The sequence below is a fragment of the Flavobacterium luteolum genome (assembly GCF_027111275.1).
Classification (GTDB): domain Bacteria; phylum Bacteroidota; class Bacteroidia; order Flavobacteriales; family Flavobacteriaceae; genus Flavobacterium; species Flavobacterium luteolum.
Window position 1 is genome coordinate 3,330,172 of the sequence record NZ_CP114286.1, and the last position, 57,671, is coordinate 3,387,842.

A 57,671-nucleotide genomic window follows, 5' to 3' on the forward strand; every position below is an offset into this window, starting at 1 on the left:
TACAAAGATTTTTTATTCTTGAGTTTAACAGGTCGTGAAGATTGGTTTTCAACTTTAGATCCTTCAAACAATAGTACTTTCTATCCTTCAGTAAGTTCAAGTTTCATTTACTCTGAAGTTATCGGTCTTCCTGAGTGGATTTCTTATGGTAAGATTAGAGCAGGTTGGGGTAACGTTGGTGGAGCATTGCCAGATGCTTATGCTTTAGCATTGACTTATACTACGCCAGACGGACAGACAGATTCTTTAGGACAGCCAATTTTGGGTGTAAATGGAGAAACAATTCCGAACAGAACTTTAAAACCTTATAATGTAAGTACAATTGAATTTGGTTTTGAAAATACATTTTTCAATAACAGAGTGAGTACAGATTTGACTTTCTACAGCAAAAAAACAACTAATGATATTACAGATGCCGATGTTTCTCAGGCTTCAGGATACAGAACAACAAAAATCAATGTTGGGGAAATCTTAAATAAAGGGGTTGAATTTGCTATTAATGTGAAAGCGGTTAAGACGCCAAGTTTTTCTTGGAACGTAGGTTATAATTTTGCTTATAATGATAGCGAAGTTTTAAATCTTTCGGATAAAATCACAACAAAAACATTAGAAGGAAACAGAGATGGAAGAGCTAATGTAGTTTTAGAAAAAGGACAGCCTTTTGGAGTGATTAAAGCGTATGATTATTTAAGAGACGCAAACGGAAATATTGTTTTGGATACAAATGGTAAATTCTTAAGAGGAAATTTAATTATTGCTGGACAAGGCGTTGCACCAACATCTATGGGACTTTCAAATGATTTTTCATATAAAAACTTTACACTTTCAGTTTTTGTTGATGCAAAATTTGGAGGAGAAATCTATTCGGCTACAAACCAGTTAGGAACACGTTACGGATTGTCTGAAATTACACTTCCAGGTCGTGAAAACGGTATCGCAGTAAGCGGAAATGATGTTAATGGAAATCCAGTTAATACCACAGTTTCGGCTTATGATTACTGGAGAAGTTATAGTGATGTAACCTCAAACTTTGTTTACGATGCCGATTTTGTTAAGCTTAGAGCAATTTCATTTGCTTATAATTTCCCAAAAGCATATTTGCAGAAAACACCATTCCAGTCTGTTAGTTTAGCATTTTCTGCTCATAATTTATGGACTATTTATGACAAAGTTCCAAACATCGATCCTGAGTCAAATTACTCAAATAGTAATGCGCAAGGTATGGAAAGAGCTTCTATGCCATTGACAAGAAACTATGGTTTTGCACTTAATGTCAAATTCTAATTCTAAAAAGATGAAAAATAGATATATCAAAATATTTTGTATCGCAATTGTTGGTGCTTTGACATTAGCTTCATGCGATAAAGGATTCGAAGAAATGAATAAGAATCCAAACGCTTTAACTGATCCAGCTGTAAAATCAATGTTTACACTTGCTGAGATTTATGTAGACGGACAAGATTTTTCTAATACAAGAGGAAACAACTTATACGCAGCGCAAATTGTACAGCAGTTTTCTTCACTGGGAGGACCAGGTTCAAAATACAGTTATTCTTCGGAGTATTCAGCTGCACTTTTTGGCGAAACTTACGGAAAAGGATTAAATCAGATTTTCCAGCTATTATCTGTGGTAGAAAATACACCAGAAAACTCAAATATGATTCAGGCATGTAGAATCATGAAAGTTTTCTTGTTCCAAAAATTGACAGATACTTATGGTGAAGTTCCTTATTTTGAGGCTGGAAAAGGATACAACGGAAACGTATTTTCTCCTAAATATGACACACAAGAAGCTATCTACAATGATCTTTTAAAAGAATTAGACGAAGCAGGAACTGCTCTAGATGCTGGAAAACCTTTCGTTGGAAATGCAGATTTGTATTATCAGAGCGATGTTGCAAGATGGAAAAAACTGGCAAACTCTTTAATGTTAAGAGTAGCAATGCGTTTGTCTAAAGTAAATCCTGCAAAAGCAAAAGAATTTGTTGAAAAAGCCTATTCAAAAGGAGTTTTTACTTCAAATGATGACAGTTTGGTTTTAAAACATGATGCAGGTCCTGCAGGAGTTAAAACCAATCCAATTACATCTTCTTGGGTTAGAAACGATTTGAATGGAGGAGAATCGAACATTAAATTCAGTAAAACATTCATTGATTTATTGAAAAATACAAACGATCCACGTTTAAGAATCTATGCAAAACTGGAAGCAACAGGAAATAATAACCCAGCAAGTCAGCAAGGTTTGGCAAATGATGCAAAAGAATTTCCAGGAGGAGACAAAAAATTGTTCTCAGACCCAAATACTTCTACAGTATTGCGTTTGGATGCACCAACTTTAATTATGTCTTATGCTGAGGTTCAGTTTTTATTGGCTGAAGCCGCAGTAAAAGGATGGAACGTTGGCGGATCTGCTCAAACTTATTATGATAATGGAGTAAGAGCGGCGATGAATATTTTAACCATTTTTGGAGATAAAGTGCCTGCTGTTACACTTGCAGAATACAATACTTACATTACAACATATCCATTTAAAGCTGCAGGAACAGAAGCAGAGAAAATCGAACAGATTATCACTCAAAAATGGATTGTATTATTATTCAACGGTTTTGAGGCATTCTCAGAATACAGAAGAACAGGTTACCCAGTTTTAGTTCCTGTTAATGACCCAACTGGAGAAACAAAAGGAACAATTCCGAGAAGATTAATTTATGATCAGTCAGAACTTATTACAAACGAGGCTAATTATAAAGAAGCAATTCAACGTCAAGGTTTAGATTTAATGACCACAAGAATCTGGTGGGATAAATAATTTTTAAATTGGTTGGTTAGTTAAGATAAGTCGGGTAATGAGCATACCCGGCTTATTTTTAAAATCTGCAATTGATTGATCTGAGAAGTAAATATTTGAAAAGTTATTTTATAGATTCAAATACCCTTTTTTTCGCATAAAACAAATTTGGTTCTGCTGAAAAAGATGGATTTTATATTCTGTATTTTAAATTTCAAAATAATATACTTAAAGTTTATTTCAGTTGTTTGAGTTTAAAAACAATCCATATCAAAATCAAAATAAAGCATAAGGCAGTGGTAAAGAAAATATTTCTAGTTGTATTTTAGAGTTACTAACAAAGAATAAATTCTAAAGAGAAGGAATAATGCGGTCAGTTGTTTCCTTCTCTAAACTGCCAAATTACTTACCTTTTTTAGTAATTTTAAAAGGTATTAATAATTACTCAGTAAAATGAATTATCAAAAACAACTTCATTGGATAATGTCCTTATTTCTGACAGGTTTTACATCAATCGCCTTTTCGCAGAAAATTGATTTAAAAAGCAATTGGACGTATCGTGAAGAAAAAACACAAAAATGGTATTCGGCTAGTGTTCCGGGAGAAATTCATACCGATTTGCTAAACAGTAAATTAATACCAGATCCATTTTACAGAGATAACGAAAAAAAACTGCAATGGATTGAACGCAAAAATTGGGAATACAAAACTACTTTTCAGGTTTCGGCAAATATGCTGAAAAAGAAAAATACAGAATTGGTTTTTGACGGATTAGATACTTACGCATCAGTTTACTTAAACAATCAATTAGTTTTAAAAGCCGATAATATGTTCCGTCAATGGAGAGTTGACGTTAAAAAAGTCTTGAAATCAGGGAATAACGATTTGCGAATCGTATTTCAATCGGCACAAAATGTAGTCGATTCGCTGGCTAAAAAAGATTACCCATTTGTAATTCCAGACAATCCTCGTGCTTATGTACGCAAAGCACAATACCATTTTGGCTGGGATTGGGGACCAAAATTCACAACTTGCGGAATCTGGAAAACGCTAAGATTTGAAGCTTACGACGAAAAAGAACCTGATAAGCCTTACGTTTTAAATCGAAAAATTGAATTAATACAAGACAAAGACAGTCTTGGTCGCTCTTTTTATTTTAAAATTGATGGAAAGCCAGTTTACATGAAAGGAGCCAATTATATTCCATCGGATGCTTTTCTTTCGAGAGTGACGAAAAAAGAATATGAAAAAATAGTTTTATCTGCCAAAGAAGCCAATATGAATATGCTTCGCGTTTGGGGCGGAGGTATTTACGAAGACGATTATTTCTATGATTTATGCGATAAATACGGAATAAATGTCTGGCAGGATTTTATGTTCGCGGGTACAATGGTTCCTGGAGATGACGCTTTTTTTGATAATGTAAAAAAAGAAGTTCAGTATCAGGTAAAAAGATTGCGCCATCATCCAAGTATTGTTTTATGGTGTGGCAATAACGAATCTGATGAAGCCTTTAAAAATTGGGGCTGGATGAAAAGTTTCAAAATTTCAAAGCAAGATTCCATTCGTTTATGGAAAGACTATACGCGTTTGTTTCATGACAGTATTCCGAAATGGGTAAAAGAAGTCGATGATAAACGTCCATATTTAAGTTCTTCGCCATTATACCATTGGTCTAAAGCAAAAAGTATCACCGAAGGAGATAGCCATTATTGGGGAATTTGGTGGGGATTGGAAGATATTGAAGCCGTTCAGAAAAAAACAGGAAGATTTGTAAGCGAATACGGAATGCTGTCTTTACCAAATTATAATTCAATTGAAGGTTTTACTTCTCCAGAAGACCGACATTTATATTCAGATATACTAAAAGTACATTTAAAAGCGGGCAAAGGTTTTGAAAAGTTAGATTCCTATCTCAGTAAGTATTTCATCGATGCTTCAAAAATAAAAAATATGAATCTGGAAGATTATGCCTATTTGAGTCAGTGTCTGCATTATTATTCCATAAAAAATATAGTCGGTACACATCGTACTAAAGCGCCTTATAATATGGGAACTTTAGTTTGGCAATTAAACGACTGTTGGCCTGTAGCAAGTTGGAGCATTACCGATTACAATAACCGACAGCCAAAAGCCGCTTGGTACGCTATAAAAGAAGCATACAGAGATGACATAAAACCAGAAACCGATTTTACACATCCGAAAGATTTACCATTAGAAGACCCAAAAATCAGTTGGAAAATAAAAGGGAATAACATAATTATAAAAGCACAGAAAGTGGCAAAATATGTTTGCGTTTCAATGAAAGGTTATAGTGGAAAATGGAGCGATAATTATTTTGATCTAAAATCAGGAGAAGAAAAAACAATTTCGTTTGAAGGGAAAATTGTGAAACCTGAGATTAAGATTTATTCTTTGTATGAGGTTCTTAAAAGGTACTAAGATGCTAAGGTTCTAAGGGACAAAGGTTTTTTGTAGAGACGCACCGCAGTGCGTCTAACATACAGAATTTAAAAATATTTGCGTCAAACTTAAACAGACGCAATCAAAAATAAAAATATATGAGAATAGTATTTAGCGGTTTTTTGGCTTTGAGTTTACTTTTTGCCAATCCGATAATTTCACAACAGAAAAAGGAAAAACAAACCAATGTAAATTATACACAATATGTAGATCCGCTTATTGGTTCAGCGGGGCATGGGCATGTATTTGTAGGTGCAAATGTTCCTTTAGGCGCGGTACAGTTGGGGCCTGTAAATATTTTTGAAGGTTGGGATTGGTGTAGTGGTTACAACTATGCCAGCAATACCATTTTAGGTTTCACGCACACGCATTTAAGCGGAACCGGAATTGGAGATTTAAATGATATTCTGGTGCTTCCTATCAGCGGAAAAGTAGGTTTGACAAAAGGGACAAAAGAAGATATGGTGAACGGTTACGGCTCTTATTTCTCTCATAAAAATGAAGTGGTAAAACCAGGATATTACAGTGTTTTATTAGATAAATATAAAGTTAAAGCCGAATTAACGGCAAGCGAAAGAGTCGGTTTTCATAAATATACTTTTGAAAATGCTAATGATTCACACATTTTAATTGATCTAGCTGACGGAATTGGTTGGGACAGACCAGTAAAAACGTTCATAAAAAAAATAAGCGAAACTAAGATTGAAGGTTACCGTTATTCGGCAGGTTGGGCGGCAGATCAGCGCATTTATTTTGCAATGGAATTCTCTGAGCCTATCACAAATATGATGGTTTACGACAGTACAGCCGTAGTTAAAGGAACAGAAGGTGAGGGGCTAAAAATAAAAGCGGTTTTAGATTTCAAAACCTTAAAAAACAAACAGATTCTGGTAAAAGTCGGAATTTCTCCAGTAAGCACAGAAAATGCATCTGCTAATATAAAAGCAGAAATTCCGAATTGGGATTTTGAAGCTGTCGTAAAATTAGCAGATTCAAAATGGAACAAAGAATTAAATAAAGTTCAAATAAAAGCAGACGAAAAAACAATGAAAGTTTTCTACACTTCATTGTATCACACCATGTTTGCACCTTCCATTTTTAATGATACCAACGGAGATTATCTGGGAACAGACAAAAAAGTCTACGAAAAAGCCAATTTTACCAATTACACTACTTTTTCGCTTTGGGATACTTACCGTGGACTGCATCCATTATATACTATTACGCAGCCAGAAAAAATCAATGATATTGTAAAATCGTTTTTAGCGATTTATCAGCAGCAAGGCAGATTACCAGTTTGGCACTTAATGGGCAATGAAACCAATACGATGAACGGAAATCATTCTATAGCCGTTATCGTTGATGCTTATTTAAAAGGATATCGCGATTATGATGTCAATTTAGCATACGAAGCCATCAAAAAAACCGCCATGCAGACACGCGATGGAATGGATTATGTTCAAAAGTTGGAATATATTCCTGCGGATAAACTATTAGAATCTGTTGGAAATGCTTTAGAATATGCAATTGATGATTATTGCATCGCCTTAATGGCAAAAGCTTTAAACAAAACAGACGATTATAATTATTTCACCAAAAGAGCCAATTTATACAAAGAGTATTTTGACAAAGAAACCACTTTTATGCGCGGTAAATTGACAAATGGAAATTGGAGAACGCCATTTAATCCGCTTTCTTCAGCGCACCGAAAAGATGATTATGTAGAGGGAAATGCGTGGCAATATACTTGGCTGGTTCCGCAAGATCCTTATGGTTTAATCGATTTATTTGGAAGTGAAGATAAATTTATCGCAAAACTGGATTCGCTTTTCTTAATAACAGATAAAGTAGAAGGGGAAGACGTTTCGCCAGATATCAGCGGTTTAATTGGTCAGTACGCGCACGGAAATGAGCCAAATCATCATATCCCGTATTTATATGCTTACGTAGGACAACCTTGGAAAACAGCAAAATTAATTCGAGAAATCGATGAGAAATTCTACTCAACAAAGCCAGACGGATTGTGCGGTAACGAAGATTTAGGGCAGATGTCGGCTTGGTATATTTTATCTTCTATGGGATTTTATTCGGTTAATCCCGCAAACGGAATTTATGTTTTAGGAAGTCCGTTGGTAAACAATGCTGTAATTCATCATAAAAAAGGAATTTCATTTACGATAAATACGGTTAATAACAGCGCTTCAAATATTTATATCCAAAAAGCAGAATATAATGGTAAACCTTATACAAAATCATATATCACGCACGATATGATTACAAAGAACGGAGAACTGAAATTATATATGGGGAATAAACCATCAGCAACATTTGGAGTTAAGAAAGAAGATAGACCGTTGTAGTGAAAAGGTAAAATGTGAGATGTAAAATGCAAAGTGCAATTGGACATATCGCATTTCACATCTCACACTTCACATTTGACAAATCACATGAATATGAAAATAAAGAGTTTAATTTTTTTTGGATTAATACACTGCTGCATTTCTATAAATGCGCAGGTTAAAGAACCTGTAGAATATGTAAATCCATTAATGGGAACGCAGTCTTTGCATAATCTTTCTAACGGAAATACGTATCCCGCCATCTGCAGACCTTGGGGAATGAATTTCTGGACACCTCAAACAGGAAAAATGGGCGACGGATGGGCGTATACCTATACAGCAGAAAAAATCAGAGGATTTAAACAGACGCATCAGCCTTCGCCGTGGATGAACGATTATGGTCAGTTTTCGATTATGCCGGTTACAGGTAAATTGGCTTTCGCCGAAGACGAACGCGCGAGCTGGTTCAGCCATAAAGCTGAAGTTTCAAAACCGTATTATTACAGCGTTTATTTGGCTGATCATGATGTTACAATCGAAATTACGACAACAGAAAGAGCGGCGCATTTTCAGATTACATTTCCAGAAAATGAAAAATCTTCTATTGTAATCGATGCGTTTGATAAAGGTTCTTACATCAAAATAATTCCTTCAGAAAATAAAATAATCGGTTATACAACTCGCAACAGCGGAGGAGTCCCTCAAAATTTCAAAAACTATTTTGTGCTGATTTTTGATAAAAAGTTCTTAACCAATTCAACTTGGATTGATAAAGTTCTGAATGCTGATAAGTTAGAATCAGAAGGAAATCACGTAGGCGCAGTTGTTGGTTTTCAAACCAAAAAAGGAGAAAAAGTAAATGTTAGAGTGGCATCCTCTTTTATAAGTCAGGAGCAGGCAGAATTGAATCTGAAAAACGAATTAGGCACAGCAACTTTTGAAGAAACAGTTTCACAGTCTAAAGCCGAATGGAATAAAGTTCTAGGGAAAATTACTGTAGAAGACAATAATATAGATCAGTTAAAAACTTTTTATTCTTGTTTGTACCGTACAGTCTGTTTTCCTCAAAAACAATATGAAATTGATAAAGATGAAAAAATTGTACACTACAGCCCATACAACGGAAAAGTCCTTCCGGGTTACATGTACGCAGGAACTGGATTTTGGGATACTTTCCGCGCCTTATATCCATTGCTAAATTTGGTCTATCCTTCTATTAATAAAGAAATGCAGGAAGGATTGATCAACGATTATAAAGAAGGCGGATTTCTGCCAGAATGGTCAAGTCCAGGTTTTAGAAATGTGATGGTTGGAAATAATTCTGCTTCTGTAGTTTCTGATGCTTATATGAAAGGATTACGTGGTTATGATATCAATACTTTATACGAAGCATTATTGCATGGAGCTAATAACGAAGGTCCGCTAGAAGCGGTTGGTAGAAAAGGTGTTCAATATTACAATACTTTAGGATATGTTCCGTATGATGTAAATATCAACGAAAATGCAGCGCGAACTTTAGAATACGCTTATGATGATTTTACAATATGGAAACTGGCAAAGGCATTAAATCGTCCGAAAAAAGAAATCAGTCTGTATGAAAAGCGAATGCTGAATTACAAAAAACTCTATAATCCGGAAATAGGATTAATGAGCAGCCGAAATAAAGATGGCAGTTTTCCAGCCAATTTTAATCCGTTTAAATGGGGAGATGCTTTTACCGAAGGAAATAGCTGGCATTACAGCTGGAGTGTTTTTCACGACATTCAAGGCTTGATTGATTTAATGGGCGGAGAGAAAAATTTCACAGCAAAATTAGACGCCGTATTTACTATGCCTCCGGTTTTTGATGATAGTTATTATGGAGCTGTTATTCACGAAATCCGCGAAATGCAGATTATGAATATGGGACAATACGCGCATGGAAACCAGCCAATTCAGCACATGATTTATTTATATAATTACGCAGGAGAACCTTGGAAAACACAATACTGGTCAAGAGAAGTCATGAACCGTTTGTACAAGCCAACTCCAGACGGTTATTGCGGAGATGAAGATAACGGACAGACATCTGCATGGTATATTTTCTCGGCCATGGGATTCTATCCAGTTTGTCCAGGAACAGAAGAATATGTTTTGGGAGCGCCTTTGTTTAAGAAAATAACTTTACAGTTAGAAAACGGAAAACAGCTTACTATCAATGCACCAAATAATTCAGAAACCAACAAATATGTAAACGAATTAAAATGGAATAATACTCTTCATACCAAAAATTATATCAATCATTTTGATGTATTGAAAGGTGGAGAATTAAATTTTGATATGGCAAGTTCTCCTAATTTTAAAAGAGGCACAACAAAGGAATCATTCCCGTATTCTTATTCAACTTCAAAATAAAAATATATGCAGTCACGTAGAAAATTTATAAGAAACGCAGGCATTTTTTCAGCAGGATTATTGGCACTTCAAACAGAAGCTTTCGGATTTAATTCAGATGCTTTTCCTTTTCCGCTAAAAGATTTTGTTTCCAAAAGGCCTCCTGTTGGAGAAAGAAAATTTACAAGTAAAGCAATTGAAGCCGCTATCGTACGCATTAAAAAGCAAATTGCTAATCCAGAATTAGCATGGATATTCGAAAACTGTTTCCCAAATACATTAGATACAACAGTCGATTTTGAAATTATTGATGGAAAACCCGATACCTATGTGATTACAGGCGATATTGATGCCATGTGGCTTAGAGATAGCACAGCGCAGATCTGGCCTTATATTCCGTTTGTAAAAGAAGATCCGAAACTGGCAGAACTGGTAAAAGGCGTAATTAATCGTCAAGCGAAATGTATTCTGCTGGATCCGTATGCGAATGCTTTTTATAAAGATTTTACAAAGGAAAGCGAATGGAAAAATGACCTTACCAAGATGCAGCCTGGAATTCATGAAAGAAAATGGGAGATTGACAGTTTGTGTTATCCCGTTCGATTAGCACACGGATATTGGAAGGAAACGGGGGATATCAGTTTATTTGATGCTAAATGGAAAGAAGCTATGCTTTTAATCCTACAGACTTTTAAAGAACAGCAGCGAATGGACGGCAAAGGCGGACCTTATAGTTTTCAGCGTCAGACAGCGTGGGCAACAGACGGAGTTCCGTTAGGCGGTTATGGCTATCCGGTAAAACCGTGCGGATTAATTGTTTCGACTTTCCGACCAAGCGACGATTCTACTTTATTCGGTTATCTGATTCCGAGCAATATGTTTGCTATTGAAATATTGGGCTATCTGATTGAAATTTTTTCTCTTCCGGCTTTAAAGGATAATGATTTGGTTGCGAAAGCCACAAAATTAAGAGATGAGGTTCAAAAAGGACTTAATGAACACGGAATTATTAATCACTCGAAATTCGGAAAAATTATAGCTTTTGAAGTAAACGGATACGGCAGTTTCCACATGATGGATGATGCTAATGTGCCGTCATTATTATCATTGCCTTATTTAGGCGCTATCGCTCCAAATGATCCTTTGTATCTGAATACAAGAAAAGTGGTGCTGTCTGAAAATAATCCGTTTTTCTATAAAGGAAAAGCAGGAGAAGGTATTGGCGGTCCGCATACAGGAGTCGATACAATCTGGCCAATGAGTATCGTTTTGAGAGCCATTACAAGTGTAGACGAAAAAGAAATAAAGACTTGTATCAGTAATTTAATCAAAACAAATGCGGATACAGGATTTATGCACGAATCATTTCATAAAGACGATGTAACCAAATTTACCCGTAAATGGTTTGCCTGGGCGAATACACTATTTGGCGAAATGATTGTACACACCAGTATTCATTATCCTCAAATTTTAAAAGACAAAAATATCTAGTACTAAAGTTTAATAAATAAAAATGAATACATCACACGCCATTGGGCTAGATATAGGGGGAACGCATATTACCGCAGCGGTTATCAATAAAACAGAGATGAAAGTTCTTGACTTTTCACTTTGTAAAGAATCTTTTGACTCTAATTTGCCAACAGATCAGGTTATGAGTATCTGGAAAAAAGTAATCAGAACGTCAATTGAAAATTCTAAAGTAAAAGATATTACAGGAATTGCAATTTGCATGCCTGGGCCATTTGATTATAAAAACGGAATTTGTTGGATTAAAGACCAGTCGAAATACGAACATTTTTACGGATTAAACATTCGAGAATTGCTTCTGGAAACTCTAGATTTTCCTGTAGATTTTCCAGTTCTTTTTGAAAATGACGCTGTTTGTTTTGGAAAAGGTGAAGTTTTTAAACAACAGGAAAATCTTTCTAAAAAAGTTATGGCGGTTACTTTAGGAACTGGATTAGGTGCTTGTTTCATTGATAAAGGAGCATCAATCAGTTCAGGTAATTCTGTTCCCGCTGATGGTGAAATATACAATCTGTCTTATAAAGATGGAATTGCAGAAGATTATGTTTCAGTTAGAGGTCTTTTATCACATTACAAATCTTTAAGCGGTAGCGATCTCAATAATGGCTTAGAACTGTATAATCTTGCGAAAGATGGAGACCAACAGGCAATTGAGGTGTTTGAAAGAATGGGAGAGGATTTAGCGGCAGTTGTTATTCCGTGGATAAAAAACTTCACAGCAGATCATATTATTATTGGCGGAAAAATTGCCAATGCAAGCGATTTGTTTTTGTCTTCATTTAACAAAACAATTCAGAAATCTGATTTAAAAGTTGAGTTTTCTATTTCAAATGACAATGAAGTTGCAGCTTTACTAGGAGCAGTCAGTTTTCTTTGCGATTAAAAACAAAAAAGGATGAGGTTTAATCTCATCCTTTTTTGTTTTAAGAAGTAATTTCAAATACTAATTTGATTATTATCAACGGATGAATATGATCCAAATAAAATCAATGCATTCTATTTTCAAATAAATAGACTACTTGAAGTCCATTAAGATATATATAACTATTGTCAGAATTGATATTCAAAGTCATTTAAGGCTTGATTCCATAGAATTTCTTGGATATCCCACGAGCCTCTGTTTGACGGTGCTTCTAGTTTTTGGGCAATTATAATTTTCTCCCCGTCAGTGCGTACATTGATCATTCCGTAAACTGTTACCAAGCGCTCTTTGTCTATTGGTGTAGCTGTAGAAGTTTTGTTTTGGGTCTTTTGCAAAAATTCTGGCGTAGATCTGGCAAGTTCGGTTGAGAATATTAATGATCTTAAACCACGACTATATTTTCCAATGGTTCCAAGCGTATCGGGACGGGGATGGCAGTGTGGCTCTTCATCTCCACTAGAAATAATGGTGGCAATAGGATTTAACGCATCCATAAACTCACTAGTAAAGTCAGATGAGCCATGATGGCAAGATTTAGCTATGTCAGTTTGAAAAACTGTCCTTGCTTGAAGTATTGCAACACGAAGAGCATTTTCAGCAGTCTGTCTTTGAGTTGCAGTACCAGATTTAATTGCAACTCTAAGAGCTGGAAGATCTGCACCAGTATAATGTTTCATCAAATGATCTTCGGCTGGTTCATTTAGGTCTCCTCCAAGAAGCAGTTTGACTTTGCCTATTTTAAGTTTTAGAATAATAGAATGACCATTTTTCGTTTTGCCTTTATTCTCCTTAAAAACCTGTAAAGCAGGCTTGCCTTGAATATTCTCTGCAACAGGTCCTAAAATTTCCATAACTGTATTTTGACTGCCAAGAGCAGGTAGTCCAGCGCGCAGTCCAATTTTATCAGCTGTGGTTTTTAACAGCATTTTAATGTAATTTCCTTGCCCAGTAGGAGAGCTTACTCTATTTTGGAAGTCTGAATTATATTCGCAAAGATCAGTAATGTAATCTTTACCCTGGTGAGAAATCAATGTTCCAAGGGAAGATGGATCTTCTCCGCTTTTTTCGATCATACAGTTATGGTACACTTTTTTTATTGTGAAGGTTTTACGTCCTTCTTTTTCATGTGTAAAAATTTTGGTGAAACCAGCATAATGATCTTCATCTGAATGTGATATAATAACATCCATTGGAGGTGGAAATTTGCCAGGTTTATTAAGGTTGAACCTCCATCTTAAAAAGCGGAACATATTATCTGAAGCACCTGCATCCATAATATAATGCTGATCTTCGGGAGTAACTACGTGACAGCCATCTCCTTGACCAACATCAACAAAATTAACTTCTAATATTCTGTTGGACTGTATTTCTTCAGGTCTGATCCAGCCGTTTTGATTTCTTCCTCTAACTCGGACATATTGTTTGTTATTATGCTGTTCGTAGACAGGAAGACCATCAGGGCCTGTTAGAAGACCGATCCAATCTCCAAATAATAAATGTTTTACCAATTTAAATGTTGTTTTGCCTTTTTTGTCTGTTACATAGTCCATTATTTTTACAGAAGGGAATGTGGCAAATCCATATTTGTTAGTGATAATTTTTTGATCCATTTTTTGTCATATTGGTTAGAGGTAATGCTTTGTTTTGAGAGCTACTATTTTTATATTCTTAAAATTTAAAATATTGATATACACAAAGTTATGTAAAATTGTTTTTGCGCTTTCAAGTATAACTACCTGATTAATAGCTGTGAAATATGAAAAAATTGTAAAGAATACAGAAGCCGCAGTTTTTAAAGCTTTAATAATATTCCAAATTGTGATTCTATAATTTTTAATGGAGTAAAATAACACGTCAAGATTCTATTGCGAAATTTTTTGAGAGGTTGTGTAAATATTAAAAATGGGCGCAAAAGACAAAACCCTGCAAAGAATTTGATTTGCAGGGTTCGTTGTATTTTAACTTTTTTGAGAAAAAAGAAAACCCCTTAACAAAGTTAAGGGGTTTTAAAGTCAGCGGAGAAAGAGGCTCCGCCACCTGTATCGTAAGCACCAGCAAACACTGGGTGTTATATTTTTAAAAAAAAGGAGGGTCACTTATAGGGCACTCTTGAAATTCTTGGGTTTATTAACCTCTGTAAATGTAGGGAAAAAAATCGAGAAATGGATGGAGAATTTCCGAAAAATTAATTTCGGTTACTTTGGGAAATATTTCTATGAGCTTTGTTTTGACTTGAGATTTCATCCCAAATTCCGGAAGCCACTTATAAAATTTTTAATTCAAAAGGAACAACCATTATACTCGTTCAACAGTAGGAAAGTATTGTGTTGCCTACGATTTTACTCGATTTCGAATGAGAATAGATAAATTATATTTAATTCGAATTATTTTGAAAAGACTAATGCTGAATGGACTTATAAAAGGAGTAAAAATTAATTATCTTTGTTGGTAGAAACATTATTATGATACATACAATCAAGTTTAAAAATTATAAGTCCTTTAAAGAAGAGCAGACTTTAGTAATCAAGCCTATAACTATTTTAATTGGAATCAATAGTGCTGGTAAATCAGCAATTACTAAGTTGCCTACTCTTTTATCAAATTCGCTTCAGGGAAATTTTTCTGAACCATTGAAATTAAACAATGGAGGTGTTGAGTTAGGTGCTGAATTTAGAGACCTAGTATATGGACGTACACGGTTAGGAAAACTAGAATTTTCACTAGAAGACAATAATGAAAAATTAGATATTGTAATTGGTGCCGGTCCACGAAGTGGAGACAATCCTGAAATTTTTTCATGGACATTGAAATCAGATGAAAAAGTTGATCAATTGGAATATGCAGATGACAAGATTTTTAGAGGGTTTCATTTAAATTTGGCAAAAGGAGCTAACCCTATAAAAAGCTTATCTATAAATACTGATTATATTGGACCATTCAGAGTTTTACCGGAAAGGCAGTACAGCGATTTAAAAAAAGTAAGTGAAAAGCATATTGGTATTAAAGGTGAAAATACATATTCTATTATTATTCGAGATGCCTTGACTCTAGAACAGAAATTACTCAAACAGGTAAGTGAATGGTATGAAAAAAGTTTCGAAGGCTGGGGATTGCAGGTCAACGCAGATACAGAACCATTTTATCAGCTGGAACTCACTAGGGGTAATGGAGATGTAAATATTAATTTCAGGGATGTCGGCCAAGGAATGAGCCAGCTTTTACCGATTGTGACCAGAGCTTTTATGCCAACTGTTGAAGAAACATTGGTTGTAGTTGAACAGCCTGAACTTCATTTGCATCCTAGTGCGCATGGTGACGTTGCAGAACTACTTGTAGATACACTAAAAAGTGGAGGCAAAAAATATTTGATTGAGACTCATTCTCAGAATTTCATATTACGAATCCGGGCCTTGGTTGCATCAAAAAAAATTAATCATCAAGATATTTCTCTATATTACGTAAAATTTAATTCAGAAACAGATAGCAGTAGTTTAGAAAAAATAACAATTGACCAAAATGGAAATGTAGACCATTGGCCAAAAGGTATTTTCGATGAAGCTTTATTAGAGACTATAGCTATAAGGACGGCCCAACAAGAATCGCGAGTGAAATGAAAATAGCCATTGAAAATGCCATATTTCATGATATAGGCGAGTTTAGAAATCTCTATAGGATTATTTTAAATGGGGACCAGCGACATGTTTTTCTTATAGACTACCCATCGATTTTAAAGTCAGTAAATTTTGAAAAAATGGAACCGATTGATCGGGAGATTTTAAGTCTTAGTTATGTTTCAAATAACAGAACTGAAATATTACCTAAGTTTACGATTTCAAAAGTATCTGGAAATAATCACTTTAGTACAGATGAAGCTATATTGTATCTCGATCAGCCATTAAACATTCTTTTAGAGCACGGTTTAAATGATCGATATTTTTTGGAGGCACTTTTCAAACATTTTGATGAAGATAAAGAGATTTTGAAACATCTTAGTAAAGGGTGGATTATATTTGATCATGCAGGCGGAGCAGGCCCAATTAAGAGTGTAATTAATGGTACATTTAGATCAATGCAAACCTGGCCAAAGAAAGATAAAAAAGTCTATCTAAGATTTTTCGTTATCATGGACAGTGATAAAAAAACAAATGTTTCCGCACTTGGCAATGATAAAGAAAATATTGTTAAGTACCTCACTAAGAATGAAATTACGCACCATGTTCTTGTTAAAAGAGAAATGGAAAATTATGTTCCTGAATTAATATTGGCAACTTTAGAAGATAACTATCTAAATGAGTATTGCAATTTAAGCACAATACAGAAAGATTATTTTGATTTGGAAAAAGGCTTAATACATGAAAGGGGAGCAAAAAAGGGAAATAAAGAAGTTGAAGACTTTTATGCTTCATTGAATGATAGAAGTTGGAAAATTCTTCAAGCTGGTATAAACACAGTTAAATACAATAGTGAAAATTTTAAAAATGAATTTGGAAAACTTTTTAATGATCCAAATGTTACAAAAAATTCCCTAATAGGCAGATGTGGGGGTACTAAATATGAAAATGAATTACAGGAAATTGTAAATAAAGTTAAATCTCTATTATGATAAATGACAAATTAAAAGTTGAATCGAGAGTTAGAAGACTTATACATTATATTGAAGATATAGAAAAAGGGATATTACAAATTCCTGCATTCCAGAGAGATTTTGTATGGGATAAAAAAAACAAAATTGATCTTTTTGACAGTTTGAGTGAAGGTTATCCAATCGGTTCAATACTACTTTGGAAACCAGATGAGAGTTATGGTGAAGGTTTAATGATTGGTCCATATACTATTCCTCAAAAAGAAGACAATTACTTTTACATTCTGGATGGATTCCAGAGATTGTCTACTTTGTTTGGTTGTCTGATTAACCCTGACAAAACAACCCTTCAAATAAATAGATCACTTTGGGAGAAAGAATTTCAAATTTGTTATGATTTAAAAAAGGAAGAGTTTTTTCTGCCACGAAGTAAAAATTTGGAACCTTATCAGATACCCGTATATAAATTAATGGATACCAGGGCTTCGTATACTTTCCAAAGAAACCTTCAGGATATGTACTATAGTGATGATGACATAAATTTATATTTGGACAGGTATGAAAAATTAGGGAGCACTTTGATAGATTTTACTCTTCCATCAATTGATATCACTGGTGGAACTATAGAAAAAGCCGTAGACATTTTTTCAAGGTTAAATTCAAAAGGTTCAATTATTTCTCCGGATTGGATAGTCTCTGCGCGCACGTATAATCGCCAAGATGATTTTAGACTAGGTACTTTGATTGATGAACTTTTGGTAGATTTAAAAAAATATAATTTTGAAGGCATAAAACGTGAATTGGTACTGCAATGTATACAAAGCTCTTTTGGTAAATTGTATTTAGATGTTTCCATAGAAGAAGTGCTCCAGGAAATTAATTTTACACAGCAAACTAGGAAAACGCTATTGAGTATCAGAAAAGCTGTGAAATTCTTGTTTGAAGAGTTAAGTGTTGTTTATAGTAAACTACTTCCTGCCAGTATCCAATTAGTGTTTCTTACTGAATTCTTTAATTTAGTTTCGGAACCGACAAGAAAGCAGTTAGATGATATGAAAAAATGGTTTTGGATAACTACCTACTCAAATTATTTCACCATTTATTCTCCAAGTAAACGAAAAGAGGCATTTACTCATTTTCAGCTATATTGTAATAGAGAATACCTTGATCCAGTATACTATGATAGGCCGGGAGGTAGATTTTCAGCTCCTGATTTACCAGAAAAAATAACTTATGGAGGAGTTAGAGCCAACGCATATGTTTTATTTTTATTGAATTATGCAAATGATTTTCAGCCAATTGATTCTGAAGAGGTTGAAGGAATAAGAATTTTCAATTTATTTGGGTTTAAATCTAGGCCCGAAAACATCGTGCCATTATTGGTCTATGTAGATCCTTTTGATAAAAACAATAAAATTCCTAAATTTAAGACATCTTCTTTGGAATCTTGGTTAGGACGTGGAGAAAGTTATCCTAGATTTTTTATTGGACCAGAAGCTGAAGATTTTGATATTTTGTCGGATAAAGAGGTTGACACACTTTTGGATAATAGGGCCTCAGCAATAAGTCTTGCAGAACAGGCATTTGTTGAAAGCTTAGAGATTAACTATAACGACGAATGGTCGTACAACTTTTAACTTCTTATATTATGAAGTCTCGAGTAACTTGGTTGTAAAACTATAAATTCATGTTAATCAAATTAGATATGGAAAATGTAAAGGTTGATATATCTTCAACAGCAATTGAAAAAGGAATAGATTTAATCGCTGGATTTATTGAAAAACTTGCTGGTTCCTCATTGGAAGAAGCCGGCCTATTGCTTGCTGACCACGTCAAATTACGACGCTTAAAAAATCAAATAAAGATATTCTCCAGTGCAAAGAAAATTGCCGAAGAAAATAATTTTAAGATTAAGCAAATAAACTTAAAAATGCTTGTTCCTTTATTGGAATTTTCATCACTTGAAGAAGATGAAACGCTTCAGCAAAAATGGTGTAATCTCATCGTGAACTTCAGTGATGAATCTCAAAATTATGAATCATCAATTTTTCCATTTATCTTAAATCAATTATCATCAAGAGAAGTAATGGAATTGGATAAATTGAAGCTAATTGAACAAATTGAAGTTAATCGACAGAAAAGAATAGCAAGTACTAAACTTTCAGACATTGAAATTTCCAACCTTATTCGTCTGGGAGTACTTGAACGCATTATTATTGAAGGTTTTCCGTTTTATGAGCCCGACGGTTCCGTATATTATACCGTTTCTGCACTTGGTAAGGAATTTATAAATTGTTGTTCGAATAATAGAAAAAATAATGGTGTCAATTGACACCATTATAATTTTGTTTTAGATCATGATCATTAAAGCTCTTGTAAATACAAATTTAGTTTATCTTTAAAAAACTTTGCAGATATGTCATCTTCGAAAAAATCCGCTACATATAAATTTTTAAATAGTATTTTCATTACGGGAATAGCGTCAACGTCCTGGAACATTACTTCCTTTATATATTTTAATAGAGGAATTAAATATTGGTCTCTATCATCGCTGTATTGACTTTCAAAGTCAAAAACTTGATTAATCAAATCAGATAGCATTTCGTTATGTAAAACATTACCATCCATCTGGTTCAGTGGACTTAAGGTTTTGGAATTGCAATCAAAAGACAATTGTAATCCTGTGGCTCCTGATACATTTTTAGTAGCAGCTTGAGCAAATTTCTCAGCTATTAGAATTAAACTTTTGATTTGAACATTTTGGACTGAAGAATTGGGATGTATATGCATGGTAATATTACTTTTTCCAAACATAAGAATTAAATATCATTTATTGTAGGTATAAGTACCTGTTGTTAATTTTTTCATCAACTATGAGGCATTAATTTTTTAGTTCCTGAAACGGAAAGTCAAAACAAACTGTTTGTGGAAAATCTTATTGGTTTTTGTCTCTATTTATTAATTTATCATTGGGTTTAAAATACATTGTATTGAACAGACCAGCATCAATTAGTACCAAATGATTTGAATTTACAAGCTGAATTATGTAAGTTGTAATCATATTTGGGGCCGATGGACCAGTTGTTAGTTTTGTAGTGTGGCTTTCCAATAACAGCAAATCTATTCCGTACTTCGTTCCTTCGATTTTCCACGTGCCTCTGTCATTTGATATGTGGTTTGTTTTGAAACCCGATTCAAGAGTGTAATTTCCATTAGTTTCGAATGTTATTGTTCTAATCATCTCAGTATTTCTGTCTGTACAGGTACCATTGTTAATTGAGATGCTATCACATTTTTCGCCATCTCGGCCTACATCTTGGTATATTCGCCAAGTTGCAATAATATTTGTATGTGCTTCTAAGTTTCGGGTGGAAAAAGAAGTATTTTCAACTATTGAATCTTTCTTGGCCAACAAGTGAACGGGTTTATCATTGATGTTATTCGTTCCTGTTTGATTACAGCTGATTATAAATGGAATTAATAGTATTGTAAATAAATTTCTCATCTTTTAATTTTTTTCATTTTAGTTCTTTTAAGGTAGTCATTTGATCGCTCACAATTCCAGCTTTCAGAATTTAGATTCGTTTCCTATAGTTCAAGATTTAAATTTTATTTTTTATTGATTATTTGCTTTTTTATGCTTGCAATATCTGATTTGATTGTATCAATATCTTTTTGGATATCAGACTGAAATGAAAGTGATTTGTCAATATCTGCAGTTGATTCCTCTTTCTGCTTAAATTCTAGTTTCATTTCGTGCATAACTTCATTATTTTTAGTTACACCTATACCTGCACCAATCTTCCATATGTTGAATGTTAGGGATCCATCTCCTTCTACAGTAATAGAATAAGTTATATCAATGGTAAAGGATTCCTTTTTGAGGTCTGCGAATTCTTTGAGATCATTTTCGAATTTTTCAGCAGCGCCTATTATTGCATCAGATAAATGTGAAGCACTTTTTCCTATACTAGGCGGAGCATTCTTTGCCTCGGGTTTTTTCATTATAAAAGTATAGCCAAAACTATTTGTAGTTTCCTTCGACCCCGAACCTGCAAAAATTAATACTGCGACATTACCTGCTACTTTAGTTTTATTGGTAACCGTAAAAGTTAACTCGGCACTGCTAATTTCTATATTTTTAATGCCTTCTCGTTCAAGCCTTCTCATCGCTTTGGCGTACTCTAATTTTAATAGTTCAGTTATTTCCTTAAGAGGATATTCTTCTGCTGATTTTTCAGAGTTGTCTTGAATGACGGGGGAAGATGGTATATTTCCTGTTTTGCATCCTAATACCATTAAGGCAATAAATAAAAATGGTAAATTTTTCATAGAAATTAATTTTAAGTTAAATCAATATATAATGGTATTTAGTCAATAGTCAGGTCAATGGGAAAAATCTGGTTTACTAAATGTTTAAATTTAAAAAATGAATACCTGTCTACATTATTTTATTTGCTATTTGGCATTTAGAAAAAATGTTGATTTGGCTAGTAGGAAAAGAAGATTAAAAAAATATGAATTACTGGAGGTCTTTTTTGCAGTAGTAATTAATAGTACAAAAGAAATTGAATGTGCAAGAAAGATGTTAGGTCTAAATTAATAAAAAGATAAGTTTTTCCGTGTAAAAAAACGATTAAATACCGGTTAAATCCGTTGTATTGTAAGTTTTGTTATTAAGATAACATTTGGTTATTTTTGATGACTAAACTAAAGATGAGCAAATAACTAATAAATAAAAACCTATATAATTTTTATAACCATGGCAAGCAAAAGAATCTTTGAATTAATAAGAAAGGAGGAAGTCGTTTTATTTGCAGGAGCGGGAATGTCAAGATATGCGGGATTTCCATCCGGAGGTGAACTGGCCGATATTCTTCACAAGAATCTTTCAGATGATATAAAAGGCGATGTAGAGCATACTTGGAACCTGCCAAAGCTCTGCGAGGATATTTTTTTACTACAAGGAAATAAGAGTTATCTTATTGATACATTAAAACAGGAATTCAAAAAAAAGCCAAAAACAACTGAGACTCATAAACTGCTTGCAGGTATACCACATTTCCGAACTATTATTACAACAAATTATGATACTTTAATAGAGCTGGAAAATGATCGCATTGAAGTAATAAGGACAAGTATAGATTATGCCAGTGCAAAAAAAGATGAGCAGATGCTATTTAAGATCCATTCCGACTTCAGTGATATAGAAAATATTATATTGACCAGTTCTGACTATCTAAATTATTTTACGCAGCAAAGCGAAAGTACGGTATTTTGGAATGCTGTTAAGGATCGGCTTGCATCCAATCATATATTATTTATTGGATATTCTCTGGATGATCTGAATGTTCAGGATATGATTAAGAAAATAATATCGCAGCTGGGCGATTATAAAAAGGAAATGTATTTCGTCGCTCCATCTCTAGATCGTGTTAAGCAGGCATTTCTGCAGAAGCATAACATTAAACATATACAATCAACAGGAGAGGATTTAATAAAGGAAATAGACGAAGATATTAGGCAAAATTTTTTACCAGACCTTGCAAAGGGCATAGGAAAAGCAGATACAGCATTGAGCTTTGCAAATGCAAGGCATCTTGGCATTGAGCTGAAGAAGGGAGAAACGGGCATTGATATTGGAAATGTCAAGTCGCTAGATGAAAATAGTGCATACCATATAGATCTTAAACTAAAGCTTGAAGGAGACAAAAAAGACCAATTTTTTAAATTTATAAATAATAAAACCTTCGATGAAATCAATTTGGAAGGTGAAGTGCTTCAAGAGTTAAGTTTTATGATGAAAGATCTTCGGATCAGAAATGAAGAAAGTATTTCGCGTATGACGCTGCAAAAGAGGCCCGCATTTAATTGCAAAATAAACATTGCTTTTGAAGACGATTTTGAAGTAGATGATTATCCGTTTACCTTATCCGCAATCAGTCCAGAAGTAAATGAGAGTCACTTGAAGATTGTTGCTAATGGATTTACATTACTTATTAAACTGAAATTTGATCCAATAAATGACCAGAACCGTTTTAATATGGAAGTAATTCCGCCTGATAATATAAAAAGTACGAACATAGGACTTGATTTCTATAAGATTTTGTCTAGAATAACTTCTAATTTAAAATTTAAGATTTTCAGAGAAGGGAAACTATTTTTTGCTTCGGAACAATTTCCTCTTCCTTTTACAAAGGACGCATTTGAGGCTGATGCTTTTTTAGATTATTTCAGTAATCTTAAAAAGATTGAGAAATTTTTTAATAAGAAGTTTTTAGATATAAATCTTCAAAATGCAAATAAGGAAGGTGTCAATCTGCTGCTGGCAAAAGCTGATAATAAAGCTTTAATGTATGATTTTAAAGGCGTTAGGGTTACTGCAATAGATGCAAATGAACTTGAGGTCTTAAAGTGTATTGGAAATAGTGAACAAGCTTTGGTTTTTGCTGATAAGAAAGAAACTGCCGTTAAACTGCATGGTGAAGAATTTGATCTTGAATTCATACAGGACATTATTGAGGAACCAGTTATTTTGAATCCAGAAGTTTTTGAAAATTACAATAATGAAGATATTATAATTGGAAGTAAAACCAACAAAATAATACGAAGGTTTTCAAAAGACAGACTTGACCCATCATAGCTTAGGATTTTAAAGATGTTCTACATTATTGACCAGTTAAAGCTTGAATAATCCGATAGGGAACTTCAGGAATGATATGAATGTTTTTGAAACAATTGTAAGATTTAAAAGCCTTTAAACAATAGTGTTTAAAGGCTTTTGTTTTTAAATTTTCTTTTGTTGAAAGCTTCATCTAGTACACGAAGATGATTCGCTACCTGTAACAAAAGCTCCAGCAAATAGTTATGTGAACAGTACTTAATAACAGACATTACGAAGTACAGCTTTTCGAAATTTTAAGTTTTCGAGTTTTAGTAATTTTCGTGGAATAAATACGAAAAACTTTCGAAACTTTCGAAAAAATACAGGATATTACTTTATTAATTTCAGCTATTCAGCATTTCGATTCTGGTCGAGATTAAATTGATCAGCTTTTCCTTTTGCTCTTCAGGCAAGAAACTGTTTTCAATCCACCAGACGGCTTTGTTTATTCTTTTTGAAAATATTTTATACGTGTTCTCGATTTGTTTTTCAGTAAGTCCCAAGCTTTTTCCCAATATTGCAAAATCGCTTTTTCGAAGCTTGTTCCTCTTTCCGTTAACAGCCAGGCTCAATTGTTCGTTTTCATTTGGGATTACCAGATAGGTGCTCACCAGGTCATATGCAGGGCTGATAGTAAAAAGTCCATCTTCCTGCTCCAGCATTGAAAAGTTTTTTAAGTGCATATCTGCATTGCCGGTAACAAAACTAAACACAATTATTTCAAAATATCTGAGAGAATCTAGACCCGCTTGGGAAGAGTACTGCCTGATAGTTTTTCCTGTTTTTTCATGGCTTCCTTTGTATTTCCCCTCGGTCAGGGTTTCGGTAAGCTGGCATAGATCTTCACAGGCTAATTTCTGTTCATCATTACGGTCGAAGCGTTTAGTTAAATATGCGAGATTTCCGCTAGGCAGTCTCACTAAGCCATGGTCAGCTGTTTTTATTCCGAAAAGCTGTGCCAGATGCATGCACAAATCTTCATTTTCTGGCAGTGATTGATGTGTGTCACTTTGTGGCTTGAAAATATAATTGCTCTTATTATCAATTATTGTAAAACGAATATTATTTTTTCTGCCTTCCAACCAGAGGCTCAATTTAGGCTGAACTCCGGTTACAGCGGCTTTTGTATCAATTATTTCTTTGGCGTATGATACAAGTTTTTTGTCGTCTATTTCGATTTCAGGCATTTTTTTAATGCCAAAAGTATTTTGCAGACATTTGGGATGAAAATCAATTTCATCATCAGGTAGTTCCTTGTAGCAAAGCAGGCATTTCATGAGTTGGTGGTTATGCTTATATCGCCGATACAGTCTCGGCAAAGAGTTAGTAATAAGCTCATTCGGTCTCTCGCATTAAGTTTCCAGTTCTCTATGGCAATTTCAAGAAGCCATCCTTCCGGTATTAATCCGTCAAAAAAGGGGATCATATTTTTGTCAGTAAAAAATTCAGTTCTTAATGGCAGCGTTCTGCTTACAGGACCATATTTTGGCGATTCTAAGTATTTTTCATCATATTGAAAAAAAAATCCATTTTCATCTTCCCAGATAGTTCCTGCAAATAAATCTTTTTTGTAAACGTTTCCTCTTTTCATATCTGTTCTTCTATTTCTTGGATATCGTCATGTTGGATTATCTCTGCTGTATAATGTTTTAAGTTATTGTTTATAATGTGGTTGCTGGAGATAAATTCCCATCCTGAAATTGTACCTTCCTTGGGGTCTAAAATTTCACTCAGTAACATTCCATATTTTGAGACTTTGTTCTTTAAAGTGATTTTGACACTTTTGTTTAGATAAGTGCTATATATTTGATATGGATTTAAAGTCTGCCTTGTAGGTGTGAGTTCAAAGCCGAATAATGAAAGGACTTGTTGGACTTTATCAAGCTGTACCGTTTCTTTACCCTGTTCCAATTCGCGGATAAAGCGCAGACCAACACCGGCTTTTGCGGCCAACTCTTCTTGCGTAAAACCGTATCTTTTACGGTAGTACTTAATAAATGGAGATAAATTGCTCATTTTCTATACCTTTTCGGGTATAAAAATACAATATTTTTTTTAAAAAGTCCCGTAAAGGTATAAAATTTTTAAAAAGTTAAAGAAAAGTCCCTTTCGGGTATATATTTTGGAATTTGTGCATTAATGATCCCGATCGGGTATCTTTTGCGGTATATATTAATTTTATTAATCTTCCAATCCCTTATAATATCAGTGTTTTCAGTCTGTTTTTGCTTTTTATAAATTCAAAAATGTAAGGGTTGTATAATTCTTTATAAAAAGCAAAAACAGACTAGGCGAAGTTAGTTATTATTTTTTAAATTTTCAAGTGTCAAAATGCCTAGTTTTAAAAATTGACCGTTAAATTATTGATTGGTATTTAGAGGTTTACGTTTGTTTTGTGTAAACAAATTTGTTTATATTTGTACTGTGGAAAAGAGTTTTGAAAAATATAAAGGAATACATCCTGGAGCAGTAATTAAACGTGAGCTGGAAAAAAGAAAACTGGCACAGCGCCCTTTTGCGCAATCTGTTGATGAATATCCGCAGACTTTAAATGCTATCATTCAGGGAAAAAGGAATCTTAACACTTCCACGGCCCTAAAGATTGAAAATGCGCTTCATCTAGAAGAAGGCACACTTATGATTCTACAGGTGTATTTTGATATTGAAAAAGTAAAAGAAACCAGTGATTCTTTTAACAATCACCCCAATGTTACAATATTTAGAACAAGTTTGTTCTGGGATACCGATATTCATAAAATTAAGTGGGAAAAACAGTATGGGGCAGTTATCCAAAGAGTTTTTGAACGCGGTAATATCAGTGAGAAAAAAGAAACAGTACGTTTTTATGGATCTTCCAGAATAAGACCAGTGCTGAAAAAAATGAAGGAGGGCAAAAAAAGCAGATCAAGTAAAATTAAAAAACGATGATTCATTGGGAGACAGTTAATGAACTGCTAAAAGAAAGCCTTTTGGAACTAATGAACGCAGAAGAATTCAAAGATTTTCGTTTAGTCGGAGGAACTGCTCTCAGTCTGCATATGGGCCACAGGATTTCCATCGATATTGATCTTTTTACAGATAGCGAATACGGTTCAATTGATTTTGAAGCCATTGAAGATTATCTGTTTGCAAATTTTGCCTATGTAGATACTGGCTTTGGAGGGATCGTTGGAATGGGAAAATCTTACCTGATAGGGTCAGATCCTGACAACACTGTAAAACTTGATGTCTATTACAGCAATGATAGCTTTCTGTATGATGCGGTTGTAATTGATGGTGTACGGCTGGCTGTAGTAGAAGATATCATTGCAATGAAATTGGATGTAGTTTTGTATGGGGGACGCAAGAAAGATTTTTGGGATCTTCATGAACTGCTTCCTGATTATCAAATATCTGATATGCTTGAACTACATAAAAAGCGTTGCGAATATACGCATGATAGAGATATTATCTTAAGCAATTTTGTGGATTTTGGTTTTGCTGACGCTGATTTAGACCCAATATGCCTAAGAAAAAAACACTGGGAGTTCATAAAAGAAGATATTCAAGAGGCAGTTAAAGCTCACTGATGAAAATTGGGATAAAGTACTTCTAATTATACTACAGCCTTTTCTTCCATAGTAGAATTCTATTAAAATGCATTTAAAGTTTTAAAAACTATCAAAGCAGTGCCTTCGTGTGTGGAATGCTACATTATTTTGGCAAACTAATTTTCGATCTAGGCTGAACACTAATATATAACTGATTAAAGCTTGTAAAATTATGTACAAAAATCCATATAAATCTTTATCTGTAATTGATGAACTAAATTCTATATATTCTAAAACTAATTCCTTAGATCTGGCATCAAAACTGCGAACAAGTACAATCACAAATATGTGGGCAGAACCAAGAGAATCTATGGCAATCAAGGCCGCTTTTGGAAGTATATCACAGATGATGGCATCTATTGACAGAGCGCCACAGGTTCAAAACAGTGTAATGGCCGCTTTCGGGAGTATCTCGCAGCGTACAGCCGCAATGCTGAGCAGTTATCAAAAGCCAGCATCTATGGTTAATGCTTTAAGTTCATTGAGCAATTCTTTTGCATTAATGAATGGGACATATTCAGCCGCTAATAGCTTAACAGCTGCTTTGTCCATTCAAAAAGGTCTAAATCTGCGACAAAGTGCAGGAATGGATATCTTCAGGGCTTACGATATATCTAAAAGTTTAGTTTCAGTACAGGCAGGGCAATTACTGAAGCAGCATAATCCTTTTAGAAATGAAGTATTTCCGAATTATGAGGCAGATTTTGATACAGCAAACGAAGAGCTCAACATGGTGTCAGCTTCCATTCGCAGGTATGCAGCAGATATTGAGAATGTCCTTTCGGAGTTTGATGAAATTGACGAAGATGAGCTCTATGAAGTAAAACTGAATCTTGACAAGGCAATAAAGCAGGATTTGGCAGTTGGAACTTTGGTACCTCTGACGCTTTATGTTTTGGAAAAGATAATGGAGAATTATAACGCAATATTCCAAAAGCTTGCTGCTGCAGAAAACTTTAGTGAAAACTATCTGCAAGAAATACTTCGTTCTACAAATCCTGATTCCGAACAATTTTCAGGAAAAGCATGGATTTTTATGCTTATTCTTACCACTTGGGCGACAACGTGCAGTTATGAGTTCGTTAAAAGCAAATTTAACGCTAGCAAAAACTTAGAAGGATTTTCAACGGATGTTTATACAGCAGAAAGCAAAAAGGTATTGGAGAAACCACATGGCAACAGTATAGAAATCTGCATAATCCCTAAATCTACTAAAGTGCAGTTGCGTCAAATTAAGGGACAGTACATATACATCGGATTTATCCACGAAAACAAGTTTAAGACTGGTTGGACAAAAAACGAAGATTTTACCAATTAGAAAAATTGCACATATTTAAAGGCAATATCGTGGAGTCGACCATACCCTAACTCGTCATATTTCCTGTTACGCTTTCCAACTACTTGATTAGGTGTAGATCATTTTTTGATGCCTTTAAAAGGTGAACTGATAGATGTTACGCAATACGATAGAAGGGCGAACGCTTTTTGGGCGCTGCAATTTGCTGCATTTCCTGACTTTCTATCTTTTTTCTTTTGAAAGTACTTTTGTTAATGTTTACATGTACCTAATATTTTTTCGGTCTGAGTGCATGCTAACAGGATTTACGTATCCAATTTTTGAAACAACATTAAAATTAATAATCACTACGCAAAATAATTGCGTACTTTGAACATAATTTCGCTTGTAAAAGAAAGAGATCGTAATGGCAGCTTTTCTTTATAAAACTATTTGACAACTTATTAAAACTGAAAACATCATGAAAATTCATTTTGAAAAGCCGGTAGAAATACAAGATACAGAGATTTATAAAAAATTTGAAATTGAGTATTCTCTAAATTCTCAGTTTCTTGCAGACTTTACTAATTTGAGAAACTTTAGCGGAAGAATTATTAGTTTTATAACAGATAAAAAATGTCTTACCTTTCATGCGCATCTGCTGGAAAACTCTGTAAAAACAATGCAGAGCATAAAGCTGTGTTGTTCAATTGGAAGCTTCGCTGATGCAAATAGTCTTATCAGAAGACTGCGAGATGATCTGCTATTGTATGTTTATCTACTTTCCATAATTAACCAGCGGGAACCGTTTACTAAAAAATCTCTTGAAAACCTTAAGATAGATGATGCCGAGAAATTTGCAGAAAGCTTTCTGTCGATGGAGTTCAATACGGTGCTAAGCGCAGATGAACAGGCAGTTGAAGCATGGCTGACAAGTTCGGTTGAGACGCTGCCACCTGATGTAAAAAAGAAGCTTAGTTTTGCCAATTATATGCAGGTGCTAAGAAAGGATGAAAAGATAAAAAAGATCTTAAATGATTATAATCTTAAAGATTACTGGGGAATTTTGAGCGCCAGATTAAATAATTACATGCACAATAATGGAATTAAGTATACGCTACATAATACTGTTAGAGGGCATGACAAAGATTTGGAAATTTATTTGCAAAATATAAATATTAGGATTTCATACATTCTGAGCATTTTTTTAGTTTTAATCAGTATGATCGATTCAGCGCTTATGTGTTCCGGGGAAATAGAGGATTATATGGACATGGGGCTTGAGCCTCATGAAAACTGTCAATACGAAATAGCGCCTTTCATTCAAAATTACATAGATGAAAAGGTGGCGAAACTGCATCCGGAATTAAAGCAGTATCTTAAAGATAACAATAACTACGGAATGATAATAGATTAATGAATTGATAAAATCGAACGAACTTTACTTCGAAAAGTAGTTGTAATATTTAAAGGATGATAGGACTCAAGAAATATATAGAAGAGCAAATTCATTTTAATGAAGAAGAATTAGATGTCTTTACTTCTTTATTTGATGAGGTCTCTCTTAAAAAGAACCAATACTTTGCTACCGAAGGGGAGTTTTCCTCTAAACTCGCATATATTTCAAGCGGTGTAATGAGGGCATTTTATCGCGATAAATCGGGAAAGGAGTATAACAAAACATTTTTTACTTCAGCAAGCTTTGTTGCCGCTTATTCATCTATTACAAGCGGAGAGAAAAACTTGATTAACATCCAATGCTTAGCAGACTGCATTTTATTGGTTGCTGATTTCAAGCAAATAAGTTCTCTCTATCCAAAATATCCTAAGATTGAGAGTCTTGCCAGAATTATTGCTGAATATAAATTCTCCATTAAAGAGAAACGCGAAATTGAGCTTGTGACTCTTGAAGCGTCTGAACGGTATGAAATCTTCAAAAATGAACATCCTGGTTTAGAAAACCTGATCAGCCAATATCATATTGCTTCCTACCTAGGAATTTCTGCCACTCAGCTTAGCAGAATTAGAGCCAAAAGGTAAAATCTTTACATATGTAAATGCTTTTAAGAATCCTTCTAGTGAAATTTGCTGTAAATCTCACTAGAATGAAAATAAGCGGAAATAAAATACTTATAACCGGTGCTACCTCGGGAATTGGCAAGGCACTGGCAGAGAAATTTTGCCAATTGGACAACATTGTTGTTGCTATAGGCCGCAATGAAACGCGCCTCGAGGAGCTTTCAAGGCATGATGGCCGAATGATCCCATTTAAATGCGATGTTTCATCTCCATCGGATATTAATGCACTTTTGAAATTTTTGAAGAAAGAGCACCAGGATTTGAATGTATTGATCAACAATGCTGGCATTCAATATGATTTAAGATTTGATGATGAGAGATATACCGCCCAGAGTATTGACGCGGAAATAAGCACCAACATAAGTGGTCCAATTAAACTAATTTTCGGTTTGCTTCCGATATTGGAGAATAACCTCAATTCTTCTATTGTAAACGTTTCCTCAGGGCTTGCGATTGTACCTAAAGCAAGTTCTGCAGTGTATTGCGGCACAAAAGCGGCGATTCACATCTTTTCAAAATCATTGAGGTACCAACTAAAAAACACTAAAGTTTTTGAAATAATTCCTCCCTTGGTTGATACGGAAATGACAAAGGGCAGGGGTAAAGGAAAGATTGAGCCACATATTCTGGTTGAAGAATTTATAAAGGCGTTTAGGAAAAACAGATATGAAGTAAATATTCATAAAGTGAAACTATTAAGAATCATCAATAGAATCAGCCCAAAATTAGCGGAGGCACTAATAAAGTCTAGAACCAGTTAAAATCAATAAGTATGGCAAAAATCCTTATAATCTTAATCTTAGCGGTTACAAACAGTGTCTTTTCGCAAAGCAAACGAATATTGTTCATTTTGAGTTCAGCCGACATACTGGAATTGAATAATGGCGAAAAATCGAGACAGACCGGCGTATTTTTGAACGAGTTTTATCTGGCATTTAAATCGATAACTGACTCAGGGTATCCGGTGGATTTCGCTACTCCAAGTGGGGATATGTGCTCAATAGATCCTGAGGGGATAAAAGACAAGTACTGGGATAAAAATCTGGCTTTAAAAAGAGAGGCTGAAAATTTTATTGCTACAGACAGTATTTTCAGGCATCCCATATCGCTCGATGAGGCAATTTCGAGAAAAACGGATTATATAGGACTAGTCATACCTGGAGGACAAGGTATAATGGTTGACCTGAAAAATGATATCCGAATCCCAATGATCTTGAAATATTTTGCGATGGAAAAGAAGCCGACTGGGCTAATTTGCCATGCGCCAAGCCTGCTTCTTACAATGCCAAAGGAAGAAAATCCATATATTGGTTTTAATGTGAATTCAGTTTCTCCGGTTGAGGAAATTGTAATTGAAAAATTTATTATGAAAGGCAGGCCAAAAGAGAGAAGGATAGCATGCCAATTGAAAAGAATTGGTTTAAGATACAAAAGCGGGCTCCCAAAGTCAAATTATGCGGTAAAAGACAGAAATTTAGTAAGCAGCCAGAATCCTTTTTCAGGAACAGTCTTCAACAAACTTTTCCTGCAAGCTTTGACAGAATACATGGAGTCCAGCTTGTGCAAATAGGCATTAAGGGTTAGTTGACCGATAGAAGTTAAGAATCGATTTTCAATATTTTCTAAAGCATTGGTCTGCAGACAATAATGGCGTTGCTTAAACCGCGAATTCCATGGTTTTTCTTATTAATAAATTCTGTTATTTGCATTTTTTTTATGGATAAGCCGCATTTTGTTCTAGAAATATTTAAATATTCATACAATTAATTGATTTCTTGATCTAGTTTAATGAATTTGATAATTTAAAAGCTAATCTTTACCAGTCAAAATAAGGCAGTAGATATGAACGACGAAATACTAAGATTAAAAATTGATTTAGGCTTGTTAAATATATTCACGCTTATTCCCAGTTACATGGAATGTAAAGAAGATAAGAAAGTTTCAAACGGAAATGTGGCGGTATGTATTATCGATCAGAAGGGATCTATTTATGGACGTATGTACTGCAGCAATAAAGTGCGAAGGAGAAACTCATTTAAACTAGCTTGGCTAAAAGCAAGCCAGGTCTGGCTCACCGGGGTTCAAACTGGCTTTTATGAAAAACTCTATTTTAATGACGTGGTTGATGATGATAACGGGGTTGAAGCGCCAGATCTTGTGGGATGGAAAGGAGGACAGCCCATAACGCTTTCCGACGGCACATCACTAAGCATTGGATTTAGTGGGTTCAGGGGAGAAAGCGATCTTGAAATTGTTACAGAAGCATTTAAGGATATTTAGAAAATATTAAAACAATGCATATTTGATGGAATCTACATGTGGTAAGTTGTATTTGATACGCTTATTTTAGAACGATAATGTTGAAAAATGTACTGTGATCTTCCTAATAAAACCTTTTAGAGTAAATTAGGTCCAAACAGATTCAATTAAGCCAGGCCTAAAATGAGTAAAGAAGTAATGAATGTAATTTTTGCCTTTTCCTTCGTGTTTTTGTTTTCCATTCCGATGATAAGAGGACAGGAAATTCATGGAAAAATGCTTAGTGGATTGATAATTTCGGATTCGATTCCGCTAGAGGGAGCTGTCATTACTAACCTGAACAGCAAATTGCAGGCAGTTTCCGATCATAGTGGCCGTTTCTATTTACACGCTAATAAAGGTGAAAACCTAAGTTTTTCTGCTTCAGGGCTCAAGACGATAACAGAACTTGTCAACCAGAATATGCTGAACTCTGATCCTTATACATTTTATATGGAAGCAGCGGCCAATGAGCTAAAAGAAGTGATTATAAAGCAATATCCGGAAATTAACGCTGAAAAACTTGGCATAACTAAACCTGGGCAAGTTAAATTTACGCCGGCAGAAAGAAAACTATATTCCGGTTCTTCTGGAATAGTTGGACTTATTAATTTATTTTCAGGTGAATTAAAAACATTGAAAGCGAATGTAAATGTAGAGAAAAAAGAAAATTCGCTGCAGAAACTTGACCATCTACTTGAAGATAAGTATTACACGCAGGATTTAAAAATACCTGCTGAACTTATCAAAGGCTTTAAGTATTACTGTATTGAAGATGATGAATTTGTCAAGACCCTGCGTTCAAAGGACAGATTCGTGTGCATGTTTTTAATTATCGAACTCGCTTCTGAATATAACAGGAAACGAGCCGAAATCAACGAGTAATATTTTGCGGCAGAAATTAATAGGAAGCATTTATTGCTCCAAAATCTGCATTTTGCCCGAAAGCGCTGCTGGATGAAAAGCAGACTCATTTTATTTTTAACACCCCCGATTTTATTGGTCTGAATCTTTATGCCAATTGCTTTCCTACTTAAAATTTGTACTCAAGCAAATTTGATATATGCGTGAACTTTATCAGATTGTGCTGATCTGTTGGTTGTCGGTAATCTTGTATTTACAAACTTTGAAAGAAATGTAATCCTCTTTTAAATTTTAGATTTCTCGTAATCCTCGTTTTATTTTAACCTTATTTAAGGTTCAAGAGAAAATTTTCTAACTCTTTAAGCGCTATAGGAATTCTATAGCTTTAACGTTTTGCATTTTCAGAGCTTATTTTCAATAGGTAAAAATGATCTTTGAGAATTTAAATACTCTAAGAAGAAGGGATTCTTGAATTCGGTTTTATAATTTGTTACATGTCCCATAATTTAATGCTTAGCTTATAATAAATACAGCTTAACGAAAATTTCCACTCTGATTGTGCCCTGTTGCAAATGTCGGAAGAGAATAGGAAGCGTTTCATTGCGGTCCTTGAACATGCGCCTTTTATTTCTTCCTTTTTTCCGGCACTGGGTTAATCGAACCTCTAATTTGCATGTCTCTCGAAAGAAGCCCAAACGATGAAAATATAGATTTTGGGACAAGTGTGCCTGTTTATATTTGTTATATGGGAAGATACAATTTTATGAGCCATCTAATTGGAGTCTCTTCCATTTCTTCTTCTTAAATACATTTTTATTTTATGCTTTTTTTTTTTATACTTAGTAAATAGACTAGTATTGAATAGCAGTTACAGAGCCAGCAAAATCTTATTTGCTGGTTTTTTTATATCTATTCAGAATTAAAATTCATCATGCGAAAAACCCTTTTGTTTGATTGTTTATTCCCAGTTAAAAATATTCAAAATTTGCAAAATTAATTGATTGCCATTTTTCTGTAAAGCAGATTAATCGTAGGAAATTTATATTAAAAAGGGAGGAATTTAACTATTATTTTGTCTAGATTTTATGACAACAGTCTTTAAATGTAGTCCAATTTTCGATTTTTTAGGTTGAAATTTGGCATTCTAATTTTTTATTGCATTTATTTTTACGATTAATAAGAAAATAAGCATAAATATTAAGAAAATGTGAAATTATTATTATCATAGTAGCTCAGTTAAAACTTTATTAAAAATTTTCCAATGAATGATTTGGTACTGGTTAATTCATTAAATAAAACTTATCACATTCCAAAATTTGCTGATAATTCAATAATAGTGACTTATCATATTTTTTGGCATCATTTTTTACAATTTTATTTGGTTATACATTTTGATGTGTTTGTATAAAGTGCTGTATAATAGGTTATTATTTTCTTTTTGATGTGCTTGTGTATAGTTTTTTAAATGTATTTTGATGTGTTTTTTTATAGTTTTGGTTTTGTTGTGTGATGGGTTTTTGACGTGAATTTTTTTTCAGAGGCGGTAATTTTTATCCTATATCATTGCAGAAAATTACTAATCACTTAACCAAAATTATTAGAACAATGAAATTAAGAAAATCACTTATTTTTTGTATTTCGTCTCTACTGTTTTCAGTTATCGGAATGGCGCAGGATATTACGATAAATGGAACTATAAATGACGACAGTGGATTACCCGTCCCAGGCGCAACAATTCAAGTCAAAGGATCAAAAAAGGCGGCTGCCTCCGACTTCGATGGGAAATTTCAAATTGAAGCACCGTCCAACGGCGCACTTACAATTAGTTTCGTAGGATTTACTACAGTTACTGAAGCTATCAGCGGAAGAACCAAATTAAATATAGTATTGAAGGCAGCTACCCAGAGTTTGAACGAAGTGGTTGTGGTAGGATACGGTACGCAGAAAAAAGGGTTAGTAACAGGTGCTGCCTCAAATTTTAAGGGTGAGACCCTAAAAGAATTAAATACCGGAACTGCTGTTGAAGCGCTCCAGGGTATTGCTGCGGGGGTCAATATAACAAGAAATAATGGAGCTCCTGGTGCCGGTACAAAAGTTAACATCCGTGGAATCGGAACCAATGGAAATTCAGATCCCTTATATGTGGTTGATGGAGTGTCTGTTGGAAATATTGATTACCTGAGCCCTTCAGATATCGAAAGTATAGACGTACTGAAAGATGCTGCGTCAGCTGCCATTTACGGTTCGAGAGCTGCAAACGGGGTAATTCTTGTGACGACTGTTAAAGGTCGCAAGGGAAGACCAGCACGCATCAGTTATGATTCTTATTTTGGAATCCAAAATGTATATAAAAATCTTGATCCGCTTAATGCGCAAGAGTACATGTATATTATGGATGAAGGACGTGTTAATGATGGACTGGCACCTAATGACTGGAAGGCCATGCTGACTCAAAATGACTGGTTACAGCGAAATTACCCAGGAGCGGGAACTCAATACGGAAACGAAATATGGGATAAGCTTCAGCAGGGCTGGAAAGGCACAAACTGGATAAATGAAATGACCAAAAAAGATGCACCAGTTGTAAACCACTCGCTGAATTTTACAGGAGGAAGTGAAGACATTACTTACTCTCTTGGTATTTCATACTTCGACCAAGATGGTATTATTGGTGGGAATATTGTGGATGCGGGTTTTAAAAGGCTTACTACAAGGATGAACACCCAGATGGTGCTAAAGAAAAATGAAAGCCATAGCATCATTACAATAGGTGAGAATCTTACTTACACAAATTCTACGAACCGCGGCGTTTCAACTGGGAATATCTACGGTAATGACCTTCACAATGCATTGGTTCAGAATCCTTTGATGCCTGCTTACTGGCAGACATCGAAAGACAGGAACATAGATCAGTTCGGGTATTCTCCGACTTTGGACGGGCTAGCGCCAAACCAGACCAACCCTTTGGCAGTTATGTTCTACAGAAGCAATTACAACTATCCAAAAAACAACAGTATCGTTGGAAATGCTTTTCTTGAGGTCGAGCCGATTCTAAACCTTAAGTTCAGAACCGTGTATGGAGTCAATTCATGGTTCGGTTACAGCAGATCGATGAATCCGATCAGCCATTTGGGGGTATATTTTGACGATGCTCTTGAAGGCGCATCACAAAGCCAGTATATGGGAATAAATACTACATGGACGAATACGGTTACTTATAGCAAGCGCTTTGGAAGCCATAATTTAACAGCAGTAGTGGGTACTGAATTATTGCAGAATGACCTAAACACAAATGTCAATGCATCACGAAATGGTTTGAAATTCCCAGGAGATCCTAAGTATGCCTACTTGGACAATACTTTGCCTGTTACGTCAATAAATGATATAAGCGCCGGTGGTATGGATTATGCTGCAGGGGGCGGAGGTATTATGTCATATTTTGCAAGAGCGCAGTATGATTACAAAGAAAAGTATCTTTTATCTGCTACAATGCGTGCTGACGGATCTTCAAATTTTGCTAAGGACAACAGGTGGGGGTATTTCCCATCAGTATCAGCAGGATGGGTAATTACAAAAGAAAATTTCATGGCAGGAACTTCAAAAGTGCTTAATAACCTTAAGCTAAGAGGAAGCTGGGGTCAAAATGGTAACGAAGCAATTCCGAACTTCCAGTACTCGTCGACAATCTTTTATGCTTTCCCTGGATACTTTTTCGGTGATACAAAACCAGTTTCTGGAACAACGGCGTATCCTGCCAGGGTAACCAATCCAGACATCAAATGGGAAACGTCTGAACAGTTGGATTTTGGATTAGATGCCGCATTATTTGACTCAAGATTGGGTGTCACTTTCGATTGGTATAAAAAAACAACCAAGGACTGGCTGGTACGTGCTAAAATTCCTGGAACAGCAGGTGCGGGAGAACCATTTATAAATGGAGGAGATATTCAAAATAGCGGTATTGAATTTTCTGTAAACTGGAAGGACAAGATTGGAGATTTTAAATATGGAGTTACTGTAAGCGGAGCAGCGAACAAAAATAAGATTACAAAAATTGCTAATTCTGACGGAATTATCAATGGACCATCTAATGTTCTTGCTCAAGGGACATCATTTATCTCCAGAGCTGAGGTTGGTATGCCGATAGGATATTTCTATGGTTTTAAAACTGCAGGTATATTGCAAAACCAAAAAGAAGTTGATGCATATGTCGGTCCTGATGGCAAACCATATTTTAGCGGACAAAGACCAGGAGACGTTCGTTTTGTTGACCAAAATAATGATGGTGTGATCGACGAAAAAGATAAAGTTTATTTAGGAAATCCAAATCCTGATTTTGAATTGGGTATACAGTTAAATTTTGAATACAAAAATGTTTATCTGAATACGACATTGGCTGGAAAATACGGAATGCAGGTTATGCAATCTTACCGTTCTTTCTCAGATATGCCAAAGCAAAATTATACAAGTGATGTATTTGATCGCTGGCACGGGGAGGGAACTTCAAACAAAATGCCTCGTTTAAGTTCAGTGTCAAATAACAATACAAATCTGCTTTCTGATATATATATGCAAAATGCTGATTATTTAAGAATCAACAATTTAACACTTGGGTATAATTTCAAAGAAATATTTTCTGACTTTAAGTTCATTTCTAATTTGAAATTTTATGTCGCTGTAAACAATCTTTACACATTTACAAAGTATAAAGGTATGGATCCTGATGTTCGATTTGGAGGAGATGATGGAAATTTCCCTTGGGCAAGAGGAGTTGATTTAGGATTATACCCACAGGCAAGAACAGTTATGTTCGGATTAAATGCTGATTTTTAATTTAAAGACAACGAAAATGAAAAATATTAAATATTTAGCGGCCGCTGCAATACTTTTTACTGCTTCAAGCTGCGACGATTATCTAGACACGGATAATATTACCGAGAAAAGTTTAGAAACTTATTATAAAACACCTCAGGATATAGATGAGGCAATGGCAGGGGTATATAATGCAATCTATACCAACAATGTACATAGTGAGGAGCAGATTGCTGCGAACCTCATGGATAACATGATGCTTGGAGGGGGTGGCCCTGATGATAAGTCTGCTAAATATGTGGACAGCTTTGTTGATCCTCAAGAGGACACCTACTATGATATGTGGGGACAGTCTTATAAAGGAATTGCAAGAGCGAATGCTATTATCGAAAAAACAGAGGCAGCAGATTTTTCAAAGTATTTTCCAACTCCCGCTGAAGCTCAGGATTTTAAAAAACAAGCGATCGGTGAGGCATTATTCATGCGCGGATTCTTTTATTTCAGACTGGCAAAATTCTTCGGAGGCGTCCCTTTGATCACAACGATTGATGGCGTAAAAAATGGTCCTAGAGCTTCTTACAGCGACACTTTTGCCCAAATTGCTTCAGATTTCAAACAGGCAATTGAAACAATGCCGGCCACACCATTTACAAGCATTCCAACATCGAGATATGGTCATGCAAACAAATGGGTTGCTGAGGCATATCTGGGCCGTGTCTTTCTATTTTATACAGGATACATGACTAATATTGAAAAACAGGCAACGACTGAGTTGCCAGTTGCTGGGGGCGCAGCGCTTAACGCAACACAAGTTGCGGCCTATCTTCAGGATTGTATTTCAAACAGCGGCCATAAGTTAGCCTCAGATTTCAGAAACCTTTGGCCATACTCTTATGTAAACACAAGTGCAAAGGCTAATGTACTTCCATGGGCGACAACAGAGAAGCTGGCATGGGTAGGACAAGATGGCATCACACCTACTTTTGGTACAGGGAATTATGAGTCTATGTTTGTTCAGAGATTTTCATTTGGAAATTGGGGATGGAGCAATGGTAATATATACACCAACAGACTTGCATTATTCAATGGGATCAGAGGAAACTCAATGGTACCTTTTGGAGAAGGATGGGGATGGTGTCCGGTTAATCCTAAACTGTTCAGCGGATGGCCTGACGAGGATCCTCGAAAAAGAGGTTCTGTCCTAGAAATGGGCAAGGCTGAACAGGGAACAGCAAGTTATGTTGGTAACAAAGGTGACCACGAAACAGGACTTTACAATAAAAAATATATTTCGCTGCAGCACGATAATGGAGCAGGAAGTAACGTAGGTATGTTTGTACAGATGTACGCCTGGACTAATCCGGACATACAGCTTGCGCATGCACAGGATTTTATTTTGATGCGTTTTGCTGATGTTCTGCTTATGCATTCTGAAATTACGCAGACTCCAAGCGGTATGAATGCAGTAAGACAAAGAGCAGGCTTAGGACCTAAAGGATATTCTTTGGATGCAATAAAAGAGGAAAGGCTGCACGAATTTGCTTTTGAAGGGCTTCACTGGTTTGACTTGATCCGATGGGGCGATGTAAATACTGCTTTTGACGGAACAGTACCGGTTAAAAATTCTGGTGTAGCGGCAGACTATTCTGTTAAGTACAGACCTGAAACCAAAGGTCTGGTGCCGATTCCTGAAACTGAGATGAGGTTGTTGAATGGAGTGTATACACAGAATCCAGGCTGGTAATTTGATATTAACTTATAATAAATATAAATATGAAAATTCATAGACTAAAATATTTTCTTATTGCTTCGTTTATACTGATTTTTTCAGCATGCGATCCAATTGTTGATGAGGAGCATTTGACCAATTCAACAGATGTGGCGGGAGTTAAATTAACAGCTGTCCAAAGTACTCCGGGTGGGAATAAAATCACTCTTAATATGGAAACGCCTGGGGTCACAGGCTATTGGAATTATAATTTAGGAAAGGCACTAACAAATGAAGTTACGTTTGTTTATCCTATTCCTGGAAAAAACACCTTTACATTCGTGGGCACGCTTGGGGGTGAATTTTTTACCAAGACCATTGATGTGCAGGTAAATCAGCTGGATGTTGCTCTTGATCAAGACTGGTATGATTTGGTCAGCGATAACACAGCAGTTGGCAAGACATGGGTTTTTGACAGACAGGGTCCTGGATCATTATGGTGGTTCATGTCTCCGGGAGGAAATCCAGAAGGAGCAATGACTGCTTGGTGGAATGCAGGAAACGATGCGCCTCCGGTTGATGCAGCAGGTAAGATGCATTTTGACCTGAACGGTGCTGCTAATTTCAGCCATTATACAACTGCAACATCAACGCCGGAGAAGGGAAGTTTTGTACTTGATGTGGCAAATAAAAGATTAATGGTTTCAGGCGCCGCAAAAATGCTGGGATCAGCTGCCGGAAATGCAGACGGGGTTTATTCTATTGTTACGCTTACTGAAGACAAGATGGTACTGTATTTAAATAACAGCGAGGCATATGGAACCGGATGGACATTCGTGTTCAAGGCCGAATAGCAACAAAAATCAGATTTGAAAAAGTAGATTAATATTTTCACTTTTTTCTCATCAACCAATCATTATAATTGTTTCATTTTTTTTATAGGTCCTGCTTTTGTTTTTTTCAAATTCTTTTGTCTTTCTGAAAAAGTGCACTAAGATCTGAGATGGAAAAGCGAACATGGCAGGACTCTTAAAGGCAGATTTTACTGCCTAGGATGAAATTTAAAAAGTCAAATTTTGAGTTTGAATTAAGTTAGTTTAAGTTAGTTTACCCAAATAGCCCGTATTCATTTGATTATGGGCTATTTTTTAAGTCAGATGACACCAGCTTGCGATAGGATAGCTGCCGGCTTTCTAAATTAATCTGCAAAATAAACTCTATTAGTATTTTCTATGCCGGAAGGCAATTGCAGTCTTTGAAAGCTGAAAATTATAATTGTACCATATGGCATAAATTGTATTCTGCCAGTAAAGCAAAATGCAAGATTCAGAGGGATTCTATAATTCTCTCTATAATAGCAATATCATTTTAAATCTTTAAACATGAAAAGAATAGTTCTACTATTACACCTGATGATGTCCTTGTCGTTTTTCGGACAGGGATTTCTTCACAGAGACGGACAGAAAATTGTTGATGGAAAAGGGAATAATGTAATACTCAGAGGTCTGGGCATTGGAGGCTGGATGGTGCAGGAAGGATATATGATCCAGACGCAGCCTTTTGCGAGCCCTCAGTATCAGATTAAACAAAGAATCAAAGACCTAGTCGGGGAGCAGGGAACAAAAGAATTTTATGCATCCTATATTGCAAACGGTCTTACAAAAAGAGATGTCGATTCTCTAAAAGCTTGGGGATTTAATTCAATACGTCTGCCAATGCACTATAATTTATACACTCCGTCAATCCAAGAAGAAAAAAATGGAGAAAACACCTGGATTGAAGAAGGGTTTGCTTTAACTGACAAGCTTCTCAAGTGGTGCGCAGACAATAAAATGTATCTTATCCTTGATTTGCATGCCGCTCCCGGCGGACAAGGAAACGATGCAGCGATTTCAGATTTAGACACCACAAAACCCTCTCTTTGGGAAAGTGCAGAAAATCAGAAAAAAATGGTTGCCTTATGGAAGAAACTTGCTTCAAGGTACAGGGACAGTCCCTGGATCGGCGCTTATGATATCATAAATGAGCCAAACTGGAATTTTACAGGCACCAATAAAAATGGCTGCGATGAGAATTCGAATGGCCCCCTTCGCGATCTAATGGTTGCGGTTACTAAGGCGATTCGTGAAGTCGACAATAACCATATCGTGGTGATTGAAGGAAACTGCTGGGGTGGCAATTACAATGGAATCTTTCCGTTATGGGACGATAATATGGTAGTGAGCTATCACAAGTATTGGAATTTTAACGATAAGGAATCCCTTGAAAAAATGCTTGATACCAGAACACGTTATAATGTCCCTATATGGGTGGGAGAAAGCGGCGAGAACTCAAATGTGTGGTTTAGGGATGCCATTAAGCTTATGGAAAGCCATAATATCGGATGGGCATTCTGGCCGATGAAAAAAATTGATAACACTGCGGGAGTAACTTCAGTTACCAAGATTCCTGAGTATGATGTTATACTGAAGTACTGGAAAGACGGTGGAGAGAAACCTTCTCCAGAATTTTCAAAAAAGGCATTAATGAAAATTGCCGATAATTATAAGATGGAAAATGTTACGGTTAAACCTGATGTTATTGATGCCATGTTCAGACAGGTGCAGTCGGATGATTCCAAACCATATAAAAAGCACATTGTTCCGGGCAGAATTGCAGCAACTGAATATGATTTAGGTACAAATGGAGTTGCTTATTCTGATAATGATTTTGTCAATTACAGTTCATCTGGAAAACCTGGGGAGTGGAACAAGGGAAAATCCATGAGAAATGACGGTGTGGATATATTGCCATGCGGTGATACGGGGTCCAACGGATTTCAGGTTTCATTTATTGAAGATAAAGAATGGCTTCAGTATACAGTGCAAGCGGGAAAGGAAGGAAACTATAGTGTTGCAGTTCGTTATTCAAGCCCGGAGACGGAAGGAAGACTTCGTATTGAACTTGAAAACGGAACCGCATCAGAATATATTTCACTGCCTTCTACTGCAGGCAAGGATAAATGGAAAACTGCCGTTCTTGCCAATATCAAACTTAAAGCTGGAAAAAACAAAATTAAAGTCGTGTTTGAAAAAGGCGGTTTCAATCTGAATTATCTGGATTTCAAGTGAGAACGAAAAAACAGTTCAAAAAAGTAAATTTTTTAAATAGCGTCCTTTTAAAATCTATTTTTTGAAAAGGCGCGTAAAACTTTTGTAAGCATCCCCTGCTTCACGATGTTAATTAATTAGTAGTTTTTGATATTTAAAAGTCGGGGTGCTTTTATTATAAATTTAGCGAAGGCGGCCTAGGATTTATTCTTCCTTTAAGGCTGCCTTTTTTTTAAAGATTAATTATGAGCTAATGAGAAAAATTATTGCTTTTACAATTTTCGCGCTGCCGTTTCTGGCTACGGCGCAGCAGCCGATAGATCAAAAAGTGAATGATCTGTTGAAGAAAATGACCATTGAGGAAAAAATAGGCCAGCTTAACCAATATACAGGAGACAATCAGGCTACTGGGCCAATTACGATAAATCCCAATAAAGAATCTGAAATCAAAGCTGGATTGATTGGTTCGATGCTGAATGTCATTGGAACAAAATATACAAGACAATATCAGGAATTGGCAATGCAGTCGCGCCTTAAAATTCCATTGTTGTTTGGTCAGGATGTTATCCATGGCTACAAAACAACATTCCCGATTCCGCTGGCCGAAGCAGCAAGCTGGGACTTGACGGCTATTGAATTGGCAGCCAGAGTTGCGGCTACGGAAGCATCTGCAAGCGGAATTCACTGGACATTTGCGCCAATGGTTGATATCGGGCGTGACCCAAGATGGGGAAGAGTCATGGAAGGAGCAGGAGAAGACACTTATTTAGGTTCTAAAATTGCTTATGCACGTGTAAAAGGTTTTCAAGGAAATAAGTTAGGGGACTTGAATTCGGTTATGGCATGCGTGAAACATTTTGCGGCTTATGGCGCAGGTGTTGGCGGAAGAGATTACAACTCAGCTGATATGAGCGAAAGAATGCTGTTGGAAACTTATCTGCCACCATTCAAAGCGGCTTTAGATGCTGGAGCCGCAACTTTTATGAATTCATTTAATGATTTAAACGGAATTCCAGCTACTGGAAACGCTCATTTGCAGCGTGACATTTTAAAAGAAAAATGGAACTTTCAAGGTTTTGTTGTTTCTGACTGGGGATCAATCGGGGAAATGGTGGCACATGGCTATTCAAAAGATTTGAAAGAAGCTGCTTATTCGGCAATCACCGCTGGAAGCGACATGGATATGGAAAGCAATGCATACCGCTACAATCTTGCTGCTTTAGTTAAAGAAGGAAGAGTTTCAATTGATTTGATTGATGATGCAGTAAAACGTATATTACGCAAGAAGTTCGAATTAGGTTTATTTGAAGATCCATACAAATATTCAGATGACAAAAGGGCTGAAAAAGTTTTAGGAAATCCCGAAAACAGAAAAGCCGCACTTGAAGTTGCTGAGAAAAGCATCGTTTTGCTGAAAAACGAAAATCAGACTTTGCCACTTTCTAAAAACCTGAAAACTATTGCCTTTATTGGTCCAATGGTCAAAGAATACAAAGCAAATATGGGATTCTGGGCTGTTGAATTGCCAGAGGTAAACTACGATAAATGGGTAGTTTCGCAATGGGATGGCTTGCAGAACAAAGTTGGAAAAAATACCAAATTGCTTTATGCCAAAGGCTGTGAAGTTGATGGAGACAACAAAGACGGTTTTGCAGAAGCGGTTGCAACTGCCAAGCTAGCTGATGTTGTAATTTTGAGTATTGGTGAAAGACACAATATGAGCGGCGAGGCAAAAAGCCGAAGCGATCTTCACATTCCTGGCGTACAGGAAGATTTAGTAAAGGAAATTATGGCAACCGGAAAACCGGTTGTGGTTTTAGTAAATGCTGGAAGACCGCTTATTTTTAACTGGACAGCAGACAATGCTCCTGCAATTGTATATACATGGTGGTTAGGTTCTGAAGCTGGAAATGCAATCGCTGATGTTTTATTTGGAGATTACAATCCGTCTGGAAAATTGCCTATGACTTTCCCAAGAGAAGTAGGACAGGTTCCTATTTATTACAACCATTTCAGTACAGGAAGACCTGCAAAAACGGAAGATTCTAAAAACTATGTTTCGGCTTACATTGATTTGAAAAACTCGCCAAAATTCCCTTTTGGATACGGCTTGAGTTATACAAAATTCAATTATTCTGATTTGAAATTATCTGCAGCAAAAATAAAAAGCAGTGAAACAATTAAAGTTTCTTTTCAATTGTCAAATGTTGGAAAAGTTGCCGGTGAAGAAGTGGCGCAGCTTTATTTAAAAGATAAATTCGGATCTGTAGTGCGGCCAGTTTTAGAACTGAGAGATTTCCAGAAAGTGAAATTAAAAGCGGGAGAATCAAAAACAATTGAGTTTACAATCGACAAAGAAAAACTTTCTTTCTACAATAATAAATTAGAATGGGCTGCTGAACCAGGGGATTTCGAAGTAATGATCGGAACTTCGTCAGCAGATATAAAACTTAGAGCAGACTTTGAATTAGTGCAATAGCAGAAGTCGATTTAATTGGCGTTATGGATATTCTTAAATTCCTTGAAGATTTTTTAGATTCCATAGCGCTGATTTTTTTTGAAAAATTACCAATGGTTCTTTTTTAACGTGCTCTAACAATTCATTAAAATGGAAGAATTTGCAGATCCGACAAGCAAATTTCAGAAAATTTTTTTCAAATAATCTTTTTGAAGCTGATGCAGAAAGATTTCGAAATGCCTTTGAACAACTTTTGCATTCTTCATGTTGAAAAGCACTTTCCATACACGTGCATTGAACTTAAAGTGGTATTCGCTTCTAAGTTGTGTCTGGCCATTGCCCATCAAACTGTCTGAGAAAAAATACCTGTATTCAATTTCCTGTAATCCAGGAAGAAAAAATATGTCCAGCTGGCGAACTACAACGGTAAAGGACATTTCCGGCAGAAAGGCTGTCAGTTTTCTTTTGGCTGTGCTTCCATCTGCAAAATAAATCATGTGCTCGAAACCTGGCCTGATGGTTCCTCTTTCGAAGGGACGATATGTAAAATTTGGTACATTGGGAAGACCTTTGAAAAAATACAAAAGATCATGCTCAAATACGTATACAAATACTGAGCTCGGATCTCCATTTATTTCAATGGCAGATTTTATTACTTCTGTATGAGCCATAGATAAACTTTTCGTTAGCAACTAATGAAATTCTCAAGAATTATTCACGGGAGTGAAGTTCAGATCAAAATATCTGGCCATGAGGCGCTCCTGCAAATGTATTGGCAGCAATCGGTGCTGAAAAGAATATTCCGCTGCAAGAGAGGTTGCTAAAAATATTACCCAGCCATATTAATGACCGGGTAATAATAACCATTAGTAGGAAGGCGGAAGATATAATTCTATTTCAGTTATTTTTACTTTTGAAAAAAAATGGACTGAATGCCAATTTTGTTGAATTGATTCTTAGCTCCACTCCGGAAACTGAGTTCTGTCCAGATCCAGTTTTGAAATTATTTTCATATCCTGCTCATCAAGCTTAAAATCGAAAATATTCAAGTTTTCAATGATATGCGATTTTTGCGACGATCTTGGTATAGCAATGATATCTCGCTGATAAAGCCATCTCAAATTTATCTGCGCTACTGTCTTGTTGTGCTTTTTTCCAATTGCAATGAAGGCCTCATTTGTAAAAAGGCCATGTCGCCCTTCTGCAAGAGGTGCCCATGCCTCCAGCTGTATGTTGTGCGCTTTTAGTTCTTTGTGGTCGTTTTCCTGTTGAAAAAAGGCATGCGTTTCAATCTGGTTGATCGCGGGCTTAATCTGTGCATAAGACAGGAGTTCCGCCAACTGTTTGGAGTCGAAGTTGCTTATTCCAATGGCCTTGATTTTCCCCTCATTATGCAGCTCTTCCATTGCTTTCCATGTTCCTTTTACATCACCTCTTGGACGATGTATCAGATAAAGGTCAAGGTATTCCAGTCCTAATTTGGCCAGTGTCTCCTCAAATCCTTTCTTAGTGTTTTGGTAGCCTGCGTCATCCACCCACAGCTTTGAGGTTACAAAAAGTTTTTTTCGATCTATTCCGCTCTGCTTTATTGCCAAGCCTACTTCTTTTTCATTGCCATACACTTTAGCGGTATCAATTAGACGATATCCTTGGGCAATTGCCTCGGTAACGCTTTTCACGCAAACCTCGCCGCTAAGGCCGTAGGTTCCAAATCCCAGAATTGGCATTTTAATTCCATTATTCAGCTTCACATTCTTAATATCGGCAGCAGATATTCTGCCCGTGCTGCCGAAGGATTCGAACGAGTGAAGTCCTATGTAGATTCCGGCGGTCGCCAGTGCACCAGTCTGCAGAAATCTACGGCGGTTCATTCCATTGTTTTGATCTTTATTTGACATCTTTGTTGGTTTTATGGTAGTTTGCTATAATTTGATTCTTGCGTTTCGATTTCCTAATGCTGCATTCACTTTTGAATTTCAAAATCTTTTCGAAGTTTTATATCTTCAGAAGAAGCTCCAATCATTACTTCGAATATACCAGGTTCAACAGTCCAGTTCATATCCTTATCCAAAAGCGCCAGATCATCCGGATGAAGCACGAAACTTACCGTTTTAGTTTCTCCCGGTGCCAGGGCAACTCTCTCAAAACCTCTCAGAGTAAATTCGTAAGTTGTTACCGTGCTCACTTTGTCCTTAAGATAAAGCTGTACTACTTCATCACCTTTGACTTTGCCGGTATTGGTTACTTCGACGCTTACGGAAATATCTGCTTGATTTTGTGCTCTTTCAGGAGTCACTTTTAAGTTCTTATAGGCGAAAGTGGTGTAGCTCAAGCCATAGCCAAAAGGATACAAGGCACCGTTTACGCTTGTTTTTCCATATCCATTGGGACCATAAGTCGGCTGATTTGCCTGCGAACCCGGTTTAAATGGAAAGTTAAACTCAATCTGGCCCACTGACTTTGGGAATGTAATGGGCAGTTTGCCTCCAGGGTTATTGTCGCCAAAGAGTGTTTCTGCTATTACTGTCCCACTTTCAGGTCCAGGAAACCAAGCTTCCAAAATAGCGTTTACGAAGCGGTTTTCCCAGTTTATGGTCAATGGCTGGCCGTTTATCATCACCATTACTACCGGTTTTCCTGTTGCCTGCAGAGCCTGAATTAATTTTAGCTGTCTTCCAGGCAGGTTAAGGCCTGTGCGCGAAAGGCTTTCGCCGACACGTTTGGCGTCCTCTCCAACTACCGCAATAATTATATCAGAGCTGCGCGCTTTTTCAACCGCTTCATCAATTTCGGCCTGCTCCTTATCTGTGAGCGGAAATTCGATTATTTCACTTTCGGGCCAATTTGGATCAATAATATCGCAGCCTTTTGCATAATTTACAGTGGCTGAGCTTCCTACATAGTTTTTGATCCCATCAAGAACTGTAGTGACAGGATTATGTGAAGGACCGTACCTGCTGATTGCGTAGTTGGTCTCAGTGGCAAGCGGCCCGGTCACCAGTATGTTTTTGTATGCAGATTTGTTTAAGGGCAGAAGATTGCCAGCATTTTTGAGCAGTACCATACTTTCACGATCCATCTGTATGCTAAGCTCCGAATTTGCTGGCGTGTGCACCGTTTTATCGGCAGCTTTAGGATCTGCAACATATGGCTGGTCAAACAGCCCTAACTTAAATTTTACACGCAGTACATCTGCAACGCGCTCATCAATGGTCTTCATTGACAGCCTGCCTTCTTTTACCAGTTCGCGGAGCGGCATAATAAAGGTCTGCGGCATCGAAAAATTAGTGCGTACGTTCAGCCCGGCCTCAACGACCTGCCTTACAGCTTCCTTATAATCTTCGGCAACGCGGTGTTTGCTGTAAAGAAACTCCGCCGCTTCACTATCGGACACCACATAGCCATCGAATCCAAATTTGTGTCGCAGCAGATCCGTCAGGAAATATCTGCTGCCTGTTATCGGAACGCCATCCCAGTCATTATAGCTGCTCATTACGCCAAGCGGGTGTGCTTCCTGTAGGACACGGCGAAAAGGATACAAGTATATTTCAAACATTTCACGGGGTGCTACATGCGGATCGGTGCGGGAATCCCCATCGCGTCCACCTTTAGGCACGCTGTAGACGGCATAATGTTTTAATGTAGAAGCGACACCTTCTTCCTGTATGCCCAAAGTCATCTGCTTTCCTAATTCTGCAATATGAAAGGGATCTTCGCCATAACATTCCACAACGCGGCCCCATCTCTGATCGCGTGCTGGATCAAGGATAGGTGCGTAAACATTTGTATAGCCTAATGCTTTGGCCTCACGGCCTACAATTCGTCCCGCCTGGTACACCAGATTTTTATTCCATGTGCTTCCTATTCCAATTGGTGCAGGCAGAGGAGTGGCCCTGTCATGATTAAGACCATGAACACCCTCGATGGTGAAATCAACAGGTATTCCCATTCGGGTCTGCTCTACAAACCACTTTTGTATTGTATTTATTGCCGATGCATGTTTGCTGTAGGGGAATGAATATTGAGACTGCGCATCATCAGTATAAGATGTCAGGCTGTTAAGCTGTTCATCGATATTTGCAATTCCGTCTTTCCATACTTCATTTTTCCACGATTCGGCCGGCAATTCTTCCTTTAAGACCCTCTTGTAGCCGTATAAGGTAGCCATCTGACAGGTTTTTTCCTCAAGGTTCATTTGCGATATAAGATCGTCAACGCGTTTCTGGACAGTCTGTTTTGGATCTTCAAACACATCTTTTTTGCCATTCTTATTAAAATCAATCCATCCCTTGCGATAGATATCCTGTTTTTGGGCAGAAACCTTTGACGCAGCAGATAAAAGCAACAGCAGAAGTATAAGATTTTTGTTTTTCATTTAATTGTACTTATGGTAATTTTTGAAATTGATCATTTTTTCAAAAATGAATTATTTGACAGTAATTGTTTTCTCTACTCGCGTATCCGAAGAAGAACTTCCTATAAGCAATTGGATAGTGTCTTTTTCTACTATAAATTTCTTTGATTTCACATCCCAGTACGCCAATTCTTTTGCCTTAATCGGAATAGTTACAGTCCTAGTTTCGTTAGCTTTCAGTGTGATACGCTCAAATCCTTTTAATTCTCGGGCAGGTCTTGAAACTTTTGATCCTATGTGTCTGACGTAAAGCTGGATGACTTCATCGCCCTCTCTGCTTCCGGTATTGGCAATATCCACGCTTACATTTATTTCACCTGTACTGCTTAGCGATTCTGCGCTAGTTTTTAAATTGCTGTATTTAAAAGCGGTGTAACTTAATCCATAACCAAATGGATAAAGAGGTTTTTCTTTCGCATACATGTAGGTGCGGCCATGCGTGATGTCGTAATCCATCATATCGGGCAGCTGTTCAATGGAAGATGGCCAGGTCTGCACCAGTTTTCCGCCAGGGTTGATATCCCCAAAAATAGCGTCCGCCACGGCATTGCCTTCTTCCTGGCCGGAATGCGTAATGTGTATGATTCCAGGAATATTTTCATCAATCCAGTTGATGGCATACGGGAAACTGCTTACAAGTACAACTATTACATTTTTATTGATTTTATAGATCTCTTTGACAAGGTCAAGCTGGGATTGGTCAGGTGAAATGCTTTCTCTGTCAACTGCCTCACGGCCCTCGGAAGGTCCATTTACCTTCAGCCAATTCAAATTCCCTCCTGGGTTGTTGCCGATGCAGACAACTACAGTTTCGGCGCTTTTTGCCATTGAAAGGGCAAGAGTATTATTAGTGGTGTGGCTCACCGCGACACCATCGTCCAGCTTATTTTGAATTCCCTCTGCAGGGCTGACATAGTAGGGCGGGGTTCCGCTATACCAATCGCTCAAAACCTGTTCTGAACGCGGACCTACTACCGCAATTGATTTTATTTTGTTCTTGTCTAATGGCAGAATGCCGTTATTTTTTAAAAGTACTACTGATTTTTGTGTAATCAGTCTCGCAAAGTCGCGATTTTCTTTTGACATCCATGGTTCTGGTCCTGTGCCAATTGCATTGTATGGCACTTCTTCTGCCGGATCCAGGGTGCCCAGTTTGATCATTACCCTAAGGGAACCTCGCAGTACCTTGTCAATTTCTGCCTCGGTTACCAGTTTTCTTTTCAGCGCCTCCAGCGTTCCTGCCTTGTAGTCGTCCAAAAACTGATTAATGCCGGCCTTTATGCAGGCTGCCGCAGCTGTGGCTTCGTCCGGGAAATATTTGTGGTCGGTAACCAGCAGTTTAAAAGCACCTCCATCGGTGCAGATAATCCCGTCTTGTCCCCACTCATTGATCGTTACATCGCGAAGCATTGGACTCACTGTCTGCGGTATGCCGTTGACAGCATTGTATGATGTCATATAAGCTCGCGATCCCCCTTCAATTGTTCCCATACGGAACGGAACCGAATAGTATTCCCTGAAGAGCCTTTCATCAAAATTCGAAGATGAATGGCTTCTTGTATTCTCGTTGCTGTTGGCCAGAAAGTGCTTGATAAGAGAAGCTGTTTTCCAATATTTTGGATGATCTCCCTGCAGCCCTTTTACAAAGGCCACGGTCATTGTGCCGTTGAAGAAGGCATCCTCTCCGAAACACTCCTCAGTGCGTCCCCATCTTGGATCGCGCCCCAAATCAGCGTTAGGAGCTCTTACCACGAGGCCTCCGCGGCGGTATTTCGGATTCTGCACAACATATCTTGTCTCAAAAGCTTCAATTTCGGCAGCTTTTTTAAGTAATTTTGGATCCCAAGTTTCGGCCATTCCTATTGACTGTGGGAATGATGTTGTCGTTACCGCTCCTGGACGCTCCTGGTCGCCTGCTACTCCTGCCGCCAAACCATGCAGTCCTTCTACCTGTCCTGTTCCGTTAAAGCCCAGACGCTCCACAACAGGATGGGTGCCAAGGCAGTTTACTTTTTCCTCAAGGGTCATAAGGGAAAGCAGGTTGGTAATCCTTTTTTCGGCAGGCAATGAGGGATCTTGGAAAGGGTATTTAAACTTTGCCTGCGCAATAGACAGCTGGCTGGCAAAAACCAATATCATTCCCGGTAAAAATTTCAACACGGGATTGCTATAACTTAAATATCTCATCTTTTTACAATTAAAATGGTTTCAAAATTATTTAACTTCGATGGCAACGGTTCCACGTATATCAGCTGCAGAAGAAGCAACTTGGATACTGTATTGGCCAGGCTCTACGGTAAATGAAGATTTCGTTTCATCGTAAAAGGCAAAATCGGATACAGGAAGTTCTATTTCAACTTGTTTAGACTCTCCTGGATTCAAAAATACTTTGTCGAATCCTTTAAGTTCTTTTTTAGCTCTCAGAACCTTTGAATTTTCTTTGCTTATATAGACCTGCGCCACTTCAGCTCCTTTTCTCTGACCGTTATTTTGCAATGTAAATCGTACCTTCACCTTCTGGGTCGAACTGTATATTTTCTTATCGGCCGAGATACCGCTGTAGGCAAATGAAGTATAGGAAATTCCATGTCCGAACGGATAGACAACTGGCTGATTTTTGGTGTCAAACCAGCGGTATCCTACAAGAATATCTTCCTGATAATTGACTTTCCCATTGCTTCCTGGAAAATTTCCATAAGCATGCACTCCATGCTGGTCCAAACTGTATGGAAGTGTGAAAGGCATTTTGCCTGATGGATTTTCGACTCCTGTAATGATATCTGCAAATGCGTTGCCTGCTTCCATACCATTATACCATCCCCATAAAATTGAAGGGACAGCGATTGAGGCTGAGACAAGATCAACAGGTGATCCTGCAATTACAACCACTATTGTGTTTGGATTTGCTTTGGTCACTTCTTTGATCAGCTCTGCCTGTCCGTAAGGAAGCTGCATATTTATCTTATCGGCCGATTCTGTATCGTAATCGTGGTTAAGTCCGCAAAAAATTATGGCAACGTCTGATTTTTTTGCAGCAAGTACAGCCTCGTCTATCAAATGCTGCTTCACTTTGTTTCCATCAGTCAGATTGCCGGCTCCCTGCCCATTGTTGGCACCTTCAACGAAAAAAGAGCTTTTCTCATATCCTTGGGCAAAATTGATCTGCATTTTGCTGCCCAGTTTATTCTTTATGGCCTGCAGCGGCGTAATTTCATAAAGGGCTTTGATTTCGGAGCTTAGACCTCCGCTTGAATGCTTGCGTGTGGCATTGTCTCCAATTACGGCTATTGATTTGTACTTGTTGACATCCAAAGGCAGCAAATTGTTTTGGTTCTTAAGCAGAACTACTGATTCCACCGCTTCACGATAGGCTTCCTGCTGATGCTCTTTCGTGTTCATGCTTGCATTGCTGAATCGCTTTTTAGGATCAAGAACATTGGTGCGGATCATGACACGAAGTACATTTGCCACTTTTTCATCCACCAGGCTCTCAGGAATTTTTCCTTTTTGGACCGCCTCGATCAAAGGATCGGCGAAGTACCATTTGTTATAATCCTTGGCATCAGTTCCCATTTCCACATCCAGTCCTGCTATTGCAGACTCTATAGTGCTATGGGTAGCACCCCAATCGGTAAGGTAAACCCCGTCAAATCCCATTTCGCCTTTTAGTATGTCTCTTACCAGCAATTTGTTTTCTGCGCACCATACCCCGCGGAATTTATTGTATGCCGCCATCACAGTCAGTGCGCCGCCTTCCTCAACTGAGGCTTTAAATGCTGGAAGATAGATTTCATGCAGCGCCCTGTCTGAGGCATTCACATCAATGCTTCCTCTTTCGGTTTCCTGATTATTCAGCGCATAATGTTTTACGCTTGCGGCAACATCTCTGGACTGAAGTCCTTGTATATATGGTACAGCCAGACGGGCAGTAAGAAAAGGATCTTCACTGAAATACTCAAAATTGCGTCCCCCAAGCGGACTGCGGATAATATTCACCCCTGGTCCAAGAAGCACATCTTTTTTTCTAAATCGAGCTTCCTCGCCCAAGACTTCTCCTCTTTTATAGGCGATATTCCTGTTCCAGGTAGCTGCAAGTGCTGTGCCTGAAGGCAGATAAGTTGCCGAGTCATTGGTCCATCCTGCATAGTTCCAGTCATGTCGGTTAATTTCAGCTCGAACGCCATGCGGACCGTCAGACATGCTCCATTCCGGAATACCCAGCCTTTGCACCCCCGATACAAAAAACTTGGAGTTTCCGTGGAGCATACCAGCTTTTTCTTTAAGGGTCATTTTGCTTATCAGCTTCTGGATCCTTGCTTCGACCTTCGGGTCCTTGGTGTTTTTACGCTGCGCTGTCACCGAAACGCTGCAAAGCATTGCGGCTGCTAAAGCCAGAGTATATAAATTAACTTGCTTTTTGATAAAATTCACAATATTTGGTTTTTGGTTAAATAAGATTTCAAATAAGAAGCTCTGGGAATTAATACCATGAGCCGATTATGGGAATATGTAAAATAATTAACTGACCACATAATTCTGCTTAAATTATGTGGCCAGAGAAGTGCAGATATAAAATTATTTCGGCGTAAAGGTCAGATAATCCAGATTCATATTACCGTTTTCGACAATATGCAGTGTCAGGAGCTGTTTTCCCTTTTCGAGTTTGATCCTGCCAATGTTTTGCGATGCATTCCAATGGTGCCATTGTCTCCACGCTACAGGATCTTTGTCATCATGGGTTGAGGCGATTTTCATATTGGAGGTCGCATCTTTTCCATTGACATCTATGGATATGGCTCCATCGCCGTTTGCTGTATACTGCAGTCCTATGATATAAGTTCCAGACTTCTTTACATTGACTGTATAATTAATCCATTCTGCAGGTTCAGTCCAGCCGACATACAGCTGTTTGATCTTAACGGGAATTTTGCTGTATGGCGTTATGTCAATACTATCTGCCTTGGTATAGGAAATATCCACCCCTTCTTTTATTCTGAATTCATTCAGAGGATTTCCGTTTACTGGATTAAGTTTTCCGCTTCCGTTATTGACCATATCCTTATCAGAGTATGCTACGCCCTGGCCGCCTTGATCGTAAAATTCGCATTCAATTTTGCCGGGAATCTGCTGTGTCTTGTATTCTTTCGACTTTTTCATCGAAGACTGGGCGAAGACCGGAATGTAGCTAAGCCCTGAAAGCAACGCGCATGTACCTACGACAATCAAAAATTTTTTCATAATACCATTTTTATAATTAACGTATTTCCAAAGTGGCGATAGAATGTGCCAGGCTGGTAATTTTTGAAGCTTTGCCTTTGATCCATAAAAAGTATTCTACATTATCATCACTTTGGTTCATCACTACAACTTCCAGATTTTTATCAGCATTTATAAAGGCTGTTGTCAAAAGTTTGTTTGTGCTTGAAGAACTTGCAATTCTCTTTGCTCCCGGTTTTACGAATTTTGAAAAGTGGCCTAGGTAATAGTATCCGCTGGTGTAGATCAGTTTTCCAGTGGTAAGGTCAGCATGGATAGGAGCCATACAGAAGTTCTTGACGTGGTTTGGTCCTCCTTTCTCATCCAGCAAAATGTTCCAGTCCGTCCAGGCGACTGTACCGATGTTAAAATCATTGATCATGGACATGCCGTATTTTTCTCCGAAGCTCCATGTTGTAAGCAGTTTTGGATCGAAATCAGCTGCACATCCTTCAGTAAGCAGTAGCGGCTTTTCAGGAAAGGCCTGTGCCACGCGGCGCTCGTTCTCGAAATTCATTCCGTTTTTTGCATCTTCATACCAGTGGTATCCGATACCCCAAACATATTTTGCCGCATCTTTATCTTCCAGAACTGTGCTGACTCTCTGGTACATCAAATCACGGTTATGGTCCCACATAATGAGCTTTTTCTTTGACAGGCCAGCTTTCTGCATGGTTGGCCCCATATAATTTTTTATAAAATCACGTTCTTCCTCTGCAGTAAATATGCATGACTCCCATGTCTGTACAGCCATCGGCTCATTTTGAACAGTATAGCCCCAGATCGGAATGCCTTCCTTTTCGTATTCATTTATAAATTTTACAAAGAAGTTCGCCCAGCTTTGGTGGTACTCAGGCTTTAGGCTTCCGCCAAGCAGAACATTATTGTTGGTCTTCATCCATGCCGGCGGGCTCCATGGAGAGGCATACAAAGTCAGTTTTCCTCCGGCTTTTGCGATTGCCTCTTTGATCAATGGTATTTTATACTTTCTGTCGTGGCTGATATCAAATGTCTTCAGGTCTTTGTCGCCTTCCTGTATATAGCTGTAGATATCGCTTGAAAAGTCACAGCTCTGCATATTGGTGCGCGCCAAAGTATAGCCTATTCCCTTGTCTGAATCATAATAGGCAGTAAGGATTTCCTGCTGCTTATCCTTTGGGAGCTTGTAAAAAACCTCTGCAGCAGAATCGGTAAGTGCCCCTCCGATTCCAAGCATCGTCTGAAAAGTAACCGATGGATCGACAAAGATTGATACTTCCCTTTCTGTCGGCTGAGGTTTGTCCACAAACGACAAAGTCTCGGTTTTGGTCAGTTTTTTGTCGGTGTCCTTTGCTGTCACGTAAACGGTAACGCTTTTGTACTCATTTGTTTTGGGAACCTTTTTCTGAGCTGTCACGCCAGCGGTGACTAATCCGGAAAGCATGATGGTCATGCATGCTCTGATTTGATTCTTTTTCATAATTGCGGTCAAATAGTTAATAATGTATTTATGTAAGTATAGTGTTTATCAGCTGCAGCTCATCTGCGGAGAAGGCTGTGTTCTTCAAGGCTCCAATTGAATCCAATACCTGTTCGGATTTGCTTGCCCCGATAATCACTGATGTTATGCGTTCATCTTTCAGCACCCATGCCAATGCCATCTGTGCCAAGCTTTGGCCACGTCCTAGGGCCAATTCGTTCAGTTTTCGGACTTTGGCAATATTTTCCGGTGTAATGGCGTCTTTCTCGATTGCGCCGTTGCCGCGATTGGAACTTGCGCGGGAGCCATCCGGAATTCCATCCAGGTATTTATTGGTCAGCAGTCCCTGGGCAAGAGGAGAAAATGCAATTGCTCCGATTCCACTGCGATCGAGCACTGTGAGCAGCTTATCTTCGATTGTTCTTTCCAGCATTGAGTATTTGGGCTGGTGAATTACGCATGGAGTGCCGAGTTCGGCCAGAATAGTGTTTGCTTTTATCGTCTCTTCAGGGCTGTAGCTTGATATTCCCACATACAGCGCTTTGCCCTGGCGCACGATCTGATCCAGAGCAGCCATTGTCTCTTCCAAAGGGGTATTCGGATCGGGTCTGTGGTGGTAAAATATGTCTACGTAATCCACCCCAAGGCGCGAAAGGCTTTGGTCCAGACTGGCAACCAGATGCTTCTTAGATCCCCAATCTCCATAT

The 57,671-nt window shown here is 37.0% G+C and carries 41 protein-coding genes (2 of these 41 only partly in view); 26 read left to right on the forward strand and 15 right to left on the reverse strand.

The genetic code is table 11. The features are described 5' to 3' along the window. The 7 genes from OZP10_RS14235 to OZP10_RS14265 all read left to right on the forward strand — a co-directional run. Nucleotides 1-1,284, forward strand: partial view of a SusC/RagA family TonB-linked outer membrane protein gene (locus tag OZP10_RS14235; protein WP_281631452.1) — the 3' end only. The gene continues 1,809 nt to the left of window position 1, outside the view; only the last 1,284 of its 3,093 coding nucleotides appear in the window; its start codon lies off the left edge, out of view; the stop codon is at nucleotides 1,282-1,284. Between the two features lie 10 nt (nucleotides 1,285-1,294). Further along, nucleotides 1,295-2,809: a SusD/RagB family nutrient-binding outer membrane lipoprotein gene (locus tag OZP10_RS14240; protein WP_281631453.1), complete on the forward strand. Its 1,515-nt coding sequence runs from the start codon at nucleotides 1,295-1,297 to the stop codon at nucleotides 2,807-2,809. 462 nt (nucleotides 2,810-3,271) lie between these two features. Next, nucleotides 3,272-5,230: a beta-mannosidase gene (locus OZP10_RS14245; RefSeq protein WP_281631454.1), complete on the forward strand. Its 1,959-nt coding sequence runs from the start codon at nucleotides 3,272-3,274 to the stop codon at nucleotides 5,228-5,230. A 119-nt stretch (nucleotides 5,231-5,349) separates the two neighbouring features. After that, nucleotides 5,350-7,611 (forward strand): GH92 family glycosyl hydrolase, encoded by a 2,262-nt coding sequence (locus OZP10_RS14250; RefSeq protein ID WP_281631455.1) that lies wholly within the window; start codon nucleotides 5,350-5,352, stop codon nucleotides 7,609-7,611. Nucleotides 7,612-7,704: 93 nt separating this feature from the next. Continuing rightward, on the forward strand, nucleotides 7,705-9,984 hold the full coding sequence (locus OZP10_RS14255) for a GH92 family glycosyl hydrolase (RefSeq protein ID WP_281631456.1): 2,280 nt from the start codon (nucleotides 7,705-7,707) through the stop codon (nucleotides 9,982-9,984). A gap of 6 nt (nucleotides 9,985-9,990) precedes the next feature. Further along, complete coding sequence (locus OZP10_RS14260; RefSeq protein ID WP_281631457.1) at nucleotides 9,991-11,454, forward strand: glycoside hydrolase family 125 protein; 1,464 nt, start codon at nucleotides 9,991-9,993, stop codon at nucleotides 11,452-11,454. Between the two features lie 22 nt (nucleotides 11,455-11,476). Next, nucleotides 11,477-12,376: an ROK family protein gene (locus OZP10_RS14265; protein WP_281631458.1), complete on the forward strand. Its 900-nt coding sequence runs from the start codon at nucleotides 11,477-11,479 to the stop codon at nucleotides 12,374-12,376. A 167-nt stretch (nucleotides 12,377-12,543) separates the two neighbouring features. Here the strand turns inward: OZP10_RS14265 and OZP10_RS14270 are convergent, their stop codons facing one another. Next, nucleotides 12,544-14,025 (reverse strand): ComEC/Rec2 family competence protein, encoded by a 1,482-nt coding sequence (locus OZP10_RS14270; RefSeq protein ID WP_281631459.1) that lies wholly within the window; start codon nucleotides 14,023-14,025, stop codon nucleotides 12,544-12,546. 852 nt (nucleotides 14,026-14,877) lie between these two features. On the opposite strand from OZP10_RS14270, the gene OZP10_RS14275 reads away from it, so the two are divergent. From OZP10_RS14275 to OZP10_RS14290, 4 genes are all read left to right on the forward strand, one after another. Beyond that, nucleotides 14,878-16,029: an AAA family ATPase gene (locus OZP10_RS14275; protein WP_281631460.1), complete on the forward strand. Its 1,152-nt coding sequence runs from the start codon at nucleotides 14,878-14,880 to the stop codon at nucleotides 16,027-16,029. Next, nucleotides 16,026-17,018 (forward strand): hypothetical protein, encoded by a 993-nt coding sequence (locus OZP10_RS14280; protein ID WP_281631461.1) that lies wholly within the window; start codon nucleotides 16,026-16,028, stop codon nucleotides 17,016-17,018. Before OZP10_RS14275 ends, OZP10_RS14280 begins: the two co-directional genes overlap by 4 nt. Then, complete coding sequence (locus OZP10_RS14285; RefSeq protein WP_281631462.1) at nucleotides 17,015-18,634, forward strand: DUF262 domain-containing protein; 1,620 nt, start codon at nucleotides 17,015-17,017, stop codon at nucleotides 18,632-18,634. Before OZP10_RS14280 ends, OZP10_RS14285 begins: the two co-directional genes overlap by 4 nt. Nucleotides 18,635-18,702: 68 nt before the next feature. Beyond that, a complete protein-coding gene (locus OZP10_RS14290; RefSeq protein ID WP_281631463.1) occupies nucleotides 18,703-19,329 on the forward strand; it encodes an Abi-alpha family protein in 627 nt (208 codons plus the stop codon). 32 nt (nucleotides 19,330-19,361) lie between these two features. On the opposite strand, the gene OZP10_RS14295 is transcribed toward OZP10_RS14290, so the two are convergent. The 3 genes from OZP10_RS14295 to OZP10_RS14305 all read right to left on the reverse strand — a co-directional run bounded on the left by OZP10_RS14295 (nucleotide 19,362) and on the right by OZP10_RS14305 (nucleotide 21,329). Then, a complete protein-coding gene (locus tag OZP10_RS14295; protein ID WP_281631464.1) occupies nucleotides 19,362-19,811 on the reverse strand; it encodes a hypothetical protein in 450 nt (149 codons plus the stop codon). Nucleotides 19,812-19,932: 121 nt separating this feature from the next. Further along, nucleotides 19,933-20,502: a hypothetical protein gene (locus tag OZP10_RS14300; protein ID WP_281631465.1), complete on the reverse strand. Its 570-nt coding sequence runs from the start codon at nucleotides 20,500-20,502 to the stop codon at nucleotides 19,933-19,935. A 104-nt stretch (nucleotides 20,503-20,606) separates the two neighbouring features. After that, a complete protein-coding gene (locus OZP10_RS14305) occupies nucleotides 20,607-21,329 on the reverse strand; it encodes a hypothetical protein (protein WP_281631466.1) in 723 nt (240 codons plus the stop codon). Between the two features lie 430 nt (nucleotides 21,330-21,759). On the opposite strand from OZP10_RS14305, the gene OZP10_RS14310 reads away from it, so the two are divergent. Continuing rightward, nucleotides 21,760-23,640, forward strand: a complete 1,881-nt coding sequence (locus tag OZP10_RS14310; RefSeq protein ID WP_281631467.1) for an SIR2 family protein — start codon at nucleotides 21,760-21,762, stop codon at nucleotides 23,638-23,640. Between the two features lie 365 nt (nucleotides 23,641-24,005). Here the strand turns inward: OZP10_RS14310 and OZP10_RS14315 are convergent, their stop codons facing one another. Genes OZP10_RS14315 through OZP10_RS22680 form a run of 3 tightly spaced genes read right to left on the reverse strand, consistent with a single transcriptional unit; the run spans nucleotide 24,006 to nucleotide 25,677 of the window. Next, nucleotides 24,006-24,938, reverse strand: a complete 933-nt coding sequence (locus OZP10_RS14315; RefSeq protein ID WP_281631468.1) for a HipA domain-containing protein — start codon at nucleotides 24,936-24,938, stop codon at nucleotides 24,006-24,008. Beyond that, nucleotides 24,935-25,252: a HipA N-terminal domain-containing protein gene (locus tag OZP10_RS14320; protein ID WP_281631469.1), complete on the reverse strand. Its 318-nt coding sequence runs from the start codon at nucleotides 25,250-25,252 to the stop codon at nucleotides 24,935-24,937. The genes OZP10_RS14315 and OZP10_RS14320 overlap by 4 nt, the downstream gene beginning before the upstream one ends. After that, nucleotides 25,249-25,677, reverse strand: coding sequence for a helix-turn-helix transcriptional regulator (locus OZP10_RS22680; RefSeq protein WP_349293733.1), 429 nt, complete (start codon nucleotides 25,675-25,677; stop codon nucleotides 25,249-25,251). Before OZP10_RS22680 ends, OZP10_RS14320 begins: the two co-directional genes overlap by 4 nt. Before the next feature lie 408 nt (nucleotides 25,678-26,085). On the opposite strand from OZP10_RS22680, the gene OZP10_RS14330 reads away from it, so the two are divergent. From OZP10_RS14330 to OZP10_RS14395, 14 genes are all read left to right on the forward strand, one after another. Further along, the gene (locus OZP10_RS14330; protein WP_281631470.1) at nucleotides 26,086-26,589 is read left to right on the forward strand and encodes a helix-turn-helix transcriptional regulator; all 504 of its coding nucleotides are present in this window, start codon (nucleotides 26,086-26,088) and stop codon (nucleotides 26,587-26,589) included. Further along, the gene (locus OZP10_RS14335; RefSeq protein WP_281631471.1) at nucleotides 26,586-27,230 is read left to right on the forward strand and encodes a nucleotidyl transferase AbiEii/AbiGii toxin family protein; all 645 of its coding nucleotides are present in this window, start codon (nucleotides 26,586-26,588) and stop codon (nucleotides 27,228-27,230) included. Before OZP10_RS14330 ends, OZP10_RS14335 begins: the two co-directional genes overlap by 4 nt. Nucleotides 27,231-27,423: 193 nt before the next feature. After that, nucleotides 27,424-28,569: a hypothetical protein gene (locus OZP10_RS14340; protein ID WP_281631472.1), complete on the forward strand. Its 1,146-nt coding sequence runs from the start codon at nucleotides 27,424-27,426 to the stop codon at nucleotides 28,567-28,569. A 439-nt stretch (nucleotides 28,570-29,008) separates the two neighbouring features. Next, entirely contained in the window at nucleotides 29,009-29,944 is a 936-nt protein-coding gene (locus OZP10_RS14345) for a hypothetical protein (RefSeq protein WP_281631473.1), read from the forward strand. A 56-nt stretch (nucleotides 29,945-30,000) separates the two neighbouring features. Next, nucleotides 30,001-30,567: a Crp/Fnr family transcriptional regulator gene (locus OZP10_RS14350; protein WP_281631474.1), complete on the forward strand. Its 567-nt coding sequence runs from the start codon at nucleotides 30,001-30,003 to the stop codon at nucleotides 30,565-30,567. 65 nt (nucleotides 30,568-30,632) lie between these two features. Next, nucleotides 30,633-31,367 (forward strand): SDR family oxidoreductase, encoded by a 735-nt coding sequence (locus OZP10_RS14355; RefSeq protein ID WP_281631475.1) that lies wholly within the window; start codon nucleotides 30,633-30,635, stop codon nucleotides 31,365-31,367. An 11-nt stretch (nucleotides 31,368-31,378) separates the two neighbouring features. Continuing rightward, on the forward strand, nucleotides 31,379-32,176 hold the full coding sequence (locus OZP10_RS14360; protein ID WP_281631476.1) for a DJ-1/PfpI family protein: 798 nt from the start codon (nucleotides 31,379-31,381) through the stop codon (nucleotides 32,174-32,176). A 272-nt stretch (nucleotides 32,177-32,448) separates the two neighbouring features. Further along, a complete protein-coding gene (locus OZP10_RS14365; RefSeq protein WP_281631477.1) occupies nucleotides 32,449-32,886 on the forward strand; it encodes a heme-binding protein in 438 nt (145 codons plus the stop codon). Between the two features lie 162 nt (nucleotides 32,887-33,048). Next, the gene (locus OZP10_RS14370) at nucleotides 33,049-33,789 is read left to right on the forward strand and encodes a peptidase associated/transthyretin-like domain-containing protein (protein ID WP_281631478.1); all 741 of its coding nucleotides are present in this window, start codon (nucleotides 33,049-33,051) and stop codon (nucleotides 33,787-33,789) included. 1,584 nt (nucleotides 33,790-35,373) lie between these two features. After that, nucleotides 35,374-38,601 carry a SusC/RagA family TonB-linked outer membrane protein gene (locus tag OZP10_RS14375; protein WP_281631479.1) on the forward strand — a complete coding sequence of 1,076 codons (3,228 nt, stop codon included), beginning with the start codon at nucleotides 35,374-35,376 and terminating at the stop codon, nucleotides 38,599-38,601. Nucleotides 38,602-38,617: 16 nt separating this feature from the next. Continuing rightward, complete coding sequence (locus tag OZP10_RS14380) at nucleotides 38,618-40,324, forward strand: RagB/SusD family nutrient uptake outer membrane protein (RefSeq protein WP_281631480.1); 1,707 nt, start codon at nucleotides 38,618-38,620, stop codon at nucleotides 40,322-40,324. Nucleotides 40,325-40,521: 197 nt separating this feature from the next. Continuing rightward, nucleotides 40,522-41,142 carry a hypothetical protein gene (locus OZP10_RS14385; protein WP_281631481.1) on the forward strand — a complete coding sequence of 207 codons (621 nt, stop codon included), beginning with the start codon at nucleotides 40,522-40,524 and terminating at the stop codon, nucleotides 41,140-41,142. Between the two features lie 528 nt (nucleotides 41,143-41,670). After that, nucleotides 41,671-43,398, forward strand: a complete 1,728-nt coding sequence (locus OZP10_RS14390) for a cellulase family glycosylhydrolase (protein ID WP_281631482.1) — start codon at nucleotides 41,671-41,673, stop codon at nucleotides 43,396-43,398. 232 nt (nucleotides 43,399-43,630) lie between these two features. Beyond that, nucleotides 43,631-45,856, forward strand: coding sequence for a glycoside hydrolase family 3 N-terminal domain-containing protein (locus OZP10_RS14395; protein ID WP_281631483.1), 2,226 nt, complete (start codon nucleotides 43,631-43,633; stop codon nucleotides 45,854-45,856). 161 nt (nucleotides 45,857-46,017) lie between these two features. On the opposite strand, the gene OZP10_RS14400 is transcribed toward OZP10_RS14395, so the two are convergent. From OZP10_RS14400 to mgrA, 8 genes are all read right to left on the reverse strand, one after another. Further along, nucleotides 46,018-46,506: a hypothetical protein gene (locus OZP10_RS14400; protein WP_281631484.1), complete on the reverse strand. Its 489-nt coding sequence runs from the start codon at nucleotides 46,504-46,506 to the stop codon at nucleotides 46,018-46,020. Nucleotides 46,507-46,791: 285 nt separating this feature from the next. Next, entirely contained in the window at nucleotides 46,792-47,733 is a 942-nt protein-coding gene (locus OZP10_RS14405) for an aldo/keto reductase (RefSeq protein ID WP_281631485.1), read from the reverse strand. Between the two features lie 65 nt (nucleotides 47,734-47,798). Further along, nucleotides 47,799-50,210, reverse strand: a complete 2,412-nt coding sequence (locus tag OZP10_RS14410; RefSeq protein ID WP_281631486.1) for a glycoside hydrolase family 3 N-terminal domain-containing protein — start codon at nucleotides 50,208-50,210, stop codon at nucleotides 47,799-47,801. Between the two features lie 51 nt (nucleotides 50,211-50,261). Next, complete coding sequence (locus tag OZP10_RS14415; protein ID WP_281631487.1) at nucleotides 50,262-52,436, reverse strand: glycoside hydrolase family 3 C-terminal domain-containing protein; 2,175 nt, start codon at nucleotides 52,434-52,436, stop codon at nucleotides 50,262-50,264. Nucleotides 52,437-52,463: 27 nt separating this feature from the next. After that, nucleotides 52,464-54,680: a beta-glucosidase gene (locus tag OZP10_RS14420; protein WP_281631488.1), complete on the reverse strand. Its 2,217-nt coding sequence runs from the start codon at nucleotides 54,678-54,680 to the stop codon at nucleotides 52,464-52,466. A gap of 144 nt (nucleotides 54,681-54,824) precedes the next feature. Further along, the gene (locus OZP10_RS14425; protein WP_281631489.1) at nucleotides 54,825-55,304 is read right to left on the reverse strand and encodes a delta endotoxin C-terminal domain-containing protein; all 480 of its coding nucleotides are present in this window, start codon (nucleotides 55,302-55,304) and stop codon (nucleotides 54,825-54,827) included. A 199-nt stretch (nucleotides 55,305-55,503) separates the two neighbouring features. Further along, nucleotides 55,504-56,964, reverse strand: a complete 1,461-nt coding sequence (locus OZP10_RS14430; RefSeq protein WP_281631490.1) for a glycoside hydrolase family 30 protein — start codon at nucleotides 56,962-56,964, stop codon at nucleotides 55,504-55,506. Between the two features lie 28 nt (nucleotides 56,965-56,992). Beyond that, nucleotides 56,993-57,671: the 3' portion of an L-glyceraldehyde 3-phosphate reductase gene (mgrA, locus tag OZP10_RS14435; RefSeq protein ID WP_281631491.1), read on the reverse strand. Its footprint extends 317 nt past the window's final position; only the last 679 of its 996 coding nucleotides appear in the window; its start codon lies off the right edge, out of view — the gene reads right to left on this strand; the stop codon is at nucleotides 56,993-56,995.

Excerpts from the sequence above, each read along its gene's own strand:
- OZP10_RS14240 (WP_281631453.1), top strand. The coding sequence starts at position 1,295 with ATGAAAAATAGATATATCAAAATATTTTGTATCGCAATTGTTGGTGCT.
- OZP10_RS14245 (WP_281631454.1), top strand. The coding sequence starts at position 3,272 with ATGTCCTTATTTCTGACAGGTTTTACATCAATCGCCTTTTCGCAGAAA.
- OZP10_RS14250 (WP_281631455.1), top strand. The coding sequence starts at position 5,350 with ATGAGAATAGTATTTAGCGGTTTTTTGGCTTTGAGTTTACTTTTTGCC.
- OZP10_RS14255 (WP_281631456.1), top strand. The coding sequence starts at position 7,705 with ATGAAAATAAAGAGTTTAATTTTTTTTGGATTAATACACTGCTGCATT.
- OZP10_RS14260 (WP_281631457.1), top strand. The coding sequence starts at position 9,991 with ATGCAGTCACGTAGAAAATTTATAAGAAACGCAGGCATTTTTTCAGCA.
- OZP10_RS14265 (WP_281631458.1), top strand. The coding sequence starts at position 11,477 with ATGAATACATCACACGCCATTGGGCTAGATATAGGGGGAACGCATATT.
- OZP10_RS14270 (WP_281631459.1), bottom strand. The coding sequence starts at position 14,025 with ATGGATCAAAAAATTATCACTAACAAATATGGATTTGCCACATTCCCT.
- OZP10_RS14275 (WP_281631460.1), top strand. The coding sequence starts at position 14,878 with ATGATACATACAATCAAGTTTAAAAATTATAAGTCCTTTAAAGAAGAG.
- OZP10_RS14280 (WP_281631461.1), top strand. The coding sequence starts at position 16,026 with ATGAAAATAGCCATTGAAAATGCCATATTTCATGATATAGGCGAGTTT.
- OZP10_RS14285 (WP_281631462.1), top strand. The coding sequence starts at position 17,015 with ATGATAAATGACAAATTAAAAGTTGAATCGAGAGTTAGAAGACTTATA.
- OZP10_RS14290 (WP_281631463.1), top strand. The coding sequence starts at position 18,703 with ATGGAAAATGTAAAGGTTGATATATCTTCAACAGCAATTGAAAAAGGA.
- OZP10_RS14295 (WP_281631464.1), bottom strand. The coding sequence starts at position 19,811 with ATGTTTGGAAAAAGTAATATTACCATGCATATACATCCCAATTCTTCA.
- OZP10_RS14300 (WP_281631465.1), bottom strand. The coding sequence starts at position 20,502 with ATGAGAAATTTATTTACAATACTATTAATTCCATTTATAATCAGCTGT.
- OZP10_RS14305 (WP_281631466.1), bottom strand. The coding sequence starts at position 21,329 with ATGAAAAATTTACCATTTTTATTTATTGCCTTAATGGTATTAGGATGC.
- OZP10_RS14310 (WP_281631467.1), top strand. The coding sequence starts at position 21,760 with ATGGCAAGCAAAAGAATCTTTGAATTAATAAGAAAGGAGGAAGTCGTT.
- OZP10_RS14315 (WP_281631468.1), bottom strand. The coding sequence starts at position 24,938 with ATGAAATGCCTGCTTTGCTACAAGGAACTACCTGATGATGAAATTGAT.
- OZP10_RS14320 (WP_281631469.1), bottom strand. The coding sequence starts at position 25,252 with ATGAAAAGAGGAAACGTTTACAAAAAAGATTTATTTGCAGGAACTATC.
- OZP10_RS22680 (WP_349293733.1), bottom strand. The coding sequence starts at position 25,677 with ATGAGCAATTTATCTCCATTTATTAAGTACTACCGTAAAAGATACGGT.
- OZP10_RS14335 (WP_281631471.1), top strand. The coding sequence starts at position 26,586 with ATGATTCATTGGGAGACAGTTAATGAACTGCTAAAAGAAAGCCTTTTG.
- OZP10_RS14340 (WP_281631472.1), top strand. The coding sequence starts at position 27,424 with ATGTACAAAAATCCATATAAATCTTTATCTGTAATTGATGAACTAAAT.
- OZP10_RS14345 (WP_281631473.1), top strand. The coding sequence starts at position 29,009 with ATGAAAATTCATTTTGAAAAGCCGGTAGAAATACAAGATACAGAGATT.
- OZP10_RS14350 (WP_281631474.1), top strand. The coding sequence starts at position 30,001 with ATGATAGGACTCAAGAAATATATAGAAGAGCAAATTCATTTTAATGAA.
- OZP10_RS14355 (WP_281631475.1), top strand. The coding sequence starts at position 30,633 with ATGAAAATAAGCGGAAATAAAATACTTATAACCGGTGCTACCTCGGGA.
- OZP10_RS14360 (WP_281631476.1), top strand. The coding sequence starts at position 31,379 with ATGGCAAAAATCCTTATAATCTTAATCTTAGCGGTTACAAACAGTGTC.
- OZP10_RS14365 (WP_281631477.1), top strand. The coding sequence starts at position 32,449 with ATGAACGACGAAATACTAAGATTAAAAATTGATTTAGGCTTGTTAAAT.
- OZP10_RS14370 (WP_281631478.1), top strand. The coding sequence starts at position 33,049 with ATGAGTAAAGAAGTAATGAATGTAATTTTTGCCTTTTCCTTCGTGTTT.
- OZP10_RS14375 (WP_281631479.1), top strand. The coding sequence starts at position 35,374 with ATGAAATTAAGAAAATCACTTATTTTTTGTATTTCGTCTCTACTGTTT.
- OZP10_RS14380 (WP_281631480.1), top strand. The coding sequence starts at position 38,618 with ATGAAAAATATTAAATATTTAGCGGCCGCTGCAATACTTTTTACTGCT.
- OZP10_RS14385 (WP_281631481.1), top strand. The coding sequence starts at position 40,522 with ATGGAAACGCCTGGGGTCACAGGCTATTGGAATTATAATTTAGGAAAG.
- OZP10_RS14390 (WP_281631482.1), top strand. The coding sequence starts at position 41,671 with ATGAAAAGAATAGTTCTACTATTACACCTGATGATGTCCTTGTCGTTT.
- OZP10_RS14395 (WP_281631483.1), top strand. The coding sequence starts at position 43,631 with ATGAGAAAAATTATTGCTTTTACAATTTTCGCGCTGCCGTTTCTGGCT.
- OZP10_RS14400 (WP_281631484.1), bottom strand. The coding sequence starts at position 46,506 with ATGGCTCATACAGAAGTAATAAAATCTGCCATTGAAATAAATGGAGAT.
- OZP10_RS14405 (WP_281631485.1), bottom strand. The coding sequence starts at position 47,733 with ATGTCAAATAAAGATCAAAACAATGGAATGAACCGCCGTAGATTTCTG.
- OZP10_RS14410 (WP_281631486.1), bottom strand. The coding sequence starts at position 50,210 with ATGAAAAACAAAAATCTTATACTTCTGCTGTTGCTTTTATCTGCTGCG.
- OZP10_RS14415 (WP_281631487.1), bottom strand. The coding sequence starts at position 52,436 with ATGAGATATTTAAGTTATAGCAATCCCGTGTTGAAATTTTTACCGGGA.
- OZP10_RS14425 (WP_281631489.1), bottom strand. The coding sequence starts at position 55,304 with ATGGTCAATAACGGAAGCGGAAAACTTAATCCAGTAAACGGAAATCCT.
- OZP10_RS14430 (WP_281631490.1), bottom strand. The coding sequence starts at position 56,964 with ATGAAAAAGAATCAAATCAGAGCATGCATGACCATCATGCTTTCCGGA.